Origin of the sequence: Psychrobacillus sp. OK028 (genome assembly GCF_900103605.1) — a bacterium.
Lineage (GTDB): Bacteria > Bacillota > Bacilli > Bacillales_A > Planococcaceae > Psychrobacillus.
Window position 1 is genome coordinate 1 of record NZ_FNHY01000002.1, and the last position, 57,671, is coordinate 57,671.

The following is a 57,671-nucleotide window of genomic DNA, read 5'->3' on the forward strand; positions in this document are numbered from 1 at the left end:
CACCATATAACGGGAAGTAGCTCAGCTTGGTAGAGCACTTGGTTTGGGACCAAGGGGTCGCAGGTTCGAATCCTGTCTTCCCGACCAGTTATTATATTTGGGGCCTTAGCTCAGCTGGGAGAGCGCCTGCCTTGCACGCAGGAGGTCAGCGGTTCGATCCCGCTAGGCTCCACCAATTATAAGTTAGTTTGAAAAATATGGCGGTGTAGCTCAGTTGGCTAGAGCACTCGGTTCATACCCGAAAGGTCGTGGGTTCGACTCCCTCTGCCGCCATCTTAAGGACCTTTAGCTCAGTTGGTTAGAGCAGACGGCTCATAACCGTCCGGTCGCAGGTTCGAGTCCTGCAAGGTCCACCAACAATATCACGGAGGAATACCCAAGTTCGGCTGAAGGGATCGGTCTTGAAAACCGACAGGCGGGTCATACCGCGCGGGGGTTCGAATCCCTCTTCCTCCTCCATATTTTTTATTGTTTATAGTTGAAAGTTATTATTGTCGCAGGTGTCCTACAATCGCGATCGTAGATAGTATCATGGTGTTTGTAGGTATATTATTGTCGCGGGGTGGAGCAGTGGTAGCTCGTCGGGCTCATAACCCGAAGGTCGCAGGTTCAAATCCTGTCCCCGCAACCAAATGGTCCCGTGGTGTAGCGGTTAACATGCCTGCCTGTCACGCAGGAGATCGCCGGTTCGATCCCGGTCGGGACCGCCATTTATTTTAATACATATCAATTTTAAGATTTAGGATAAGCAAGCGCTGACAATGAGATGCGTAGTTTAGCGTAAATCGTAGTGGCTCAGTAGCTCAGTCGGTAGAGCAAAGGACTGAAAATCCTTGTGTCGGCGGTTCGATTCCGTCCTGAGCCACCATAGTAATGCGGGTGTAGTTTAGTGGTAAAACCTCAGCCTTCCAAGCTGATGATGAGAGTTCGATTCTCTTCACCCGCTCCAAGTAATGGGCCTATAGCTCAGCTGGTTAGAGCGCACGCCTGATAAGCGTGAGGTCGATGGTTCGAGTCCATTTAGGCCCACCATTATTCCGAAGTAGCTCAGTGGTAGAGCAATCGACTGTTAATCGATTGGTCGTAGGTTCGAGTCCTACCTTCGGAGCCATATATATGGGGAAGTACTCAAGTGGCTGAAGAGGCGCCCCTGCTAAGGGTGTAGGTCGGGCAACCGGCGCGAGGGTTCAAATCCCTCCTTCTCCGCCATATATTGGCCCCTTGGTCAAGCGGTTAAGACACCGCCCTTTCACGGCGGTAACACGGGTTCGAATCCCGTAGGGGTCATACTCAAAAAAGGTAACCATTCATTGGTTACCTTTTTTTTATGTTGAAATATATTTAAATTCTATCGATTCAACATAGATATAGAACTAAGTATGCGTACATTGTATAAAACAAAAACAGATGAGTAGGTAAATAACTTCTCATCTGTTTTTATTAATATTGTTATACATAATAGCCAATCAGTAAACCAATTCCTAATAAAAATACAAAAATCGTATTTGTGAGTGCGGTGTCTTTCATAGCTGGTGCAACCTGAACTGGATTTTCTGTTTGTTTAAATAATTTAATAGCATGTATTGGTTTCTTTAAACTTAAAAAGACTAATAAACTCCATGGAGTGATTATTTGTAGAAGCACTAAACCGATAATCCATAGATAAGAGATTATAAAATAAGATGCAAGAATAGTGATAGCTTTGTCGCGACCAACTAATATAGCCATTGTTTTTCGACCGCCTACAGTGTCTTCTACTAAATCGCGAATATTATTAGAAAGCATTATCGCTGCAACTAGCAGCGCACTTGGTACTGATATCAAAACAGCAGCTAAAGGCACTGAACCTACTTGAATATAAACTGCGATTAATACAATTAGCATTCCCATAAACAATCCGCTAAAAAGTTCTCCAAAAGGGGTACTCGAAATAGGATAAGGACCACCTGTGTAGAAATATCCAACTGCCATAGAAATAGCGCCTATTACTAATAATAACCAAGACGTTTCATAACAAATATATATTCCTAAAATAGCGGCTATTATATATAATAATAGGGCTAGTTGCATAACAGTTTTAGGCTTTACACCATTACGCACAATAGCTCCACCGATACCAACCGATTCCTCGCTATCGAGACCTCTTACAAAATCATAATACTCATTAAACATATTGGTAGCTGCCTGTATAAGTAGGCAAGCTAATAACATAGCGATAAATAATAGCCAGTCAATTTTAGCCTCATATAGGGCAATCATTGTACCTAAAAAAACAGGTGCAAATGAAGCAGTTAGGGTATGTGGTCTTGTTAATTTCCACCAAACGCGCCACCCTTTGTCTGCTTGATATTCGTGTGACATAATTTTTCTCTCCTTTAAAAGAATCCAGTATCAATTTTAGCATATTATTATGGCTAAATGTGTGCTGAAATGTGTAGAAAGATGTATGATTAAGTGTAGAGTAAATAATTGAAGCTATAAAAAAGAGTAGTTATTAAACGGAGGTCATATTTATGCCGAATACTACCGGTGTCATTAATACAAAATACCGTTTTTATACGGAAACTATAGAAGTCTCCAGATTGTCTGCTCAGGCATTCTTTGAAGCAGGGGACGAGTTATATAAAGGGAAGCGTTATTTCTGGCAAAATAAAGAGAAAACGTTAACCTTAGTAGGATTGGGACATGCTCATACTATTACAAATAATTTAGAAGATAATAGATACAACGATATTGATAGAAAATGGAGGGAACTATGCGAGTCATCATTAAAGGAGAAGGCGGATGTATCTCCTATTCTTTTTGGTGGATTTGCGTTTGACCCTAAGAACAAGGTTGCATCGGAATGGGATACCTTTCCATCTGCATTCTTTGTTGTCTCTACGTTCCAGCTAGTTATTCAGCATGACCAGGCATTTGTTAATATTCACTATATAACGGATGATGCTAAGAGCTCAGAGACGTTTGAACAGCTACGTATAGAAAGAGATGCATTAATACACACTGCTCAAGTAAAAGAGTTAAAGCAACATGCTAAACCTACCTTGATTAAACGAGAAGATCGTTTGAAGGACGAGTATTTACAAGCAGTAGAGGATGTAACGATGAGAATACGAGAAGATGAAGTACAAAAGGTAGTAATTGCTAGGTCACTAAAACTTACTTTTAACGATCATTTTTCTCCAGCTACAGCAATATATAATGCTTCAATGGAACAACCAGAAAGTTATTTGTTTGGTTTAGAGAAGGGCGAGAAAATCTTTGTTGGTGCAACACCAGAGCGCCTTGTGAAAGTGGAAAATAATAAAGCGCAATCTGCTGGACTGGCGGGTTCTATAAGACGAGGGAAGAATTCACTCGAAGATAAAGAGCTTGGAGATTCATTATTATCTGATTCCAAAAATTTAGGCGAGCATAAATATGTAGTGGAAATGATAAAGAAAGTATTTACGCAGTATTGTGAGGATATTAAAGTACCAACTAGACCAAAGCTTATGAAAATCAGAGATATACAGCATTTGTATTCTCCAATAGAAGGGAATCTAAAAAAGGATTCTTCGTTATTTGAGCTAGTACAGGCTTTACATCCAACTCCTGCATTAGGGGGGGAGCCTCGTCAGGACGCTATTGAGATTATTCGTGAATCTGAACAGATGAACCGTGGTTATTATGCTGCACCTATTGGCTGGATAAATGCTGAAGGGGACGGAGAGTTTGCTGTTGGGATACGTTCTGCTTTAGTGGAGAATGAACATGCTTATTTATATGCAGGTGGAGGAATTGTAGCTGAATCATCATCTATAGAGGAATTTGAGGAGACACGAGTGAAATTCCGTCCAATGCTTCGAACACTTGGAGGAAATATGAATGACTAACATCGAGTACTTAACATCTTATGTAAATCACTTTGTAGAAACAATTAAACAAGCAGGTATTCAGGATGTAGTTATGTGCCCAGGATCGAGGTCTACTCCGTTAGCTTATGCATTTGCAAAAAGTGATGGTTTTGAATTTTATCGTCAAATAGATGAACGCTCTGCTGGTTATTTTGCGCTTGGTATTGCTAAAGCAAAAAAAGCTCCTGTTGTTCTTTTATGTACCTCTGGAACCGCTGCAGCAAATTTCTTTCCAGCTATAGTAGAAGCATTTTACGCTCGTGTACCTTTATTGGTCGTTACAGCTGATCGTCCTCATGAACTACGCGAGGTTGGAGCACCTCAAGCGATTGATCAGTTGCATTTATTCGGCAAGCATGTTAAATGGACAGTTGACTTTCCTCTACCAGAAAAAGACGATGCAAATTTAGCTTTTGTAGAGCGTCATATTCAACGTGCGGTATCTACATCGAAAGCTTTTCCGATGGGACCTGTTCATATCAACGTACCATTCCGTGAGCCATTATTGCTTGATATGGAGCAAACCTCACCATCAGTAAATATGCATGTACCGGAAATAGGTAAGCTAGTACCAGGTGAGGATTTTTTAGCATGGTATGAAGACATTCTTCAAAATGAAACCAAAGGAATAATTATCGCAGGAGATTCCCTTCAATCTACAGAAGGATTTTGGGAATTTGCAAAAAAGGTACAGTGGCCAGTACTAGTTGATCCTCTATCAAATCTAAGGACATCTATACCTGTTGATTGTATGGATATATGTATCGATCAATATGATGCATTACTCAAAAATGTTGCTTTTCAGAAAGTGGCAGCTCCAAACGTTGTAATTCGTTTTGGTGCGCAACCAGTTTCTAAGCCACTAATGCTTTATTTAAAGGCTCTTAAGCCCGAAATTTATATAGTTGTAGATGAAAGTCCTATTTACCGTGATTCCCTTCATATCGCTACTCATCATGTTCAGGTGGAGGCTCAGTCATTGTGGATAACAACAGTTAAAAAGTCAACTTCTACTTATATGGATTCTTGGGCTCAAGCAAACAGAATTGCGACTAATCATGTAAACAGCTATATTCAAAAGGAAACAGATGAAGGTGCATTAGCAGGTGTGTTGTTTGACACTTTACCGGACAAGTCATTTTTATTTGCTAGTAGCAGTATGCCGATAAGAGATTTAGATACCTTTTTCAATAAAACAAATAAGAACATTCAGCTCTATGCAAACAGAGGAACTAATGGAATAGACGGGGTAGTTTCTACAGCACTTGGAACACAAGCGGCATTAAACCGTCCCGGTTATTTGTTAATTGGAGATTTAGCGTTTTTACATGATTTGAACGGTTTAATTGTTAGTAGATTCCACGGATGTGATATGACAATTATCGTTATGAATAATGATGGGGGAGGTATTTTCTCATATTTACCTCAATCAACAGAAACCAATTACTTTGAGCATTTATTTGGTACTCCAACAGGGCTAGAATTTTCCCATATAGCAGCTATGTATAATGCTCAGTACAACTCAGTTCACACGAAGGATGATTTTAAAGAAGTCCTTGCCGTTGAGAAGTCGAAGGATATCCGTATTATCGAGGTATTTACAAACAGACAAGTTAATACAGAGACGCATCGAAAGTTATGGGCTGATATATCGAAGGAGCTGGACTCGGTTTGGAAAGTATAACAGTTAATATCCGAGGTATTGATATCCATTTCAATAGATATAATAATGGAGCAGTGGATAAGATTGTGTTTTTACATGGATTTACGGGATCAACCCATACTTGGAATGAAGTGATTTCGAATCTACCCAATACGTTTGATATCTTAAGCATCGATCTTATCGGTCATGGAGAAACTTCAAAGCCTATCAACCCTGGTCGTTATGTTGTAGAGGAGCAGATAGCAGATTTACATGCATTGTTTCAGCAGCTTCAGTGGAGTAACTTTACACTAGTTGGTTATTCGATGGGTGGTCGATTAGCTCTAGCTTATGCAAGCAAATATCCTGTAAAAAGACTCATCCTTGAAAGTAGTTCCCCAGGTCTTTCTGATGAAGAAGAACGTTTAAATAGAAAACAATCGGATGAGCAACTTGCTCATCGAATATTGAATGATGGACTCACATTATTTGTGGATTTTTGGGAGAGTATTCCATTATTCCATAGTCAGCAGAATTTGTCACTGGAGAAACAGGTGCTGATACGACAGGAGAGACTGGCGGGGTCTGAAATAGGATTAGCTAATAGTCTGCGAGGATTTAGTACCGGCGTACAACCTTCCTATTGGGACAAGCTCGAAGAAATCATCATACCTACTATTTTGATAACAGGTGAGCTAGATGAAAAATTTTGCAAGCTTGCGGAAGCGATGAAAAAATATCTCCCAAATGTTGCACATAAAGAAATTAACGATGTAGGTCATGCAATTCATGTGGAAAATCCTGAATTGTTTGCTACAATAGTAGAGGATATTATTTTAAAGGAGGATGTAAGATGACTCGCGAATGGACAACACTACATACATATGAAGATATTAAGTATGAGTTTTATAACGGAATTGCTAAAGTAACGATTAACCGTCCTGAAGTGCGTAACGCATTTCGCCCTAAAACTGTAATGGAAATGATTGATGCATTTTCTCGTGCTCGTGACGATAAAAATGTTGGTGTCATTATTTTAACAGGTGAAGGTGAGCACGCATTCTGTTCAGGTGGAGACCAAAAAGTTCGTGGACATGGTGGATATGTAGGAGAAGATGAAATCCCTCGCTTAAACGTACTAGACTTACAACGTCTAATCCGTGTAATTCCAAAACCAGTTGTTGCAATGGTAGCTGGTTATGCAATCGGCGGCGGACATGTTCTACATGTTGTTTGCGATTTAACAATTGCTGCTGAAAATGCGAGATTTGGACAAACTGGTCCTAAAGTTGGCTCGTTTGATGCTGGTTATGGTTCTGGCTATTTGGCACGTATTATCGGACATAAAAAAGCACGTGAAATTTGGTATTTATGCCGTCAATACGATGCTCAGCAAGCACTTGATATGGGCTTAGTCAATACGGTCGTTCCATACGCACAATTAGAGGATGAAACTGTTCAATGGTGTGAGGAAATGCTAGAAATGAGTCCAACTGCACTTCGCTTCTTAAAAGCTGCGATGAATGCAGATACGGATGGTTTAGCAGGACTTCAACAATTAGCAGGCGATGCAACGTTGCTTTATTACACAACAGATGAGGCAAAAGAAGGTCGAGATGCATTCAAAGAAAAACGCAAACCAGATTTTGGTCAATTCCCGCGTTTTCCGTGATTACTGAATGACGAGAATAAAAAAGCTATCCTTTATGGGATAGCTTTTTTACATAGGATATAGAAATAAGTAAAATATATAATAAGACGAGAGAGCTTAACATAAAAGGAGTACAACATGTTTCCTAATTTACTATTAAAACGTGCCCATCTAACACCAGAGCGCATTGCTTTACGCTTTAAGGGAGAAGTATGGACATTTCAACAACTTTATATCGAAGCCAATGAATTTGCAGAGAGACTTCATGCGAAAGGAATTCAACCTGGCATGCGAATAGCAATATTATCTAGCTCTAATGCAGAACTAGTAATTGCCATACATGGTTGCCTTCAACTCGGCTGTGAATTAGTCATGTTAAACGAACGCTTAAGTGAAGTAGAGTTAAATTATCAGCTGCATGATAGTAATCCTGATGTATTACTTGTAGATAATGTGGAAAGAAAAATAAGCTATAGACAAAGATTTTCTTTTGATGATGTTCATAGTCATGAGAGAAAAGTTTATCCTATAGAGAGCGATTGGTCCAAAGAACGTACTATTTCCATCATGTACACATCAGGTACTACAGGAAGACCAAAAGGAGTTCGGCAGTCGCTAGAAAATCATGTGATGAATGCAACTGGTTCAGCGCTCCATTTAGGTATTCATCCGGACGACTGCTGGCTATGTATTGTACCTTTGTTTCATATAAGTGGGTTTTCTATTCTTATGAGATCTGTGTTATATGGTATGACGGTAAGTCTCCATACTAAATTTGATCCAGAAAAAGTAGTCGATGAAATAATTGATGGATCAGCTACTAGAATGTCTCTAGTAGCGGTTATGCTTCAACGCATCGTATCGGTTCTAGAAAATAGAAATGAGTATTTTCCTGATTCTTTTCAGTCGATTTTAGTAGGTGGAGGTCCTGTTCCTTTGTCTTATTTAGAACGCGCGATTGAAAGAAATATACCAGTACAACAAACTTATGGAATGACGGAAACTGCCTCCCAAACGACGACTTTGTCGAGTGCGGATGCCATACGTAAACTAGGATCAGCAGGAAAGCCTCTTTTCTTTGCAGATGTTCGTATTGATGGAAATGAGAAAATGGGAGAAATATGTATTAAAGGACCTCATGTGACAAAAGGTTATATTGGAGCAGCTGAGTCTAAAAAACCACTAATAGATGGTTGGTTGCACACAGGAGATATTGGTTATTTGGATGAGGACGGATATTTGTTTGTTATTGATCGGCGCTCAGATTTAATCATATCTGGTGGTGAAAATATTTATCCAGCAGAATTGGAATCAGCGCTAGTAAAACATCCAGCAGTTATTGAAGCAGGAGTGACAGGTCGACAAGATGATAAATGGGGACAGGTTCCAATAGCATTTATCGTAGTAAAAGAGCAAGTTACGATAGATGAGCTAAAGGACTTTATGAAAACACAGATTGCATCTTACAAGTTGCCAAAGGAATATTATTTTATAAATGCACTACCTCGCAATGGTGCCAATAAATTAGTGAGAAGAGAATTATTAAAGTTAATATAAATAGCTAAAAAAATTTACCGAGAACACTGGGCATAGAAAATGAAAAAATGAATAATACTGTGATTTACGTTACAGGTGGACGCTTTCCGCGGGCGAGGCCGAGCCTCCTCGTTCGCTAAGCTCCCTGCGGGGTCTCGACTTCCTCGCTTATCCCGCTGGAGTCGCCACCTTGCACTCCAATCAATATAGTGAGTAGAACTTAACTATTAGATTAAGCATAGCTTATCTCTAAGATGTAATTAGTAGTCAAAGTTAGTTGAACCATTCGGGCTTTTACGGGCAGTTCTCTACTGCCCGATATTGCGAGATAATTGCCATAAGATTACCGAAAAAAGGATGCTGGTTAGTGGTGACGTCTGTCACCACCAACCAGCATCCTTAAAAATTCACTCAGTAATTATATAGCATAACGTCTATCCTAAGCCCCTCGAAAACGATATAAACAAGTTTAATTGTTAATTCAAAACGGTTTTTAATGTTTCTAGGTTTTTATTCATCAGTGTAAAATAAGTTTCTTTATTATTAATATCTTCCTTCGATAATACACCTAAGTTATGCAGAACTAAGCTTTCTGCTCCAATTTCTTGTTGAATTACTTCTGTTAGTTTGGATGAAACATTTTGCTCAAATAAAATATAGTTTATATTTTTTTCTTCTGCTAAATCTATTAGTTTAGTCAGTTCTTTTTGAGATGGTTCATCTTGTGAATTTAGTCCAGCCACTGCTAATTGCTCCAAGCCATATGTGTTACCTATATAACCAAATGCAGCGTGAGAAACAAAAAATGTTTTACTTTTTGCTGAATGTGCCATTTCTTCAAAACTTGCATCCAATGTCTGAAGCTCTTTAATAAGCTCCTCATAGTTTTTTTCAAAAGTCTCTTGTTGCTCAGGTGAAATCTCCACTAAAGAGTCTTTAATAGAGAGGGCAAGGCTTTGACTAATTTTTGGTGACATCCATACATGCGGATCTACATCACCGTGATCATGTCCCTCGTGATTTTCAGCCGAATCATTCTTGTGATCTTGAGAATCCTCTGTATGCTCGTCAGCTGATTCCTCTAATTGTTCTTCAGAAACGGCATCCACCGTTGCGACCATCTTCACATGTTCCTGTTCCAAAGTCTTCTTTGCATTGTCGACAAAACCTTCTAGGCCGAGTCCTATGTAAAAAAATAAATCTGCATCAGCAAGTGCCATCATATCCTTTTGTGTAGGCTCAAATGTATGTTCATTCGCTCCTGCAGGATAAATAGAAGAAACGCTCACATAATCTCCACCTATGCGCTCAGCAAAATATTGTAGCGGATAGACAGTTGTAAATACCTTTACTTGCTGTTCTTCATTTTCTGTGTTCAGTTCATTTGCTTCCTTATTCCCACAGGAAGCAAGGAAAATCAATAGAAATAGCATGCTTGCTATAATAATCCGTTTCAATCAATCCACTCTCCTAAATAGTAACGGTTACGCTTTAAAAAAGATAACTTCATTAGATTACAGGACTTTCAAATAAAATGCAAGAAAAAATAGCCTTTGAATTATTTTTTTTTCAAAGGCCATTCATCAGGAACGGGATCAACGCCACCTTCATGAAAGGGATGACATTTTGATATTCTTTTTACCGTCAAAATACTTCCTTTCACCGCACCGTGTTTTTGAACTGCTTCCACACCGTAATGTGAGCAGGTTGGATAAAACCGGCAACTAGGTGGGGATAATGGGGAGATAAACTTTTGATAAAAACGAAAAATCGAGATAATAATATGTTTCATCTATTATTCAACATCCTTAGGTTTAGGATCAATTTTCATGGATTTATCATTCATTGCTAGCTTGTACAAAAAGCTAAAGCCAAAGATACTGAGTAATGCTGCTGCTCCTAATATCCAAAATACCATTATAGCTCACTCCAATTAAACTTATCGTTATGTTTATTGTATGAAAATTAGAGGTATATTAAAAGGGAAAGCAACTATAATTAAAGGGAGAGTGACAATTTTATGTCAGCAGCATTAAATAAGGAACTAAATAAACAAGTAGCAACATGGTCGGTTATGTACACTAAATTACATAATTTCCACTGGTATGTAAAAGGACCGTCATTTTTTACCTTACATGCCAAATTTGAAGAGTTATATAACGAAGCTACACTTAACATGGATGAAATTGCAGAGCGTCTATTAACTTTAGGTGGTCAACCGACTGCTACTTTAAAAGAACACTTGGAGCTTTCCGAAGTAAAAGAAGCTTCCAGTAAAGAGTCAGCTGATGAGATGGTACAAGCAGTTGTGGATGATTTTGATAAAATCATGAAATCTCTTAAAAAAGGGATGGACGAAGCTGCGAAAGATGAAGATGATATGACAGAGGATATTTTAAATGCGATTTATCAAAAAACGGAAAAACATCAGTGGATGTTAAATGCGTTTTTGGGAGATACTAACGCTAATACTGCAAAAAAATAAATCTCGCTTTAGAATAAATTAAGTTAACCGATATAAAGCTTGTTATGAAGGGGAGGGATTTCAATGGATATAAACTCCATTATGTCTTCTAATTTACTACAATTACAGCAAACCGTGCAAATGAGTGTTTTACAAAATGCAATGAACATGGAAACTGTTGCTGCAGTAGAATTGTTAGAAGGCATGCCTCAAGCAGCTGCTCCTCATCCTTATAAAGGGTCAGTTGTGGATATTCAAGCTTAATAGGAAAAGCGGAGGCGCCTATGTTAGCCCCGCAAAGTGTTGGAAGAATGACAGTGAATATTTTTCAATCTGAAATGACTCGAGGTGCTATGCGCCGGAGAATAGTCAAAAAACATGTGCTACTAGCGCATGTTTTTTTCTTTTTTGCACAGACTTTTATAAAAGGATGTGTGGAAATGACCTTATACAAAGCCTATATCTCCGTAAAGAGTCAGCAAGTTTATGCCTATCCAGATGAATCTCCGTGGGAATTTGAAGTAACAGCAACAAGAAATGAAATAAAAGTATTCGAAAGACTTTTCTATCAGCTGAAATTTGTGCAGAGCAGAAATTTCCTGCGAGCACATGAACCAATGTCAGTGAAGCCATATCATGTAGATGGAGAAAACGATCAATACGATAGAAGGTTAAAAAAAGTGTATGCATGGATTCATGAATTCACTTCAGAAGATTCTAAGCGATTTATAGAGCAGCTGCCTTATTTTCAAAGAAGAAGGGAGGTTCAATTATGAGTAAGAATTTGAATAGAAAAGGGAATGAGAATCCTGTGACGTATAGAAATGTTAGTTCACTTCTAAATCAATCACCACAGGATAAATCAAAGCAGAATATTGCACAAAATAGAGAAGAAGGTAATGAGGATTACAAAATGGGTCCTCCCAAATAATAGATGCTTAAAGGCTTAGCTTGTACGGGCTAAGCCTTTTTCTTTACATATGTTAAAATGGAAGGAAAACAAAGGGGAATCAGAATATGATTTCTTTCCAGGATTTAAATGGTTATGATGTAAAGCTATCTTTTGAACAAGGACACTTTTCATTACCTTCCAAACACGTGCTAGTCTTAGTAAAATTTAAAGGAAAGTGGTTGTTGACGAAGCATCCCAAAAGAGGATTGGAGTTTCCAGGTGGTAAGGTAGAGACAGGGGAAACTTTAATAGAAGCAGCAATTAGAGAAACGAAAGAAGAAACAAATGTTGGGATAGTGGAGTTAGAATGGCTGGCAGAGTATATGGTGTTGGATAATACACCTTTTTGTAAGACTGTTTATATAGCTAAAGTGGGGTATATACATAATGAGCAAACAAGCTTTGAGACTGAAGGAGCTTTCTGGTTATCCTCAGAAGAATTTACACAAAGCAAAAATTTAAGCTTCCATATGAAAGACGATGGGATGAAAGCAATTTTAAAGAAGGTGAATGAATTTGATGGAAAATGGAACGATTGAAAGGGTTCGGATTTACCCTTCACCAAATCCCCATATTGTATTGAAAGAAATTACATATTGGTCTTGTGGTCTTCGAGTGAAAGGGATGTTAGCTTCTCCTAAAGAGACCGGAAACTATGAAGGGATTTTATATTGCCGTGGAGGTATGCAAAGCATTGGTATGGTTCGACCCGCACGAATTGCTCAAATAGCCTCTGAGGGCTTTATCGTATTTGCGCCATATTATCGTGGAAACCGTGGCGGTGAAGGAAAAGATGAATTTGCTGGAGAGGATCGTTGGGATGCTATTTACGGCGTGGATATACTGAAGCAATATTGCCAATCGGATCGGATTCACCTCTTTGCATTTTCACGAGGCGGAATTATGGCATTATGGGTTGCCATATTAAGAAATGATATTACTTCATTAGTTACATGGGCTGGCGTTTCCGATATATATTTAACCTATGAGGAAAGATTAGATATGCGGAAGATGATGAAGCGTGTTATTGGTGGGACCCCGACTAAATACCCTTTAGGATACGAAGAGCGAGATGCATTGCCACGTATGGAAGAAATGAAAGCAGCTACACTGATCATTCATGGTGAGCAAGATAAAAATGTTTCATTTCAGCATGCAAAGGTTTTAGAGCAGGCATTAACAGGGAATAGTATACCAGTCGAAACCTGGTACTATTCAGATTTCACTCATGTTTTTCCGAGCAAAATAAATAGACGTGTAGTGAAAGATGCATGTCAATGGATGAAAGATCAGAGAGGGGTTTACTAATGGGTAATGTAGTAGTAACAACTGAAACAATGAGTGTAGAAGGAAAATCATCATTTCCAACTGATACTAGCTTTTGGGAGGATTTGTGGGATCAATATACAAATGAATTCCAAGAAGTAGTAATCCATTGTTGGATAGAGGAATTGGATGTATTGGAGGAGCTAAATCCTCGAGCTGTTTCCGTTCAAACAGAGGGACTGATGAAAGTAGTTACTATAAATCTAACGGATGAAAATAGGCTGTTTTTTAGAAATTATTCTATTGATCCTAAAGGTGGTTTAAAGTGGTTTATGATGTTCTTCCAAGAGGATGGGGTTGAACAGATGGAAATAGGCCACTACGGTTCAGAAATTATTCTTTATAAGGTTAATGAAGAAGAAGCGGAAAAGTTCATCGAAATATTTCCGAAAATAGCTGATAGTGAATATCATGAGACAAATGGTGATTAATAATAATTGTATCTTGTTAAAGTACAGTATCGGTTAAGGTCTTAATTTCCAGTAGTAAATAGACTATGTGAGGAAAAGTCGGAAACTATATAGTTTCTGATTTTTTTGTTTAACTGAGAAAAAATAGTACTTCACTAAATGTGGATTTAAGATTTATAAATCCGTCTTAAAAATATTTTATAAAAATTAAAGGGAATTGTAATTATCTGTAGAAATTTATAAATATGTCCTGGTTCTACCCTTTCCGATTTGTCTTTGCGGGCATTACGAACCTGAAGAAATAATACTGATTTGCGGAGATTTATTCCACAGACCTGGTATAGGTTCGTTGAATATCTATCGGGAGGGTGTTGCGTCAATCCAACGGTCGATGGAGAGTTTGGAACGGCTGTCTAAGCTTCAAATCAGTCAAGCATATTCCGGACATGGACCACTAATAGGGAACCCTCAAGCTGTCATTGATGCAGCGAGGAAGCGGTTTGAAAAATGGCTCGGAAAACCAGAAAAAGTTTCATGGCATGCTTGTAAGAGAATCTTTTCATTTACTTTAATCATAAAAGATGGATTAGCAAAAGAAGAAATAGATAATTATTTACTAAATTGTGGTTGGTTCCAAGATTTTGCACGATACTCTTTTCAGCTTCAACCAGTAGAATTTATTCAGGTCTTGGTTAATGAAATGATTCGTTCCGGTGCAGCAAGCTGGCATAATGATAATTTAGTAGCTACAGCACCATACCAATCACCAGATAAAATAATGGATGTCTAAAAATATAAAGCCGAAAGATTGGGAAATTTAGGGGCTATTCAAAAGAAGAGCGCTTCTGGGAGGAATTTAATTGTCAATTAAAGAAGGGGATATTGTTACATTCGAAAGGATTTTCACAATAGAAGATGTTGAGTTGTTTACGAAAGTTTCAGGCGATGAAGGTATTCATCACCTAACCCCCGATGAGCAAGGAAGACTGGTAGTTCAAGGGTTGCTAACAGCAACTCTACCAACAAAAGTGGGCGGAGATCATAACGTATTGGCACGTACGATGAATTTTGAGTTTCTCAGACCAGTATTTACTGGTGACACAATAATTTGCAAGGTAACAATTGAGCAATTCGAAAAGCAGGAAAATAGAACAAATATAAACACTACATTCCTATGCACCAATCAAAACGAGAAGGAAGTATTAAGAGGAAGTTTTACAGGTGTAATATTATAATTTGTAATAAACAGATATTAAAAAGAGCCAAATTCAATAGAATTCGGCTCTTTTGATGTTTACTTTATTAAGATAATGGTCCGCCTTTAAAGGAAATATCTTCTGAAACTGTTCCGAACTTTTTAAAGTTTTCACGGAATGACTGAGCTAACTCAGCTGCTTTTTGGTCGTAAGCTTCTTTGTCTTCCCAAGCATTACGTGGAACAAGTACCTCTGAAGGAACGCCTTCCACTTCTGTAGGAATTGCTAAACCAAATACATCATCTGCTACTGTTTCCACATTGTTTAGTTTTCCATCAATTGCAGCCCGAACCATTGTACGTGTGTAAGAAAGTTTCATACGGTTACCAACACCGTACTCTCCACCAGTCCAACCAGTGTTTACTAAGAATACTTGTGCGCCGTGCTCGTCAATTTTCTTCCCAAGCATTTCTGCATATACGGTTGCGTGCAATGGCAAGAATGGTGAACCAAAGCAAGTAGAGAATACTGGTTGAGGAGAAGTTACTCCACGTTCAGTTCCAGCAAGCTTCGATGTAAATCCACTTAAGAAATGGTACATTGCTTGTTCTTTCGTTAGTTTACTGATTGGAGGCAATACACCAAATGCATCAGCAGTTAAGAAAATAATAGTGTTTGGATGACCTGCAACCGAAGGGTCTACAATATTGTCGATATATTGAATTGGATAAGCAGCACGTGTATTTTCTGTTAATGAGTTATCCGCATAGTTAGCAACGCGTGTTTCCGAATCAACCACAACGTTTTCCAATACAGTTCCGAAAGTGATAGCATCCCAGATTTGTGGTTCATTTTCTCGAGTTAAGTCGATACATTTTGCATAACAGCCACCCTCGATATTAAACACACCGTTGTCTGACCAACCATGCTCATCGTCACCGATTAATTTTCGACCAGCGTCTGCAGAAAGTGTAGTTTTACCTGTTCCAGATAAACCAAAGAATAAAGCTACGTCGCCATCATCCCCAACGTTTGCAGAGCAGTGCATTGGTAAAATGTCTTGTTCTGGAAGTAAATAGTTCATAATAGAGAAAATGGACTTTTTCATTTCTCCAGCATACTCGGTACCACCTATTAACACTGTACGTTTTTCCATAGATACGATGATAAACGTTTCTGAACTAGTTCCATCTACTGCTGGATCTGCTTTGAAGTTAGGAGCAGAAAGAATAGTGAAGTCAGTTGTATGTGTAGCAAGTTCTTCTTGTGTTGGACGGATAAATAGTTGGTGAGCAAAAAGATTATGCCAAGCGTATTCATTGATTACTTGAATACCTAGACGAGATTCTTTGTCTGCTCCTGCATATCCTTTAAATTCGAAGATTTCGTCTTGCTTATTTAAGAAATCAGTCATCTTTTTATATAATGCATCAAAAACGTTTGAAGAAATTGGTTGGTTTACTGAGCCCCAATCGATTTTGTCTTTTGAAATAGCTTCATCTACTATATACTTATCTTGTGGAGAGCGGCCAGTATATTTACCTGTTTCTGCTTTAACTGCACCAGTAGAAGTTAGAACAGCTTCTCCTCTTGTTGTAGCTTTTTCCACTAGTTGTGGCACTGACAATTGGCTGCTAACGTTATTTCCTGCTAACAATTCTTTCAGTTCACTCACAGTATCGATTGAATTCATGTTGAATATACCATCCTTTTTTTATATTTCCCCTTTAGTTAAGAGGAAGTTTACTAGATATGTGAAATAGTATAACACATTGACGTAATTAGTCTACACTAATTAGTACAAAAAAATTTCTTTGTGTATAAAATACAACAAAAATAGTTGACATCTTTTACAGACTTACGTATGATGATAAATTGAACGGATACTCTTATCCCGAGCTGGTGGAGGGGTCAGGCCCTATGAAACCCGGCAACCTGTAATTTTTTATTGTTACAAAGGTGCCAAACCTGAGACAAGGTGAAATTCCTTGATTGATAAGAGTGAAAGGTGCTTATGATATTAATGCCTTTCCTCATGTATATTTACGTGAGTGAGAGGCTTTTTTATTGAACATCGCCCTTTATCCTTGTGTGCCAAGTCCGAAACGGCTTCAAGTTAAACTTCAATACACATTACTAATGTATATAGTTAAAGTGCATGGAATTTTGAATGGCTTGACATGGGAATGAGTACCGTATCAATTCTTGAGAGAAATCTCGCAGGATATAGGAGGAATAATCTATGACACAACGTCGATTATTTACATCAGAATCAGTAACAGAGGGTCATCCAGATAAAATCTGTGATCAAATCTCTGATGCAATTCTAGATGCAATTTTAGCAGAAGACCCAAATGCTCGTGTAGCTTGTGAAACGAGTGTTACAACAGGACTAGTATTAGTTGCTGGAGAAATTACAACATCTACTTATGTAGATATTCCTAAAGTAGTTCGTTCTACTATAAAAGAAATTGGCTATACACGTGCTAAGTATGGTTTCGATTCAGAAACTTCTGCTGTGCTTACTTCAATTGATGAACAATCAGCTGATATTGCACAAGGTGTGGACCAAGCTTTAGAAGCTAGAGAAGGCTCCATGAGCGATTCTGACATTGAAGCAATCGGAGCAGGAGATCAAGGTTTAATGTTCGGCTACGCTTGCAATGAAACACCTGAACTTATGCCGCTACCAATCAGTTTAGCGCATAAATTGTCTCATCGATTAGCTCAAGTACGTAAAGATGAAACGTTAGACTATCTTCGTCCAGATGGTAAAACACAAGTAACCGTAGAGTATGATGAGAATAATAATCCGGTTCATATTGATACAATTGTTATTTCCACTCAGCACCATCCAGAAATTACGTTAGAGCAAATTCAAAAAGATATTAAAGAAGTGGTGATCAATCCGATTGTTCCTGCAAATTTAATAGATGAAAATACAAAATACTTTATCAACCCTACAGGCCGCTTTGTTATTGGTGGACCACAGGGAGATGCTGGTTTAACGGGACGTAAAATCATCGTAGATACGTACGGTGGATATGCACGTCATGGTGGGGGAGCATTCTCTGGTAAAGATCCAACAAAAGTAGACCGTTCTGCTGCCTACGCTGCACGCTATGTTGCTAAAAACATTGTTGCTGCTGGTCTTGCAGATCGTTGTGAAGTACAACTTGCTTATGCAATTGGTGTTGCTAAGCCAGTTTCTATCGCTGTTGAAACATTTGGTACTGGTAAGGTAGAAGAAGTGGAATTAGTTTCGTATATTCGAGAACTATTCGACTTACGTCCAGCAGGAATTATTAAAATGCTAGACCTTCGCCGTCCAATATACAAACAAACAGCTGCTTATGGTCATTTTGGTCGTACAGACATTGATGTGCCATGGGAACAAACAGACAAAGCTGCAGCATTAAAACAAATGGCTGGACTATAATTAGTATGAACAAAAAAGGCTTTCCTATAAGGGAAAGCCTTTTTTAATGATTAAAAATATAAAGAAGTATCATGATCACTGGGTTCATGATACTTGAAAGAATGAAAAATACTCCTGATTTCCGTTTCAGGCGGACGCTTTCCGCGGGCGTTGCCTCAGCCTCCTCGCTAGGAAAACATATGCTCCTGCGGTTACTCGTCGCAAAGACATTGCCCAAACAAAGTTTGCGCAATGTCTTCGCTGCGGGGTCTTCACCTAACGCTTATCCTGCTGGAGTCGCCGCCTTTCACTCCAATCAATTAATTGAGTAGTACTCCATTTAAGTTTTAGCATAGATTATAGCTTTGATAATAATAGTGGTCAAAGTGAATAAAGTGATAAACCGTTTTTTATAAATAAGGATACTATTCTGTAAGAAAAGATGAAAAAAGTATCTTTTATATTTGTGGAAAGATGAAAATAGTAAATGTTCACCACATAAATAAGTGAAATAGCGAACGAAATTGTATCTTCGTGAGATTCCTTAGTTTATAGGTGAGTATCTTTTCTCTAGTTATTAAAAAAGGCACTAAAACTGTTCCTAAAGTTGAAAAAGAGCGACGGACAGCTATCGCCATAAGATTACCGAAAAAAGGGATATGCTTGTTTGTGACGTCAGTCACAAACAAGCATATCCCTAAAAATTCACTCGGTAATCATATAGCAAAATGGTTGTCCAAAGTCCTTCGAAAACGTTAGAAACATTTTTGACAATAAAGGACCGGGCGTTTTTTTCCCGGTTTTCTTATTGTTGGAAGTAAAAGAAAACGTGGAACTATCAAACATTGCATGTAATTGAGCAATTACCCATATATTCGTTACCCAAATTTACTTTTGAAGGGATTTATAATATTGTCCTTTTTCTACATATTCCCGGATAATTCTTTGTACGTCAGCTTTATCTTCATCATTTAGCTCACGCACAACTTTCGCTGGACTGCCTAGTGCTAAGGAATTTGGAGGTATTTTCTTGCCAGGTGGAACTAGACTTCCAGCACCTATAAATGCACCTTCACCAATTTCAGCCCCATCTAGAATAATGGATCCCATTCCTATTAATGCACCTTTACGAACGGTACAGCTATGTAAAGTCACTTGATGTCCTATAGTCACTTCATCTTCTATTATAAGAGCTTTGTTTGGGCTTTGATGTAAACAGCTTAAATCCTGTATACTAACCTTACTTCCAATAATAGTAGGAGCAACATCACCTCTAATTACCGTATTAAACCAAATTGTAGTCTCTGGACCGATTGTCACATCACCTGTTATTGTGACATAATCAGCTATAAAAGCTGAGGCGTCAATAATGGGAGTTTTATCTTTGTAGGGGTAAATCATTTTGCAACCGCTCCTTTTGAAGTTAGAATATAATTAATCGTATCAGACATACACCACGAAAGAAACGAAATACTATGAAATTGCAAGGAAAGAAAAGAGGTTTGTTTAAATGTGGAAATGGGAAACAGAAGGAAAGCCTAAAGCAGTGATCGTTATTGTTCATAGTGCCTACGAGCATCATAGAAGGTATGCATGGTTAATAGAAAAATTAAGAAGCTCCAACTATCATATCGTAATGGGTGATTTGCCAGGACATGGAGAATTAAAAAAATCAAAGACGATGCACGATGAATCCTTCGATTTGTACAAGAACTACATTAAACAAGCGTTGCAAGTTGCAGTTACGTACGATCTTCCGATATTTTTAATCGGTCATGGCTTAGGAGCGACCTTACTTGTAAAAGTCCTGCGTAAGCTAGATATTGAATATGCAGGTGTAATACTAACTTCTCCTTGGTTCCAGCTTCAAAAGCTACCTTCGAAATGGACGAATGCATTGGCGAAACTATCAGTACCCCAGAAGATAAACCATGACATCCATTTAAATGATTTAACGAGAAACTATGAAGTGTTCCAACAATTCGTCTCAGATCCAACTTATAAATCGTTTATTTCAACAGAGTGGTACAAAGAACTCCAAGCGCTTTTAAAATCGGTAAATCAATCGACCATCTCTATACCAAACAAGCCAATTCTTGTTATGACAGGAGAGCGCGATAAAGTTACAGATACAAATGCTGCAGCAAGTTGGCTGAAGAAACAGGAGCTTTCTGAGTATCAATATAAAGAATGGAAAAATTGTTTCCATGACCTCTATCAAGAACCAGAGCGAGAAGAAATTTTTACTTATTCACAGTCCTTTATCAATAATGTACTAACCGACATCGGCTATATTGTTTGAATTTATAATCCCATCTTGATTCAGAGGATGGGATTTTTGTGATGGGAAAATATGACACATTGACATAACACCTTTTGGTTATATATAATATAACACCTAAGGGTTACATATTTGATTTGAAAAGGAGATATTTATGATGAAAGAAAATTTACCTGCTATTAAGCAAACTGTTTTAGTAGAAGCATCCATTCAAAAGGTCTGGGATTATGTTTCAACTGCAGAAGGAATCTCGGCTTGGTTTATGCCTAATGATTTTCAAGCACAGGAGGGATACGAGTTTACTATCCAGTCCCCATTTGGTCCATCGCCTTGTAAGGTGCTTGAAATTGACGAGCCACACAAACTGTCATTCCAATGGGACACTGATGGATGGTTTGTAACATTTCTTTTGAAGGAACATGGTGTTCAAACTGAATTCACCTTAATACATGGTGGCTGGAAGGATGAAGACTCCATAGTTCCGAAAGCAAAATTACCTAATTCCGCCGTGCATAGCAAGATGGAACAAGGATGGATTGGAATTGTACAAAACAAATTTAAGCAAGTTGTCGAAGCTTAATGAACGAAGCAAATAAAAAGGTGGATGTTTTTCAAGCAATTGCAGATCCCACAAGGAGAGATGTCCTTCAACTGCTAGCAATCAAACAAAGGTCCATTGCGGAAATTTCTTCCCATTATGATATGAGTAGAACAGCAATTGTTAAGCATTTAAATGTGTTAACTGAAGCAGGTCTAGTCAATGGTCAAAAGTTAGGAAGAGAAAAAGTGTATTATTTAAAGCCAGAGCCATTGGGGGAAGTTAAACAGTGGCTAGACTATTATGAACAGTTCTGGAATAACAAACTTTCTAAGTTAAAGTTCTTAGTTGAAAATGAAGATTAATAAATAATAATAATTTCAACCCCGTCAGAGTTATTGACGGGGGTGTTTTTTGTTTTCATCCGAAATAATAAAGTACATTTCAATTAGTTGAAATGCTTGAAAATTTTAATAGTTTATTTTATAGTATTAGTGTACTATATAACTAGTATACGAATACACTATGACGAAGTTGATAATAAAAAAGGAGATGGAAAATTGAAAGGGTTATTGTTGAAGGAATGGATGCTTTATAAGTCATGGCTTTTAGGTTCAACAATAATGGGGATTGGGGTTGTGTTAATTCTTCCGATATTATTGGGAAGATATTTAATAACCGAGGTACCCATTCAGGAAATTAGACTGATATTAATGTTTTTAATGCTAGGATTCAGTATCGTTAATCACTTAGTTCAGTTTAATAATTCGTTAAATACCGACCATGGGAAAAAAGATATGTGGCTGCATAATCCTCATTCTATGCACACGTTAATTGGTGCAAAATTTTTATTTAGCTTTGGTATATATTTTGTTGGAATTATTTTCATCACTACAACAGGTATATATTTCATGTCAGATGTGCTTTTAGGTAGCTTTACGAATCTTCTTATTTTACAGCTATTATTACTAGTAATAATGTTATTTGTCGGCATCTTTGTAAGTATTATATGGTTATTCTTCTGGACAATTTATTTGGAAGGTAAATATTGGGTCGGTAAATTTTCACTTCTTGCTACAGTCGTGGTATTCATTTTAATCATTAGTTTATTACCGAAACTATTTAATTTTCTTTCACTTGATAAGGTATTAAACCAAGGTGAATTATCTTTAGAATTCATAGAAGGTTATTTACCAATTATTACAATAAGTAATTTTATCGTGGAGATAGATTCCATATATATTGTAGAGGAATTGTTTTACTGGATAATCTTTGGTTTGTTATTTTGGGCGATTTGTAAATGGTTGGAGAGGGTGGTTACGAGATGACGCAGGATTTCACTCGTGATAAGCCCATTTATAGCCAGCTAGTGGATATAATTTGTGGGGATATCTTGAAAGGAAAACTACAGCCCGGAGATAAAATGCTATCTGTTCGAGAATATTCATTGGAGGTTGGCGTTAATGTCAACACTGTACAACGTGTATATAAGGAGCTTGAATCGATGGAACTAACCGAAACGAAACGTGGTCAAGGCACATTCATCACAATAGACGAAGAGCGTATTCTACATTTACGTGAGAATATGAAAGTGAAATTGGTAGATCAGTTTCTTCAATCTATTGCAGCATTTGGTTTTTCGAAAGAGGAGATAGTTCAAATTTTGCAGAGGAAGGAAGAGACAAAATGATTCAACTTCAACACGTCTCGTTTAATTACCAAAGACAGGAAGTACTCACGGATATATCGCTTTCTTTTCCATTAGGGCAGACAATAGGAATAGCAGGCGAAAATGGAAGTGGGAAATCGACGCTATTGAAAATAATTGCTGGTATACAAAGACCTCGAAAGGGAACTATTTCCATTCATCAGGAGTCCTTATCTAGGATACATTCAACTGACATTGCGTATTTACCTGATACGGATTTGTTTTATAGTTTTTATACAACGAAGGAGCTTTTCGCATTTTATGCATCTCAATTTCAGGATTTTTCTTTGCAGAAGGCATTAGAGGTAGCCAGTTTTTTAGAAGTAGATGTTCATGTGAAATTGAAAAAGCTTTCTAAAGGGAATCGTGGTAGAGCAAAAATGGCGGCTACACTGGGTAGAAACACTTCGTACTATGTGATGGATGAGCCATTTTCAGGGTTAGATCCAATTGTGCGTGAGTCTCTAATAAAAGGACTAATTAGATTTACTAATGTAGATGAGCAATCGATTATTTTATCTACCCACGAATTACATGAAGTAGAACCAATACTAGACCAACTAATAGTTTTAAAGGAAGGTAGAGTAATTGCTCAGGATGAGTTAGAGACAATCCGCTTTGAAACCAATCAGGACGCAGTGAGCTGGATGAAAAATGTAACGAAAGAGAAGGTGAAGTAAATGTCTGAACCAATTGTACAATTAAAAAATGTTACAAAAATTATTAAAGGGAAAACACTTATCGATAATGTGTCACTAGAGATATTCCCTGGTCAGATCACTGGGTTCTTAGGACCAAATGGTGCTGGTAAAACCACTACCATACGTTTGATGACTGGCCTGATGCATCTAACTAGCGGGTCTATCGAAATAGAGGGTGCCTCTATTGCAGATGATTATGAAAAAGCGATTGCAAATGTTGGAGTAATTGTTGAAAATCCGGAAATGTATAAGTATATGTCTGGTTATAAAAACTTACTTCATTTTTCTCGAATGCATTATGGTGTAACAAAAGCACGCATAGATGATGTAGTGAACCAGGTAGGGTTGACTAAACGAATTCATGAAAAGGTATCTACGTATTCATTAGGGATGCGTCAAAGACTAGGATTAGCACAAGCCTTACTCCATGATCCGAAGTTTTTAATATTGGATGAACCAACAAATGGCTTAGATCCAGCGGGAATTCGAGAGTTCAGAACGTATCTTCGAAAAATAGCAGAGGAGAATAACGTTTCTATTTTCGTTTCTAGTCATCTACTATCAGAAATAGAGTTAATGTGTGATCGTGTGGTTGTTATTCAAAATGGTAAACTGATTGATGAGCGGATGATTCAAGGTGATGAAAAGACACGTATGCAGCTTAAAGCAGAGCCAGCAGAAGTAGTAGATAATTATTTAAGTTCAAATGGCTATATATTTACAGTGCACGAGGGAGTATTTTTACTTGAATTAAAAGAGGAAAAAGTACCAAGCCTTATCAAGGAACTAGTCGCACAACAGGTCCAAATTTTTGCTGTTTCAGCCGTGCATGAAACGCTAGAAGAGCAGTTCCTTCAAATGACAGGAGGTGGCCAAATTGTTTAGTTTGATACAAAATGAATGGATGAAATTATGGCATAAAAAAGGTACATGGGCTATCTTAGGTATTTTATTATTGGTTATTATTGGTGTCGGTGTGTTAGATAAAGTGACTATGGATGACGTAAATAACTCAAATTGGAAACAGGAACAACAAAGTATGATTAATGATGCCAATACCCAACTTCAAACACCAGATCTAGATGAATGGTCTATCCAGATGTTTGAGGATCAAAAAGCGATGGCGCAGTATCGCTTAGACAACAATGCTGCACCTCAAGTAAATCAAAGTATGCAAGGGAATATGGCATTAGGTGCATCTCTAATGGTGCTTATTACATTGTTAACGGTTATTCCAGGTGCCTCTATTGTTTCGCAGGAATATACAGATGGTACGATTAAAATGCTATTAACACGCCCGGTTTCCCGATTTAAAATTTTAGCTTCTAAACTCATAACAATATTCTTGTTTGGAATTACACTAATAATAGTGACAATTATCCTTACGACTGTTATTGGATTTATCTTATTTGGTACGGCTACTGGCATTGATCTAACGATTGTTGATGGTGTTGTACAACAAACGAATACGATGAAAGATATATTCTTAACGTATGTGTACTCCTTAGGTGATTTCACGATGTCTATACTATTTGCATTCTTTATCGGAACGGTATTTAGTTCACCTTCGATTGCTATAGCTTTATCCATGCTATTTTTAATGATGGGGCCAATGATCATTATGCTTTTACAAAAGTATATCCCTGTAGAATATATCTGGTTAACGCATTCTGATTTAACGCAGCATCTGAGAAAAGAGTTCTTTATAGAAGAGACAACTCTATTCATGTCTTTAACTGTACTCGCGATATATGCAATAATATTTTTGGTTTTAAGCTTTATGACGTTTATTAAAAGAGATGTAAAAGCATAGCTAGACTTTTTGTGTTATAATTTGTTGGTTAAAAAAGAGAATAGAGTTAGGAGATTTTAAATGCAAAGCCAACATATTATTCGTAACATCATCGTAGAAACACCTTCAAAACCTGGTAATTTTGCTAAGGTTGCTACCGCAATCGGTATGGCAGAGGGAGATATTGGGGATATTACCACACTTAAAAGTGGAGCGTTAACAACCGTTCGTGACATTACAATCACTTGTAAATCAAAAGATCAATTGGAACAAGTGATTTCTAATATTGAAGCAATTGGTAATGGCGTTAAAATTCAAGCAGTTACAGATGATGTTTTAAAAGCGCATGAAGGCGGTAAAATTGCTATGAAGAGCAGATTAGATGTTCGTTCATTGCGCGATCTTCAACGGATTTATACACCGGGTGTTGCTTCCGTTTGTATGGATATTTTACATAATCCAGAAAAAGCCAACTATTTTACTTCCATTGGTTCATCTGTAGCTATAGTGACAGATGGTACTGCGATTTTAGGACTTGGTAATATAGGACCTGTTGCAGGGATGCCTGTTATGGAAGGGAAAGCAGTACTCCTGGATCAATTTGTAGGATTAAGTGGAATTCCAATATTATTAAATACAAGCGACCCAGATGAGATTGTAGAGACGGTCAAGCATATTCATAAAGGATTTGGAGCGATCTTACTAGAGGATATTGGATCTCCACATTGCTTCGAAATCGAAGAAAGACTAAAAGCCGAATTACCAATTCCAGTTATGCATGATGACCAACACGGTACTGCAGTAGTAGCATTAGCAGCTATTCTATCTGCATGTAAAGCTACTAATGTGGATATTAAAAAAGCAAAAATTGGCCAAATTGGTTTAGGTGCCGCTGGATTAGCTATATGTCGTATGTTAATGGCATATGGTGTAGAGGAAGTTTATGGATTAGATCGTCAAGAGGCTGCTCAGGATCGATTGATAAGTTATGGTGGTCAAACGCTTGAGTCTTTAGAAGCTATAATGGACAAATGTGACATTATTATTGCTACAACTGGGGTATCCGGCCTTATTAAGCCAGGGATGGTTCGTGAAGGTCAAATAATATTAGCATTATCTAATCCTAATCCTGAGATTTTACCTTCGGATGCAATTGCGGCAGGAGCAGCATTTGCAGCTGACGGACGCTCAGTAAACAATGTAATCGGATTCCCAGGTATCTTCAAGGGTGCTTTAGATGCTGGAGCAAAAGAAATTACCTATCCAATGTTAATCGCCGCATCTTTAGCAATTGTTAACCACACTAAACCAGGTGAACTTATTCCTAACCCATTGGATCCTACGTTGCATCATTTAGTTGCAAGAGCAGTAGAAGAAGCTGCTAACAAAGAAATGAGTAGATAAACAAAACTTGGTTCTATCTTTTCCGAAGTGCTTTGGACAGATTTGCCAGTATATAAATTATCAATTGATATTTAAAGAGGCTGGTTTTGACTTCATCAAAACCAGCCTCTTTTTTGGTACTTTTATTTCGCTTATCATTCTGTTGTCTTACAGAAACTTTTAGGAGCAGGTTAGTGCATTTTTGGGATTTCGAAAATGGTTTTATCACTGATTTTACTTTGACTTCTGTTATCATCTAAGCGATACGCTCTGCTCAATCTTATGGTTGAGTACTCCACGATATATTGATTGGAGTGAAAGTTGGCGACTCCAGCGGGATAAGCGAGAAAGTCGAGACCCCACAGTGAGCATAACGAACGAGGAGGCTCGGCCTCGCCCGCGGAAAGCGTCCAACTGTAACGGAAATCAGCAGTGTTCTTAGGTAGTCTTTTTTCCTCACTAACCTAAGTTATTGAGGGGAAAACTTTAAAAAGAAGATTTCGGTCATGATGCCGAAATCTTCTTTTTAAATTTGTCTTCATAATTAGTTGCTTCCCTCAATGCTTTTTCCTCTGTAGGGATGCGTACTGAAAGCATAGCAAGATTTAATAGGGTAAAGGCTACAGCTGTGAAATATGCTTGAAACATTAACGGTAATAAGATGATCTCTAAACAAACAACTACATAGTTCGGATGTCGAATAAACGTATAAGGACCACTTTTAACAACATTTGCATCAGGTAAAATGATGATTTTAGTATTCCAAAAGGATCCTAAAGACGACAAGCACCATACACGTAATAGTTGAACAAATATAAAGAGTATCAAAAATACTGGAAACAAGGGGGATATCGCTCTGTTAAAAAATAATACCTCCACAATAAGACTTATAAAAAAACAGACATGCATCGTTACCATATAAGGATAATGAGAGGCTCCAACTTCATAAGCTCCCTGTGCGAGCATCCTTTTTTCATTGCGTTTAGCGATAGCCACCTCAGCAAGTCTCTGAATAATCACAAAGGAGATAAGGATGAAGAATAACAAACTAATCCCTCCAATTTAGTAATACAGCTTCTCCGCAAAAACCCGGACCTAATGCGACGAGTAACCCTAATTCATCGTTATTATGTTGTTTCTTCATAAACTGCTCCAATACATAAAGAACTGTCGGGGAGGACATATTTCCATTACTTTTTAATACTTCGCGTGAGATATGCGTATGTTCTTCTGTAAGCTCCAACGTTTCTTCATATGCCTTTAATACTTTCTTGCCTCCAGGATGTGCAACAAAGTTAGTTAGCTCAGCTTTCGTTACTTGTTGTTCACCTAGAAAATCATCAATAAAAGGTCCTAACCAAGCAGTAATAATGGAAGGAATGCTTTTGGAAAATACAACATGGAGTCCGTTATTTTTAATATTCCAACCCATAACATCTTCTGAGTCCGGCATCCATTTTGAAGCAGTTGCCGTGATGTGGGGAACCAGTTTTGACGTAGCCAATTCTGCTTCATCTCCACAAACTAAAGCACAGGCTGCTCCATCAGCAAATAGGGAGGCTCCTATTAAATTACTCTTTGAAAAGTCATTAGGTTGAAAGGTTAAGCTACAGAGCTCTACACAAACCACTAATACTTTAGAAGAAGGATATGCCTTGCAATAGTCGAAAGCTCTACTAATCCCAGATGCCCCACCAGCACAGCCTAATCCCCATAATGGAATACGTTTTGTACGATCAGAAAAAGGCAGATGATTCATCACACGTGCATCGATACTTGGAGTAGATATACCAGTACTACTAACAAATACGATTGCATCAATTTCACTAGGGTGTAGGGGAGACTCTAAAAAGTCACTATTTAAACAACTATTGATAACTTTTATACTATATTGAGTAGCTAGCTCTATATATAAATTATTACGTTCTTCAAAGCTATGTTCACTTTGGTGCCATTCTAAAGGAACGCAAAAATGGCGAGTTTGTATGTCGCCATTTTCAAACACTTTTAATAGTCTATTCAATTGAGGTATTTTGTCTTCAAATAGTTCTTTTGTGAGATTTTCAATATTAGATTGCTCTAAAGTATAGGGAGGATTATATGTACTTATCGAAGCTATTTTAGGCATGGAATATCTCCTTTGAATTTATTCTCATTATGCTTTTTAGGACTTTCGCAAGATATGAATTACTACATTTTATTTTTCTTATTAACTTTCCCTTGTAACTTCGATATATGTATGTAAGTGACATATAAGCCAATTAAGATAAGTGAGTTTGTAAATCTCCCGCAAAGGATTAAATAATCGTTCATATTATTAAGGGGATGATTTCTATGTTTCCCTAAATATTCTAATATTAAACTTTAAAAACTCAATGAAATGGTAATAGTACAATTTTTAGTGTGGTAGTAGTATCAAAAGTAGATTAAATAAATATAAATATTTTAAAGGGGTATTGTATGAGGGAAAAGAATATGAATATATAGGTGAATAATCTTTCTAATTTCACAAGTATTGATAATCAAGAGTAAATGGATAGTTATTGAAGCACGATGCTGTTGCCTATCTATCGATTCTTATAGGAATTTGGAAGAATAGGATATAGCATTTTAAATTAGTTCAGATTGCAAAATATTTATTCTTAGAATGGGGGGTACTATACATGTTAGAAAATGAATTATTCGATGAAAAAGACAATCGTAAGTATTTTGTATATATGACAAACCGTAGTCCAAATTTCCCGATGTTCGAGGGACAATTAAAGGATATTGAGAATCGAATGTATGAAGAAATTGATATGGGTTACACAAATCTCTGGGTGATGGAACGTATCGGTATTTTAAAAGAAGAAAAATGGACTTACTTTCCTGAAAATGACCTAAAAGATACTGAAAACCTCGGTTATAATCGAGAAGAAAGACATAATTATTGTACATTTATATTTCAAAAGATGAATGCAGATTCACCGTTTATTCTATATTCTTCTTTTGAAAAGGTATATAGTTATAGCACTTTCGAGGAAGCTGTTGAAGATGCTACTCAACTATTGAATAAGAAAAATTCTTACTATCCCGAGCGAGTATTTTATGTATTATGTGGAAAACTGCTCAAGAATTATACATGGCACTAATCGAGCAGAGCACAGAATCAGTCATAGCTTAATTGGGATTGAATACTAGTGTCTTGTAATAGCTTTGATTATATAGATTTATAAAAAGAGCTCATTTCACATCTGAATTTGAGCTCTTTTCTACATTAATAAGAAGACAGTGTCTATATAGATTCTTTCATCTTTTCAATAGCAATGATAAATGGTGGGTTGTTTTGTTGGTTTAAGAATTGATAGCTTAACACATGAGCAAAGGATTGCGGTAATTGTTGAACATAGGTTAGTAAAGCTTCTTTTTCTTCTTTGCCTCCAGGATGACCGTGATAAACGACTAGTACAATCATTCCACCAACTTTTAGTAGGTGGAGTAAAGATTCGATTGCCCGTAATGTAGAATTACCGGTAGTAATAATTTCATGATCACTTCCAGGCAAATATCCTAGATTGAATATGGCTGCTGAAATTTCTTGTTGGATATAAAGATGCAAATTTTCATGCCCATCCAGAATTAATGTTGCTCGTTCTAATTTGTTTGCCTCTTCTAATCTTTCGCTAGTTGCATGAATGGCTTCTGCTTGAACATCGAATGCATAAACATGGCCATGCTCTCCAACAAGCTCTGTTAAAAACAATGTGTCATGTCCATTCCCTGCTGTTGCATCCACCACTGTATCTCCTGGTTCGATAGTGGTCATTAACAATTGTTTGGCGAAAGGTAAAACTCGTTTTAGTTTCATTTTGCTACACCACTTTTTACATAATATTTTCCTTGGTAACTCTCTCTTCGTGCTAGCTCCGCATCAATTCCATTTAATACATCCCATTTGTTTACACTCCACATTGGTCCGATCATTAAGTCAATTGGGCCGTCACCAGTTATACGTTGTACAACCATCTCGGACGGTAAAACTTCTAGTTGATCGGCTACAAGATGAATATAAGCATCTCGGTCCATGAACTCTAGCATTCCTTTTTCATATTGTTTCACCATTGGCGTTCCTTTTAATAGATGAAGTAAATGTATTTTAATCCCTTGAACGTCAAGCTTGGCTACTTCTCTTGCGGTTTCCATCATCATTTCCTGGTTTTCTAAAGGCAGACCATTTATAATATGCGTACATATAGGGATTCCATGCTTTCTTAACTTGTTAACTCCTTCTATATAAGTGGGGAAGTCATGTGCGCGGTTCACCAAATTTGCAGTGCGCTCATGAACAGTTTGGAGACCAAGCTCCACCCATAAAAACGTTCGATTATGCAATTCTGCCAAATATTCGACTACATCATCTGGTAAACAATCAGGTCTTGTCGCAATAGAAATTCCTATAACGCCTTCTAATGCTAGTGCAGCCTCAAATTTCTCCTTTAAAAGAGGGAGAGGAGCGTGAGTATTTGTATAAGCCTGGAAATAGGCTATGTACTTTCCGTTTTTCCATTTTTCGTGCATGTTTGTCTTGATTTTTTCGAATTGCACAGTAATGGGATCTACTTTATCGCCAGCAAAGTCTCCACTACCGGCAACGCTACAAAAAGTACAGCCACCAAATGCCGCAGTACCATCTCTATTAGGACAATCAAACCCAGCATCCAACGCCACTTTAAAAATTTTCATACCGAATTTATCTCGTAAATAACGATTCCATGTATAATATCGTTTTCCATCAGATGGAAACGGGAAATTATTTTCAACCATTTTCTTCACTCCTTAACAGAATTATATTAACATGATTTTGTTAAGTTTGTTGTAATCTTCTTGAAGTGCTATTTGAAAAGGAATACAATGTTCTGAGTGAAATGAATTGAGGTGTTAAAATTGCCAAAAGCAGTATGGTTTTTAATAATTGGAATGTTTATCAATACAATGGGAAATTCCTTTTTATGGCCTTTACATACAATATACATGCATGACCATCTTGGACAGACACTAACGATGGCAGGATTCGTGCTTATGATTAATGCAGGAACAGGAGTTGTTGGTAATTTACTTGGAGGATATCTTTTTGACCGGATAGGTGGCTACAAATCCATTATGTCTGGCATTATTTTATCAATGGTTGCACTTTTACTCTTAACATTTTGGCATGGTTGGCCAGCATATATATGGTTTGTTGCTATTCTGGGGTTTAGTGGTGGTATAATTTTCCCAAGCATGTATGCGCTAGTAGGTAGTGTATGGCCAGAAGGTGGTAGAAAGGCTTTTAATGCTATATACTTGGCTCAGAATTTAGGAGTGGCAATAGGACCTGCTGTTGCTGGTTTTGTTGCTGATCGTAATATTAATAATATTTTTCTAGCAAATTTATTAACGTATGTTTTATTTTTAGTTATAGCAACAGTATATTACCGAAAAATGTCTGTTGCCCCCAATATAAATGCTTCTGTATTGAAAAGTTCAAAAAAAATAAAACAAAAAGCACCATTTTATGCAATGATGATTGTATCTATTGGATATATGCTTACGTGGATTGCATATGTACAGTGGACTTCTACTATTTCTACACATGTGTTGGATCTAGGTATAACTTTGAAACAGTATAGCTTACTTTGGACGATAAATGGTGCGCTAATATTAGCAGCACAACCGCTTATTAAACCAATTATTAATAGACTGGAGCATAGGATAAAAACACAGATGATTATTGGTATTGTAATATTTATGGGATCATTTGTTGTAGTTTCATTTGCAGAAGATTATACAATGTTCATCGTAGCGATGGTTGTCTTGACACTTGGGGAAATATTCGTTTGGCCAGCTGTACCAACATTGGCTGATCAGTTAGCGCCAAAAGGGAGAGAAGGATTTTATCAAGGTATTGTGAACAGCATGGCGACTATTGGGCGTATGATCGGTCCATTTGCAGGTGGAATTATGGTGGATGTTTATGGAATACAAGCGATGTTTTATGTTTTCACAGTGCTAATAGCATTAGCGATAGTTCCTACACTTTTATACGATCGACCGTTGAAGAAAGTAACAAATGCTAAGGATGTGATTTGATTTGGAAAATTTACAACAAAACTTATCTACTTCTGTTCTTGCAGAAATTTTAGAAAATGCTTTCCAATGGTTTGTTGTAGTAGATGCCGATTCTAAAATTCTGTATATAAACAAGGATTACTGCGAGTTTCTTGAAGTAGAGCGAGAGGATGCTATCGGCAAACCTGTTGCTGACATTATAGAAAATACGAAAATGCATGAAGTTATTGCTTCAGGAATTGCGGATAATGCTTCACCACATTATATTAAAGGGACATATATGCTTGCAAATCGTGTTCCTCTTTTTGTAGACGGAAAGATTGTTGGTGCTTTTGGAAGTGTAATTTTTCGAGATATGTCCGATTGGAAAAAGTTGAGTTCCCACGTTCGAACAACGATGGAAAGAATCCAATTGAACTCCGATGATAATAGTTACAACGAGTACAAATTGGGAGAGATAAAAGGGAGTTCTCCAGCCATTCGAAAAATTAAAGAAACGATTGAAATAATAGCTCCTAGCGAGCTACCCGTCTTAATCGAAGGGGAGAGTGGTACTGGAAAGGATCTATTTGCGCACAGTATTCATCAGCTTTCAGAGCGCTCTGATTTTCCCTTTGTTAAAGTAAATTGCGCTGCAGTTCCACCAGAGTTGCTGGAAAAAGAATTATTTGGGTTTTTTGATCCGCTAACTGGGAAGCTACATAATGGACGGTATAAGCAAGCAGATAAAGGCACTCTCTATATAGATGAAATAGGTGCACTTCCTCTTACTCTTCAAGCTAAGCTATTACGTACGATGCAGGAGGAAGAAATAACGCCAGTAAATTCGGAGTTCAGTGAAAAAGTAAATGTTCGTATTGTGGTTTCCTCTAATATTTCACTCGCTCAATTAATAGATGAAAAGAAATTTCGAGAGGATTTGTTTTATCGTCTGCAGGCAATCACCCTACGAATTCCTCCATTAAGAGAAAGAATGGAAGATTTCATCGACTTACTCCATTATTTTTTACAAAAATTTATGCTGCAGGCCGGTCGAAGACATGTGACTCTAGCTACTAAAACGAGAGAAATACTACAATCCTATCACTGGCCAGGAAATGTAAGAGAATTACAAAACATACTCCAAGCAGCCGTTTTCATGGCAGAAAAAGATGTGATATTGCCATCTGCGTTACCTTCCCAGATAAAGCTAAGAAATGTTCCCTCTTTCCATACTACTGGTACTTTAGAAGATATATTGGCGGATGTTGAAAAGAAAGTACTTCAATCTTATTTAGAGGAAGAGACAGATAAAATTCAAATTGCAAAGCAACTTGGTCTTAGCAGATCAACTTTGTATGAAAAAATTAAAAAACACAACTTATGACCTAAATCCGATTTTTTGGACACGAATCCAATAAATCGGATTTTCAATTTTGTGAAAAAGTTTGAATTTTTCTTATTTCGCTCATAATTATCCGGAAATCTGGACTGTTAAAAAATTATTCGTTAACAATATCGTCACAATTGCTATTGATTGAAAATTTTGATTGTGTTTTAATAGCTTTTGAAAGCGCTTTTATTTCTCAAGGTATTCCACAATGCCAAGTATAGCAATCTATTCTTCTGCAGGAGTTTAGAATTGTGGTATCTAAAATTTATTAAAGAGGATGATAACTGACTAACTATTTATTTCTTACTAGATTTTGTTTTATATTTCGATCACTTTGATAAATTATTGCATTAAAAAGATGACTTGGTATTTTATTGAGATTAACTAATAGGGGGATTTGTATATGGAAGCATTAAGTATGATCGGTCTTATAGGCGGCTTAGCCTTATTAATTGTTTTGACCATGAAAGGGGTAAATATACTAATAGCAGGTCCAATATCAGCACTTTTGGTAGCTGTAACTAGTGGAATGCCGTTGTTCAAACAGCTTGCCGCTGAAGGAGAGGCTGATTTTGTTTCAAGTTATATGGCAGGGTTTACTGGGTTTATCGCTTCTTGGTATTTGATGTTCTTACTTGGAGCTGTGTTTGGTAAAGTCATGGAGGATAGCGGTGCAGCAGATTCCGTATCCAAATGGATTGTAGATAAATTGGGCATGAAGTATGCAGTGCTTGCAATTGTACTTGCCTGTGCGGTTCTTACATATGGAGGCGTGAGTCTTTTCGTTGTTGCGTTCTCTGTATATCCAATGGCCATTTCACTATTTAAACAAGCGGACTTACCACGTCGTTTTATACCAGCAACACTAGCATTAGGATCTGTAACATTTACGATGACATCTGCGGGTTCACCTGAAATTCAAAACTGGATTCCAATTGAATTTTTAGGTACGAATGCTTATGCAGGTTGGGAAGTAAGTATTATCGTAGCAGTGTTCATGGCGACATTCGGTTACTGGTGGTTGAAACGTATTATTCAAAAAGCTGTTAATAAAGGGGAAAGATTTGTCAATCGTGATACTGATCCATCTTTTGATACGAAAAGAAATTTACCAAATCCATTCTTAGCGATGATTCCTTTGGTAGTTGTATTATTAATCTCATTTATTTTCCATGATAAACTTGCTCAATCAGCTCTAATAATAGCGTTACTAGGTGGTGTTATTGCAACCTATATTGTTGGAAGAAAGTATTCCGAAAATTTCTGGGAAGCTTTTTCAGCTGGTACAGTTGGGGCGATAATTGCAATTGGTAATACTGCAGCGGTAGTAGGATTTGGAGGAGTTGCTAAAAACGTACCTGCATTTACAACCGCTGTAGAAGCAATGACAAATATTCCGGGGTCACCATTAATTGGTGCTGCTATCGCAGTATCTGTAATTGCAGGTATGACTGGTTCTTCATCTGGCGGTCAAACAATCGCCTTACCATTGTTAGCGCCGCATTACATGGATATGGGTGTTAACCCAGAGGCACTTCATAGGGTGGTTGCAATTTCTTCTGGTGCTCTTGATTCATTGCCACATAATGGGTACGTAGTAACAACTATTCAATCAATCTGTGGTGAAAAACATAGTGCTGCCTATTGGCCAGTTGCAGCCACAACTGTAGTAGTGCCATTACTAGGAACTGCTATTGCAATTATATTATTCTCACTTGGTTTTGGTATTTAACTATTCAGCCAAGGTACTTAAGGGTTGATACTTGGAGGTAAAACAAATGGTAAAAGATAAAGTGCTTCTTATTACTGGAGCAGCACAGGGTATTGGCTTTGAAATTGCTCAAGAATTTTATAAAGCTGGTGCGAAGGTTGTTCTAACCGATATAAACGAAGAAAAGGTAAAGGAAGCTGCTACAGCATTAGGCAATAATGTGCTTGGTATTAAATGTGATGTGACAAACGAAGAAGATATTATTAACTCGATTAATCTAACTATAGAGGAATACGGTAAGGTTGATATTTTAATAAATAATGCGGGAATGCAGCATGTTGCAATGCTGGAGGATTTTCCAACAGAACGCTTTGAGTTGCTGATAAAAATAATGTTAACAGCACCTTTTGTGGCAACTAAACATGTGCTTCCACATATGCGGAAGAATGGATTTGGTAGAATTATTAATATGGCCTCTATTAATGGTTTAGTTGGTTTTGCTGGTAAAGCAGCCTATAACTCTGCTAAACATGGGGTAATTGGACTTACAAAAGTTGCAGCCCTTGAAACAGCTGCTGACGGGATCACAGTAAATGCTGTTTGTCCAGGCTACGTGGACACTCCACTTGTTCGAAACCAATTTAAGGATTTAGCAAAAGTCCGCAATGTTCCTGTTGAATCTGTTCTAGAGGAAGTATTATATCCATTAGTTCCTCAGAAAAGATTATTAGATGTAAAAGAAATTGCAGATTTAACTTTATTTTTGGCAAGCGATGCCGCTAAAGGTATGACGGGGCAAGCAGTTGTTTTAGACGGTGGGTACACGAGTCAATAATTATTTCCTTTATATAAAACGCCCGATTTGATAATCGGTGCGTTTTATATAATATGTAGGAAAATAGTTTGCTAAGTTGTCGGATATTTGAGAAAATATTAATTGTATCAAGCTTACAAATGAAAGGAGATTGGAGCATGAAACCTATTTATAATTCAGCACAAGAAGCTGTTGCAGGAGTGCAGGATGGAATGACACTAATGGTAGGAGGCTTTGGTCTTGTTGGTATACCGGAGCAGCTAATATTAGCATTAGTGGATAAAGGTGTGAAGGACTTAACAGTTATCTCCAACAATTGTGGTGTTGATGACTGGGGTCTAGGACTACTACTAAAAAATAAACAAATTAAGAAAATGATTGGTTCATATGTTGGGGAAAACAAAGAGTTTGAAAGACAGGTAATTTCTGGTGAGATTGAGGTGGAATTAACACCACAAGGAACTTTAGCGGAGAAAATCCGTGCCGGTGGTGCAGGGATTCCAGCATTCTATACTCCGGCTGGTGTAGGAACTATTGTGGCAGAAGGAAAAGAAATTCGAGTATACGATGGAAAAGAATATGTACTAGAAGAGTCTCTTCGTGCTGATTATGCATTTATACGTGCAGCAAAGGCAGACAAATTCGGAAATCTTATTTATAATATGACAGCTCAAAACTTCAATCCAATGATGGCCGCAGCAGGTAAAATTACCATTGCGGAAGTAGAAGAAGTCGTGGAAACAGGAGACTTAAATCCTGCTCAAATACATACACCGAGTATTTATGTACAAGGTCTATTCCAAGCAAAACAGGAAAAAAGAATCGAACGTTTAACGACACGTTCTTAAGGAGGAGTTTCGATTGAATACACGTGAAAAAATTGCAAGAAGAGCAGAAAAAGAAATCGAAAATGGAAATTACGTAAACTTAGGAATTGGAATTCCAACTTTAGTAGCGAATTTCATCGCTCCGGATAAAACGGTCGTTTTACAATCTGAAAATGGTTTGCTGGGCATTGGACCGTATCCAACCGAACAAGAAGTAGACCCAGATCTTATAAATGCTGGTAAGGAAACCGTTACTACAATTCCAGGCTCTGCTTTTTTCGATAGTGCAGAGTCATTTGCGATGATTCGTGGAGGACATGTAGACGTAGCTATTTTAGGTGCGATGGAAGTATCCGAAAAAGGTGACCTTGCGAATTGGATGATTCCAGGGAAGATGATTAAGGGTATGGGAGGAGCAATGGACCTAGTACACGGTGCCAAAAAAATTATCGTCATTATGGATCATTGTGCTAAGGACGGTTCTGCTAAGATTAAAAAACAATGCGAATTACCTTTAACGGGTAAAGCAGTTGTGAATAAAATTATAACAGAACGGGCAATGATAGAAGTAACAGAAAATGGACTTGAATTAAAAGAGGTATTCGAGGGTTATTCTGTTCAAGATATTATTGATGCTACGGAAGCTGATCTTATTATTAAAGATGTTAAAGAAAATGTAGCGATCTAATAACAGCTTGTATTTTATTTTGAAATCCATTATTATAAAACTAATAGAAGTGGACTGTGAAAAGGATTAGTAAATAAATTTCGTTTCTTTAGAGAGCTAACAGATGGTGCAAGTTAGCGTTACGAACTATTGAACTCGCCTTTGAGTCTGTGTAAGTGAACTAACAGTAGCTTATACCGTTTTCCGCGTTAAGGAGTCAAGTTGAGTGAGTTTTCACTAATTTGGGTGGTACCGCGTGAGTATATCTCTCGTCCCTTAGTTTTTTAAGGGGCGAGTTTTTTTATTTCTAGCTACAGCACCTACCCCTTCTGAGTCGCTTCAGGATTTCGGGGCCGCACGATGCGGTTAGTCAGTCGTTGTGATACGATGTCACTAGTTTAGACTGACTTCCTTTGCAAAGTACGCCTTTACTTGAAATCTTACCAGCGCAAAGCTCGTCGCAGAAGAACGTTGTCGGGGCTTGCAGAGGTGCTTACGCTTTTTACATTTGAGGAGGAATATTTTATGAGCTTTAATCATGAGGCAATTGAAAAAAAGTGGCAAAATTATTGGCAGGAAAATAAAACGTATAAGATGACAGATGATCCATCCAAACCAAAATTTTATGCATTGGATATGTTCCCTTATCCGTCAGGTGTAGGTCTACACGTAGGGCATCCACTGGGATATATTGCAACAGATATTTTAAGTGCATTTAAACGTAAACAAGGCTATAACGTTCTTCATCCAATGGGTTGGGACGCTTTTGGTCTTCCAGCAGAGCAATATGCAATTGATACTGGGAATGATCCTGCAGAGTTCACTGCTAAAAATATTGCTACCTTTAAACGTCAGATGACGGATTTAGGATTTTCATTTGACTGGGACAGAGAGGTTAATACAACAGATCCTTCTTATTACAAATGGACGCAATGGATTTTCATCCAACTATACAAAAAAGGTCTTGCATATGTAGATGAAGTGCCAGTAAACTGGTGTCCAGCATTAGGAACTGTTTTGGCTAATGAAGAAGTAATCGATGGAGTTTCAGAACGTGGAGGGCACCCAGTAGAACGTCGTCCAATGCGTCAATGGGTACTTCGCATTACTGCTTATGCAGATAGACTTTTGGAAGATTTAGATGATCTTGACTGGCCAGATAGCTTAAAAGAAATGCAACGTAACTGGATTGGTCGTTCAGAAGGTGCAGAGCTTACTTTTGAGGTGGCTGGTACAAATGAATCGTTCCGAGCATTTACAACTCGCCCCGATACTATTTTTGGTGCAACTTATGCAGTATTAGCACCAGAACACAAGCTTGTTGATGTAATAACGACAGCAGAGCAAGCAGAAGCAGTGCAAGCTTATAAAGATCAAGTGAAACTGAAAAGTGACTTAGAACGTACTGATCTTGCGAAGCACAAAACAGGTGTTTTTACAGGCGCTTATGCGATCAATCCAGTAAGTGGCCAGAGAATGCCGATTTGGATTGCCGATTATGTGTTAGCATCATATGGAACAGGAGCTATTATGGCAGTTCCTGCACACGATGAGCGTGATTTTGAATTTGCAAAACAATTTGATTTGCCAATCGTAGAAGTAGTTTCTGGCGGGGATATTTCAAAAGAAGCTTACACAGCTGACGGTACGCTTGTTAACTCAGAATTCTTAAACGGCTTAAATAAATCAGAAGCAATTTCAAAAGCAATCGAATGGTTTGAAGCAAACGGTAAAGGTGAGAAGAAAATCACGTATCGTCTACGTGACTGGTTATTCAGCCGTCAACGTTATTGGGGTGAGCCGATTCCAATTATTCATTGGGAAGATGGTACTTCTACACCAGTAGAGGAATCAGAGTTACCATTAATGCTTCCGGTTACAACGGACATTAAACCGAGTGGAACAGGGGAATCACCACTAGCTAATATTACGGAATGGGTAAATGTTGTAGATCCAGTTACAGGTAAAAAAGGTCGCCGTGAAACGAATACAATGCCGCAGTGGGCAGGTAGCTGCTGGTATTACCTTCGTTATATCGATCCGAATAATGACGAAGCACTAGTAGATCCAGAATTAGCGAAGCGTTGGCTACCAGTTGATATTTATGTAGGTGGGGCAGAGCATGCAGTTCTTCATTTATTGTACGCGCGCTTCTGGCATAAATTCCTATACGATATCGGAGTAGTGACAACAAAAGAGCCATTCCAAAAGTTATTTAACCAAGGAATGATCCTTGGTGAAGGTAATGAGAAGATGTCTAAATCGAAAGGGAATGTAGTAAACCCAGATGATATCGTGAAAAGTCACGGTGCCGACTCACTTCGACTTTATGAAATGTTCATGGGACCACTGGACTCTTCGAAACCTTGGTCAACAAACGGGTTAGATGGTTCAAGAAGATTTCTAGATCGTATTTGGCGTTTGCTTGTTGATGAAGACGGTAAATTGAGTGCTAAAGTTACTGATACTTCTTCCGCTAATATGGAAAAAGCATATCATCAAACAGTAAAAAAAGTGACAGAAGACTTTGAAGCTATGCATTATAATACAGCTATTTCGCAAATGATGGTATTTATCAATGAAGGCTACAAAGCGGAGCAAATTTCAAAAGAATATGTAGAAGGATTTGTGAAGCTTATTTCTCCAATCGTTCCACATATTGCAGAGGAGCTTTGGAGCATTCTTGGACATAACGATACTATCGTATATGAGTCTTGGCCAACATTCGACGAATCTAAATTAGTAGACAATGAAGTTGAAATTCCTGTTCAAATTAAAGGAAAAGTTCGTGCAAAATTACTTGTTGCCAAAGACGCAACAAAAGAAGAGCTAGAATCATTAGCTCTTGCTTCCGAGCAAGTACAACAATGGTTGGAAGGGCAAGAAGTGAAGAAGATTATTGCAATTCCAGGCAAAATGGTGAATATCGTAATTTAAATCAATATCAAGCTAAGCTGCTTTCCCTTTTTTGATGGGAAGCAGCTTTTTGTTTTTTTAATAATTGAAATCACAAATATTAGTTTTCTAATTGAACAAAAAAGCCTTATAAATATTCACAATTTATACATACTATCGACCTAATAAGTGTTTTAAATCACTCTTTTTTATAATGCTTTTGACTATGATGAAACTATAAAACAGATCGGCAATAAAAACTAAGGAGGGTATTAAGATGAGGATATCATTAAAATGTTTTTTCGCTTCACTAGTTGGAACATCGATCGTATTAGGGGGATGTTTAGGAGAAAGTGCTTCAGTTGAAAAAGAAGTAAATGACCATGTGAGTGCTGCAATGGACGTCGACGCAGTTAAAGTAATTGAACCACACAAAGACCTTAATCAAGAACCAGTACCGCTAAAGGTGGAAAGGATTTCAAAGCATGAAGTCAATGTGGAAATGACCGCACAGATTACGGACATTGAAATCGAGAAAGGGTATATCTATAAGGCGTGGACTTTTAACGGAGAAGCACCTGGTCCGGTTATTGTTGTAAACGAAGGAGATACAATTAATTTCACACTTAAAAATATGGACCCTGCTATTCCACATAGCATGGATTTCCACGCCGTGCATGCTTCGCCATCTAAAGACTTTTCTGACGTACTGCCAGTAGAAACTGGAACATTCTCTTATCCTGCTACTAAACCTGGTGTATTCATGTATCACTGTGGAACAGCTCCAGTACTTTCACATATTGCTAATGGAATGCACGGGGTGATTATTGTTAAACCAGTTAATGGTTATCCAAATGACGCAGAGATCGATAAAGAAATCGTTATTATTCAAAATGAATGGTATAAATACAATGATTTAGAAGACTTTACGAATGGTGTGCCAAGTCAAGTTGTTATGTCAACGAAAGCTCTTAAAGAAGGGGACCGTAATACTAACGGTGATACTTATTCGTTGAAAGATGAGCCACTTTTAGCTAAAGTAGGAGATCGTGTAAGACTTTATGTAAATAATGTAGGACCTAACGAAATAAGCTCATTACACGTTACTGGTACTATATTTGATCATGTATATGTCGATGGAAATCCAGCTAACCATATGGTGGGATTACAAACTGTCATGTTACCTGCAAGTGGGGGAGCAGTAGTTGAATTTACTGTTACTCGGGAGGGCACATACTCTATTTTAACTCATCAATTTAACCATGTTACTAAAGGTGCAGTAGCACTTTTAAAGGTAACAGAAACTGGTGAAGATGATGGGATAGCTGCTGGAGGTCATTAATGAAAAAGTATGAACCTGCATGTTAAAATGTTGAAATGTTGAAGCTAAGTTGCTGTGGGGAGGGAATATCCTCACTGCTTTAATTCTTTCGGGTATAACCCTGTTATAATAGGGATATAAAATCGATTAATTAGTTAAAGAAGGAAGTGTAAAAACGATGAATTTTGAAACAGTTATGCAGGAACTTGAGGCACTCGGCAAGGAAAGAACGAAGAAAATATATATGTCCAATGGTGCGCATGAGCCACTTTTTGGCGTAGCTACAGGCGCCATGAAACCAATAGCAAAGAAGGTAAAAATAAATCAAGCGTTAGCTGAAGAACTATATGCGACTGGGAATTACGATGCGATGTACTTTGCAGGAATTATCGCGGATCCAAAAGGTATGACGGAGGCAGATTACGATCGTTGGATGGATACGGCTTATTTTTATATGCTGTCTGATTATGTAGTCGCTGTAACGTTATCTGAGTCAGATATTGCACAGGAAGTTGCCGATAAATGGATTGCAAGTGGAGAAGAACTGAAAATGTCAGCAGGCTGGAGCTGTTACTGTTGGCTTTTAGGAAATCGAAAAGACTTCGAATTCTCCGAAAGTAAGATTGCTGGAATGCTTGACCTAGTGAAGAAAACAATTAACGATTCGCCAGAACGAGCAAAATCTGCTATGAATAATTTTTTATATACTGTAGGGATCTCTTATTTGCCCCTTCATGAAAAGGCGGTCGAAACTGCTAAACAAATTGGTGTTGTAGAAATGAAACGCGAAAACAAAAAAAGTAGTTTCTTAAATGCTTTCGAAACTATTCAAAAAGAAGTGGATAGAGGTAGAATTGGTTTTAAACGCAAATATGTTAGATGTTAAAATAACGTTAAAAAAAGCTGCTTAATCCTTTTTCGTGATAAGCAGCTTTTTTGTTATTTTTTGGTTATTCCAACTAAAGTGCTCATTATTCCAACTAAGCCCTTCAAAATTCCAACTACGCCTCTCCGTATTCCAACTAAACTCATTTGCTAGCATATTTTGAATCTAAAAAGCTCCTAGAATGAGTTTAGAAGCTTCGAAATTAGCCTATTTTACATAATTTCTCTCAAGCGTTTCGATAAATGACTGCATGATTCGATCTCCTAGCTCTGTCCCAATCGATTCTGGATGAAACTGAAGACCATACAAAGGAAAGTTTATATGCTGAATTGCCATTATTTCATTATCATCGTCCGCTCTAGCAAGCACTTCCAATTCATCTATTAACGAATTTTCTTCTATGACTAGCGAATGATAGCGCATGACCGAAATCGGTTCCTCAAAACTCTCGAATAGTCCTTGATTTTTATAGGAAATGGGGGACATTTTACCGTGCATTATTGTTTTTGCTCGCACAATTTTTGCACCAAAAGCTGCTCCAATTGATTGATGTCCTAGACAAATACCTAAAATCGGATACTTTTTGTAAAGCTTTTGAATAAGTGCAATTGAAATTCCTGCTTCTGCAGGAGTACCTGGGCCGGGGGAAATGATAATTGCATCAGGATTCAATAGCTCAATTTCACTAATAGTAATAGCGTCATTACGAACTACTCTTACTTCTTTTCCGAGTATGCTTATTTGCTGATATAAATTATACGTAAATGAATCATAGTTATCGATGAGTAAAATCATTGTTGCACCTCCAAAAGAGCCTTAGCTTTATTAAGCGTTTCCTCATATTCACTCTTTGGAATCGAATCATGGACAATACCGGCTCCAGCTTGAACATGGGCATAATTTTCCTTCACGACCATTGTTCGTATGGCAAGCGCTAAATCCATATTACCAGTTACTGAAATATAGCCAACGGCCCCTGCGTAAACACCGCGTTTCATAGGTTCTAAATTATTGATGATCTGCATGGCTCTAATTTTCGGTGCTCCCGACACAGTTCCAGCAGGTAGACAAGTAGTTAACACATCTAGAACATGTGCATTTTCCTTCAGTCGTCCAGTAACTTCTGACACTATATGCATGACGTATTTATAGTACTCAATTTTCATATACTTTTCGATATGAACTGTTCCGATTTCTGCGATACGACCGATATCATTGCGTCCCAAATCAACGAGCATCCGATGCTCGGCGACTTCTTTTTCATCATTCAATAACTCATTTGCTATGCGAGCATCTTCCTCCTCATTTATTCCACGGGGTTTTGTTCCCGCTATAGGATTGGTTGTCACTAGACCATCTTTAACTTTTACCAAGCTTTCTGGCGATGTTCCCAATATCGTATAGGCTTCAAAATCCATATAGAACATATAAGGAGATGGATTGGAGGTACGAAGCTGTCGGTATAGCGAAAAAGGATCTCCATTAAATGGAGAAGTAAAACGCTGAGATAGTACAACCTGGAATATGTCGCCTTTTAAAATATGTTCCTTTGCTTTTTCTATCATATTAGTAAAGTCTTTTTCTCGAATCTGTGGTTTAAAAGCGAGGGATGATTCCATATTAACTACCATTTTTGGTCCCTGCTGAAGCTCAGCTAGAATATTATCTATTGAAACAGACATATCTTCAGTTGAACGTCCGTTTTGAAATAAATCAATAGCTGCAATGGTCACTATTTGTTTTAAATGATCAAAAATGATAAACGTATCGTAAAACATAACATGGACATCGGGCATCTCTAATTCGTCATTTAATAGGCCACCAATTTGTTCATTATAAAATGCAGTTTCATAACCAAAATAACCAATAGCCCCTCCAAAAAAAGAAAAAGGATAATAATTTGGATGAATCGGCATCATTGTTTTAAGTTTTTCAATTACAGATATCTTGTCTTGTTCGAACTCTCCATTTTCAAGTGCTAATGAATACCCATGCTGGTCACCGGTTAATTCACCAATGGGATCCACTGCGATAAATGAATATCGTCCACTTTCCTCATGCTTTGCGGAGGATTCAAATAACATTTTTTTCTTTCCGTTCAATGAATGATAGATGGAAATAGGAGTCATCATATCCCCTTGAATTTCTTTCATTTGATAGCTTCTCGTCTCAACTGTCATTTCTCAGCTCTCCTTTTCTAAGGCTAATCTCTGCTCAACTCACCAAAACACAAAAAGGCCCTCCATCGTAAAGGACGGAGAGCCGTGGTGCCACCTTCATTGATTACTATTGTAATCCACTTATTGCAACCAAACAGTTGCGAGTCCTATAACGTAGACGAACGCCAAAACCTACTGAGTTTAAATGTTCAGCTTTGGAGCTAAGAAGCCCATTCACTTTATTGCCTGCACTGACTTGCACCTGCCGTCAGCTCTCTACAGCATTTCATAAAGCTACTATTCTTCCTTATCGCTTGTTATAGATTATTGTATTATAAATTATTTTAAAATTCAATCGATTTCGCGGCACTCATTCCAGCTATTTTTCCTGTTACAAGTGCAGAAGTGATATTGTATCCACCTGTGTAACCATGTATATCTAAAATTTCACCACAAAAATACAGCCCATCTTTTTTCTTCGAAGCCATTGTTTTGGGTTCTATTTCCTTAATAGATACACCTCCGCCAGTAACAAATGCTTTTTCTAAAGGCTGTGTACCATATACATGGACACTGAATTGCTTTAACTCATGAGCAAGTGCTCGGATTTTTTCATGCGCAAGATTTTGACCATCTTCACTTTCTTGAATTCCAGTCCGTTGTAGTAAAAATAAAAGCCATCTTTCTGGTACGATACCTTTCCATACATTTTTTACTGATTTTTTAGGATCCTCTTTAATAGAAGATAATAACATTTGGAAAGTTTCTTCTTCATTTTGTTCTGGAAGACTATCAATTCGAACAGCAACAGGTTGTCCACCATTTTTCTTTTGTTCCTTTACTACGAATTGGCTACATCTTAAGACAGCAGGACCACTTAATCCGAAATGGGTAAACAGCATATCCATTTCATGCGTAATAATGGCTTTTCCTTTTTTATTTAACACAGAAACACCAGCACCACGAAGTGCAAGGCCCTGAAGCTCCTTCGATTTGATAAATGTCTCATTGGACAATAAAGGTACCTCTGTAGGATACAGGTCGGTCACAGTATGTCCAGCTTTTTCAGCCCAGGGATAACCATCTCCAGTTGATCCGGTTTGAGGAACTGCTTTGCCCCCGACCGCTACAACGATGGCACTTGAAGTAATTTCTTCACCAGAAGCTAGTCTAACGCCAATTACTTTTTCATCATTCATTAATAATTTGGCTACAGCAGAATTTAACTTTATTTCTACCTGTAATCTTTTTAACTCATCAAGTAGGGCATTGACGACATCCATCGCTTTGTTGGACACTGGGAACATTCTTCCGTGATCTTCTTCCTTTAAAGGGACGTCAAGATTTTCAAAGAACTCAATGATATCTTCATTATTAAAAATAGAAAATGGGCTGAATAAAAATCGTCCATTTCCAGGAATATTTTTTACAATTTCTTCTTGGGGAAGTCTGTTGGTAACATTACAGCGTCCTCCACCAGATATAGCAAGCTTTTTCCCAAGCTTATTTCCTTTTTCAATTAGTAGTACTTTCTTGTTTTCTGCACCTGCTGCGGCAGCGGCCATTAATCCAGAGGGACCCCCACCAATTACAATAACGTCATACATAATAAATTCACACTTTCACTTTTTTCTTTATTATACATGATTGTGGTTTTGTTTAGACAGTTGTACACTGTAAGATAGACATTTTAACTTCATTAAGCCGATGTATACCACTTCTAAAAGTGGTGATGTGAAAGCGAATTATGTTTTCAATTAAGTGGTGTCCACAAACATTTGCTTAATAAAGTTATGGCCTCCGGCGAATGCCACAGATTTTTAAATGAATTTCTCAAGCGAGCTTGATAAAAATCTGGACGCATATTCGCTAAAGGCGAATTTGATAGGATTGGACGGGTTAGATGGCATCGAATTTATTGAAAGGGACCATGATCTTAACGATTGGCCTCTTATTATCGAGAATAATAGGTATTTTATATGTTATTCCTTTTTATCAAATTATTGGTGAAGAATATATTGCGTTGTATCAATATGCTTATACACCATACTCCATTATGCTGGCTATTGCAGTATCTGGGGTTCCAATTGCGGTTTCTAAGTTTGTATCCAAATATAATGCTCTAGGAGATTATGCAACTGGCAGAAAGCTAGTAAAGTCAAGCATGTTGCTAATGATAGTGACAGGTATTTTAGGTTTTCTAGTGCTTTATTTTCTAGCGGATCCCATCGCACATTTAATCATAAAAGATGATGAAGCTGATTTTTCAGTAAATGATGTAGCTTCTGTGATAAAATTTGTTAGTTTTGCTGTGATTGTAGTTCCAGTTATGAGCTTGGTAAGAGGGTTTTTCCAAGGGTATCAGCATATGACACCTACAGCAGTTTCTCAATTGTGGGAACAAATTGTTCGTATACTTTTTGTTCTAGTTGGTGGTTTCTTTGTTGTGTATATTTTCAATGGCACAGAGAAAACGGCGGTTTCTTTTGCAGTATTTGCTGCATTTTTAGGCGCTATTGCAAGTATGTTTGTTTTATATTGGTATTGGAGAAAATTAAAACCAGAATTTAATAGTCTTTTGAACAGTTCTGGTCGAGTTAGCTCAGATATTTCATTAACGAACATTTATAAAGAGATGCTTATTTATACAGTACCTTTTGCATTAGTAGGGGTTATTAACCCTTTGTTCCAATTTATCGATATGATTACATTTAACAGCGCGATGTCTTCAATAGGTATTGGCGGAAAAGTATCGAACATTTTGTTAGGCATGTTAAACTTTAGTGCGCATAAGCTTGTGATGATTCCGGTAATGCTTGCAACGGGTTTTTCAATGGCATTAATTCCTTATATAACTAGTTATTATGCTAAAAAAGATTTTGCTCAAGTGAGAAAATCCTTGGACCAAACTTTTCAAATTTTACTGTTTCTAACGGTTCCTGCAGCAATGGGAATTTCGATTTTAGCAGATGAATTTTACCTGGTATTTTATGAGGCAAGTGAAACTGGTGCTACAGTGCTAGCACATTACGCTCCTGTGGCAATATTATTCGCGTTGTATCCAGTGACCACTTCTATTTTGCAAGGAATTGATCGACAAAAGTTAATTATTTTAAACCTATTGCTTGGAATTCTAACAAAACTTGTACTGAATACACCGCTTATAAAAGCCTTTGAAACGGATGGAGCAATTATGGCTACAGCTTGCGGTTATTTGGTCGCAATTGGGCTGAATCTATTTGCCATTCGTAAGACACTCCATTATAAATCGAATATGGTTGTTCGTAGGATTATGCTTATTATAATAGTAAATATAGCAATGTTAGTGCTTGTGTTTATAGTTAAGTTAGGATTTGGACAGTTAATATCTATCGATACCAAGCTGGACGGATTAATGGTAATTATCGTTTGTGCAGGTATCGGAGCAGCTTTTTATGCATTTGTTACGATACGATTAGGTCTTGCTCAAAAACTATTTGGGGAGAGACTGACAAGATTTACGAAAAAATTTGGTTTGTAGGTGATTAACATGCGTTTAGATAAATTTTTAGCTCATATGGGCTATGGTACAAGAAAAGAAGTGAAAATTTTAGTTAAATCCAAGGCTATTCAAGTAAACGAAGTCGCTGTCAAAGATAGTTCCATGCATGTGAATGAAATTACAGATAAAGTGACAGTATACGGAGAGCCTGTGAAATACAAAGAATTTATATATTTAATGATGAATAAACCTCCTGGTGTAATTTCTGCGACAGAGGATTCTAGGGATCAAACAGTTATTGATCTCTTAGATGATGATGTCCGCCATTTTGATCCATATCCAGTGGGTAGATTAGATAAGGATACAGTTGGTCTGCTTCTATTGACAAATGATGGTGCTTTAACACATCGGCTTCTCTCGCCGAATAAGGATGTACCAAAAGTGTATTATGCGAAAGTAGAAGGTGTGGTAGATGAATCGGATACTATAGCCTTTTCTCATGGAGTAATTTTAGATGATGGCTATCATACCAAGCCAGGGATACTCAAAATATTAAATAGCGGACCTGTTTCTGAGATAGAATTATCTGTAACAGAAGGTAAATTTCATCAAGTGAAGAGAATGTTTGAAGCAGTGGGGAAAAAAGTTGTTTATTTAAAAAGGCTTTCAATGGGGAAGCTTGTGCTAGACAAAAACCTTTCAGAGGGCACATATAGAGAACTAACGGAAGAAGAGTTAGAACAAATACAGCAAAAGAATGACCTCGCTTAAACACTGAGCATGGTCATTCTTTTCTTATCGTTAATATCTAAGATGTCAATTTGACTCGTTTGTTCGTCGTGGTCCATTTGCCTCTTGTCGGACTAATAACTAAGTCATTAAAAGCAAGCACATTCAAATCTCGTTGAATTGTGCGAGGAGTGATGCCAAATTCATCGACTAAGTCTTGTGTTGTTACAGTTCCATTATCACGGATGAACATATACATGTCTTTAATTCGAGTAAGCATCCGATCAGTAGTAGGTTTCATAAGTAACCACTCCTTCATCATGATATCTCTTGGCTAGACTAGCGGACGACTTGGGTGAAAAGCAACTAAGTAATTGCAATTTACAGCCCCTTTACAATGATGGTAGTCAGAATATTTTCTTTCTGACAATTCCATTATAATAAATTTCTATTGAAATTTCTATAGAGATTATAATATTTACAAATAATTCACATTTCTCTGTAGTTTGGGGATGAGCTAAAAGTAACAAAAACTTCCAAGGGAATTCAAGCAACTCTGATTTCAACTCTAGTTGTATGCTTTCTGTTGGCACAGCTCGAGCCAGGAGTCTTTCCCTGTCACCTTGAAGTAGCTTTTTACCTCTAATCGCCAAAGTATCGAAGTTTTTTATTGATTAATTTCCCTATTTGTAAGCAAATAAACCTTTTGGGGAAATAATCAAACTACTAACAGATTTTTATGTCTTTTTAGATAAAAAGTGTAAAATGAAAGGTAAGTATGATAGAGGAGGAAACTAAATTGAACTGGTTAGAATTAGCAGAATCTAAAAAAGCAGATATAGTAGCAGAGTTACAAAGGTTAATACAAATTCCAAGTGTGATGGATGAAAAAGCAGGTAATGATGAAATGCCTTTTGGTCCTAAACCACTAGAAGCGCTTCTCCATATGTTAAATGAGGGAGAGCAAGAAGGATTTACAACCAAAAATGTGGATAATGTAGCTGGACATATTGAAATGGGTGAAGGCGAAGATATATTAGGTATTCTATGTCACGTAGATGTTGTGCCAGAAGGTAAAAATTGGACATATCCACCATTTGAAGGGATAGTTGCTGATGATAAAGTGTTTGGTCGGGGTGCAATTGACGATAAAGGACCAACGATAGCAGCTTGGATGGCGATGAAACTAGTGAAAGAAGCAGGAATTGAGCTTTCAAAAAAAGTCCGTCTCATCATTGGAACAGACGAAGAAAGTGGATTCCGTTGTATGGCTAGATATTTTGAAAAAGAAGAAATGCCCCAAATGGGATTTGCCCCGGATGCGGATTTCCCCATTATTAATGCAGAAAAAGGAATCGCAAGTCTAATCTTTACGCAAACCGGTTCAGCGGATACAGAAACGATACAATTTTTCCAAGCAGGTAAACGTACAAATATGGTGCCCGATGAAGCCTTTGCGGTATTATTCGGTGGTTTACATATGATTAAAGAGAAGTTCCAAGCGTTTGCAGCAGAACATAATGTTAATGGGGAAGTGACGCAAGAAGGTCCGATGGTAAAAGTGCTTGTGCATGGTAAATCAGCACATGCTATGGAGCCAGATGATGGTGTTAATGCCGGAATTGTACTAGCTAAATTTTTACAAAACATTAACTTAACGCCTCATTCCAAAGCGTTTGTTAACTTTTTAGTGAATTCCTTTGGTGAAGAGAGTAGAGGACATTCCCTGGCACTCAATTTTACAGATGAAATTTCAGGGGATACGACATTAAATCCAGGGGTCATTCATTATGCACCTGCTCAAGGTTCATGCACACAGGTTAGTATGCGTTATTCTGTAAGCTATCCATTCGATGAACAATTAAGAGCGTGTAGAGAGCTCCTTAATGGTACAGGTATTACATTAGATTTAGGTACTAACTCTAAACCACATTATGTCGATAAAGAAGATATACTCATCAAAACTTTACAAAAAGTATACGAAAAACATACTGGTGAGAAAGCTGAGCTTTTGTCTATCGGTGGGGGTACCTATGCAAGAGTTTTAGAAAAAGGGGTAGCATTCGGTATGCTTTTCCCTGGTAGAAAAGACGTAGCACATCAAGTAGATGAATATGTAGATATTGAAGATTTAGTTAAAGCTACTGCTATTTATGCAGATGCAATTGTAGAACTTGCTGGAAGTTCAAAATTCGAGGAGGAATAAGCATGGTAAAAGTATTATGGAATGATCAATTTGTTCAAGAAGAAGATGTGAAAATTGGTTATGAGGATCGTGGTTATCAATTTGGCGACGGAATTTATGAAGTGATTAAAATATATAACGGTAATATGTTCACTGCAACAGAGCACATCGACCGATTGTATGCGAGTGCTGACAAAATTCAATTAGTCATTCCCTATACTAAAGACGTTATGCACAAAATGCTACATGACCTTATTGAAATGAACGAGCTTCAGGACGGTCAAGTGTATTTACAAATTACACGCGGTACTAGCATGCGTCAACATAATTTTCCTGTTCCATCGGTTGAATCTGTTTTAACAGCATATACAAAGGAAACATCACGCCCTCTTTCTCAGCTAGAAAATGGAGTGAAAACTTGCTTTGTGGAGGATATCCGCTGGCTTCGTTGTGATATCAAATCGTTAAATTTATTAGGTAATGTTCTTGCGAAACAGGAAGCAATTAGTAAAGACTGCTACGAAGCGGTACTGCATCGTGGAGAAACGATTACGGAAGGTTCATCCTCTAATATGTACGGTATTAAGGATGGTGTTTTGTATACACATCCTGTTAGCAATTTAATACTTAACGGAATTACTCGCCAAGTTATTTTAAACTGCTGTGAGGAAATAGGGTTACCAGTAGTGGAAGAGGCATTTACGAAAACGCAAGCATTGGAAATGGATGAAATGATTATGTCTTCTACGAATGCAGAAGTAATGCCTGTAATTTCGATTGACGATAAACTAATCGGTAATGGCAAACGTGGAGAATGGACCGAAAAGCTTCAAGTAGCTTTTGAAAAAAGAATTCCTTCATCCATTGAAGTATGACCAAGCATTATTTTATCGCTATAAAGATTCCAATGAAGGTAGCAAATGCCATTATTCAGGAACGTGATAAAACAAACTTACAAAAGACTCATAAAATATTGCCGGTAGCAGAGGACCTCCATATAACTTTGTATTATTTGGGACATGTAGCAGACGATACACTAACTCAAATAATAGATTCTCTTCATCGGTTAGAGTGGGGTTCATTTGAACTAACAACAAGTGGAGTGGCGCAGTTTGGTAGTGATGTCACTCCACGCGTTGTATATACTGCGTTAGAAAAAAGTAATCCTTTACAATTTTTGCAGCAAAAAATTGTAGAGCGATTAGCCGATATTATAGAAGTACAGAAAAAAAACGACTTTACTGCCCATATTACTATCGCTAAAAAATGGGCAGCTAAAGAATCGGTCAATTTAGTTAACTTTACACTACCTAATCTGGCCTTTAATGTAGATAGTTTTTCTATTTATACGATTAATGTAACTCAATCTCCGCGTTACGAGGAAGTTAGTACATTTTTAAATAGGGGAGGGAAATAAAAATGGCCCAACTAGTTAAATTACAAGATTATGTTTCTCGATACCAACTAGATCTTAAAAGATATCCCACACAGTTTGTGCGCTTAAAGAAACAGCAGTGGGATCGAACAAAGGAAGAGTGGGAACGAGGTTCTTTTAACTCTGATTGGATAGAAAAAGAAGAGGAAGTTTTGGAAGGAAACGAGAAAAAAACGATTTTCTCTATTCTTTTTCCAAAGCATAAAAAAGAAACAACGGAAGAGCTAGACTGGCAAAATAATGAGTTGAGTGATGAAGATTTGATTCCTGAAGAGTCTACTACTTTACATTTTGAACCTAAACTAGTATATAATCCACAAACAAAAGAAGAGCTAAAGCGAATGTATTTAGATCAGTTATTTCATTTTCAGTTAAAATGGGCAAGTTCCACGCTGCGTGAAAAGTCTTATATAGATCCAAAATATATGAGAGATTCCATGTTGCGAGATTTAACACAGAAATTACCCGATAATTATTTTTTATTTTATTATCCTATTTTGAAGCTTAAAAAAGCACCAATTGAATTAGATATCATACTAATACTACCTACAGAAGTGGTATGTATAGTAGCTCTTGAGGCTAAAGCTTCTGATGCTTTTATAGGAAGCGGAGATCGGTTCTGGCTAAAGAAAAGCGGAAAAGATGAAAAGAAAATTTTAAATCCAACGATTAATCTCAATCGTATGGAATCTATCTTAAGTCAGATTTTCCAAAAGCAAGATATAGAGCTACCGATAAAAAAAGTAATTCTTTCAAGAAATGGCTATATTGATTATCCAGGAAACTCGTTTAACACCGATTTTATCGATACACGTAAATTTCCAGAGTGGTTTTTATCATTGAAATCCTCACCTTCTCCGATGAAGCATATGCAATTTAAAGCAGCACAGGCAATATTGGACTTAGTACAAACGACTTCTTATTCCAGATCTAGTTGGGATTTGGGGAGCGAGGAAATCGATGAGTAATATAGTTTTTATCGTAAACGAGCACGCAGGAAATGGTTTAGGTAAGAAAGTATGGAACAAATGGAAAGAAACAATTGATATTCCCCATCAAGTATTTATAACTGAAAGAACAGAGCATGCCACCGAAATAGCAAAAAGCTGTGCAGACTCGCTCGATGATTTGATAATAGTTGGTGTTGGCGGAGACGGTACCATTCATGAAATTATCGCTGGTATAGTAGGTTTTGCACACGTTAGAATTGGATTTATTCCTGCAGGTAGTGGAAATGACTTTAGCCGAACATTTGCTGTAATTCATACGTTAAGGGACTTAAAATCTTATGCAAATAGTAACAGTCACAAAGAAATGGATTTGGGAACTGTACGAACTCCTGAAAGGGAATATCAATTTGTTAATAATGCAGGATTTGGCTTTGATGCAAAAGTTGCTTATTTGGCAAATTATTCTACATGGAAGAGTAGGCTAAACCTATTCAGACTTGGTAAACTAGCATACATATTATATTTATTGAAAGAATTATTTACATTTGATAAATTTTCTTTTACTTTACATACTAATAATGAAATTATCCGATTTGATGATGTATGGTTTTTTGTTATTTGCAATCAGCCATTTTTTGGAGGAGGCATGAAAATCTCTCCAAAGTCTATTGCAAATGACCAAATACTTGAGGTGACGGTAGTTAACAAATTATCAAGATGGAAATTATTATTTATTTTTGGTACAGTATTCTTTGGAAAACATACTAAATTTAAAGAAGTTACTCAGTTCCAAGCTTCCGAGTTTACAATGGTCCTTCATAATGAAGTGTTTGGTCATGTAGACGGAGAGTTTTCTGGCATAACAGATAAAGATACAGCTTATACATGTTCCGTAGTAGCAAATGCATGGAATTTAGCAAGCCGTTAAAGAAAAAGGAGTTTAAATAATGAGGTTAAGAAATAAGCCATGGGCAGAGGATTTTATCAATGCTCACCCAGAGATAGTAATACCAAATCCTGAAGAAAAAAAAGGGAAATGGAACGTTGTGTTTAATAATGATCATCCATTGCATATCGAGGTAGGATCAGGTAAAGGTCAGTTTGTAACAGGAATGGCTAAACAAAACCCTGACATCAATTATATCGGAATCGAATTATATGACAGTGTCATTGTGTCCGCATTGGAAAATGCAATTGCCGCTCAGCCACTACCGAATTTACGATTATTGAAAGTGAACGGAGCAGATCTAGCTCAGTATTTTGAAAAAAATGACGTCGATCGAGTGTATTTAAATTTCTCCGATCCATGGCCAAAAACTAGACATGCTAAAAGACGTTTGACACATGCAGTATTTTTAGAGTTATATAAATCGATTTTAGTAGACCATGCTGAAATTCATTTCAAAACAGATAATCGCGGACTATTTGAATACTCCTTAACGAGTATGTCTGCTTTCGGGATGCTTATCAAGGATGTCTCTCTCGATTTGCATGTTAATATGCCTGAGGATAATATTATGACGGAATATGAAGAAAAGTTTTCTGCAAAAGGACAGCCTATCTATCGAGTAGAAGCTAAATACATCTAAAAGGGGTGTCGGGAAATGGATACGTTTAAATTTCATGAAATGTCGTTTACATGGTTAAAGGGTGGTACAACTTTTATGGACGGGGGTGCCATGTTTGGGGTTGTTCCAAAACCACTATGGGAAAAGAAATACCCGGTCAATGAGAAAAACCAGATTGAACTGCCATCTGATCCATTACTTATCCAATATAAAAGTCAAAATATATTAATGGAATCAGGTCTCGGTTATCTTAAAATGACCGAGAAACAATTGCGAAACTATGGAGTTACTGATCAATCCCAGGTGGAAGATAATCTAGTAGAATTAGGAATATTACCAGAAGATATTCATATAGTCATGATGACTCATCTCCATTTCGATCATGCCTGTGGACTGACGAAATGGGAAGGTAACCAGATTGTTTCCACTTTTCCAAATGCAAAAATATACGTATCAGATGTTGAATGGCAGGAGATGCGAAATCCAAATATTCGCTCCAAAAATACGTACTGGAAAGAAAATTGGGAGGCAATTGAAAACCAAGTAGTACCGTTTACAGATTCGCTCGAGATAATTGAAGGGATTCAAATGATTCATACTGGTGGTCATAGTGACGGACATAGTATTGTAGTATTCACACAAGAAGAGGATACTGTCATACATATGGCAGATTTAATGCCTACCCATGCACACCAAAATCCACTTTGGGTTCTTGCATATGACGATTATCCGATGACATCTGTGTATGCGAAAGAAAAATGGGTCAAACAAGCACTTCAACAAAATTACTGGTTCAGCTTCTACCATGATGCCTTCTATCGAATGATCAAATGGTCTGAAGATGGAAAAGAAATAGTGGATTTGGTTGAGAGAAGTCGTAAGTAGAAAGTGAGTGGTGACATTGTCATCGCTCTTTTTTATGGAGAATTTAACCTATTCCAACTAGCAGAGCATTTATTCCAACTAAAGCATCTGAAATTCTAACTAATCATTTTCAGGCAATAAGAAAAAACGGGCAAAAAAACGCCCGGTCCTTTAAGATAAAGACATGTTTCTATCGTTTCTGAATTGCTTTGGACAGACGATTTTACTATATGATTATCGAATGATTTTTTAGGGATTCTAGTTGGTTGTGACGTCCGTCACAACCAACTAGAATCTCCTTTTTTTCGGTAATCTTATGGTGTTTGTCTATCCGTCGCCCATCCCCAACTCTTAGAAACAGGTGAGGGCGTTTTTGTTTAACGAAAGAAAAGATACTTTTCTAATACATAGAGGAAGCTCACGAAGATGCAATTTCGTTCGCTCTTTCGCTTCTTTATTTAATGCACACTTACTATTTCTTTTTATTTCCACTAGTAAAAATATTATCTACTCTTTTCACAGTTCAGGAAGAATAATGCAACTACTCCAAATATGTTTTTATACTTACATATACTTTAACTAATAAAATTATCTCAGGCGATACGCTATGCCAAATTTCTTAGTGTAGTACCACACCTTCATTGATTGGAGTGAAAGGTGGCGACTCCTGTGGGATGAGTGAGACAGATGAGGTATCACATCGACGCGCTAGCGACGGTGATAGCTCATCGCTCACCCCACGGAAAGCGTCCACCTGAAACGGAAATCATAGGATTATTTTGCTTACTAGTCTCCTAAAACCAGTGTTCACAAAATATTTTTATAT

The 57,671-nt window shown here is 37.4% G+C and carries 57 protein-coding genes, 13 tRNA genes, 1 riboswitch and 2 other annotated features; of the genes, 56 read left to right on the forward strand and 14 right to left on the reverse strand.

The window, feature by feature from the left end; translation table 11 throughout:
- Positions 1-10 precede the first annotated feature (10 nt).
- From BLR36_RS03140 to BLR36_RS03200, 13 genes are all read left to right on the forward strand, one after another.
- A tRNA-Pro gene (locus BLR36_RS03140) sits at positions 11-87 on the forward strand.
- A 12-nt stretch (positions 88-99) separates the two neighbouring features.
- Positions 100-175, forward strand: a tRNA-Ala gene (locus BLR36_RS03145).
- 24 nt (positions 176-199) lie between these two features.
- A tRNA-Met gene (locus tag BLR36_RS03150) sits at positions 200-273 on the forward strand.
- A 6-nt stretch (positions 274-279) separates the two neighbouring features.
- Positions 280-356, forward strand: a tRNA-Ile gene (locus BLR36_RS03155).
- Between the two features lie 10 nt (positions 357-366).
- Positions 367-459: transfer RNA gene (locus BLR36_RS03160), tRNA-Ser, on the forward strand.
- 97 nt (positions 460-556) lie between these two features.
- Positions 557-631 (forward strand) — tRNA-Met (locus BLR36_RS03165).
- 3 nt (positions 632-634) lie between these two features.
- Positions 635-710 (forward strand) — tRNA-Asp (locus BLR36_RS03170).
- 82 nt (positions 711-792) lie between these two features.
- Positions 793-868, forward strand: a tRNA-Phe gene (locus BLR36_RS03175).
- A gap of 7 nt (positions 869-875) precedes the next feature.
- Positions 876-949 (forward strand) — tRNA-Gly (locus BLR36_RS03180).
- 6 nt (positions 950-955) lie between these two features.
- Positions 956-1,032, forward strand: a tRNA-Ile gene (locus BLR36_RS03185).
- A 4-nt stretch (positions 1,033-1,036) separates the two neighbouring features.
- Positions 1,037-1,111, forward strand: a tRNA-Asn gene (locus BLR36_RS03190).
- 7 nt (positions 1,112-1,118) lie between these two features.
- Positions 1,119-1,209: transfer RNA gene (locus tag BLR36_RS03195), tRNA-Ser, on the forward strand.
- Positions 1,210-1,215: 6 nt separating this feature from the next.
- Positions 1,216-1,287 (forward strand) — tRNA-Glu (locus BLR36_RS03200).
- Between the two features lie 162 nt (positions 1,288-1,449).
- On the opposite strand, the gene BLR36_RS03205 is transcribed toward BLR36_RS03200, so the two are convergent.
- A complete protein-coding gene (locus BLR36_RS03205) occupies positions 1,450-2,361 on the reverse strand; it encodes a 1,4-dihydroxy-2-naphthoate polyprenyltransferase (protein ID WP_093060289.1) in 912 nt (303 codons plus the stop codon).
- 152 nt (positions 2,362-2,513) lie between these two features.
- Here BLR36_RS03205 and BLR36_RS03210 point away from each other — a divergent pair, with 152 nt between their 5' ends.
- From BLR36_RS03210 to BLR36_RS03230, 5 genes are all read left to right on the forward strand, one after another.
- Entirely contained in the window at positions 2,514-3,875 is a 1,362-nt protein-coding gene (locus tag BLR36_RS03210) for an isochorismate synthase (RefSeq protein ID WP_093060290.1), read from the forward strand.
- A complete protein-coding gene (gene menD / locus BLR36_RS03215; protein WP_093060291.1) occupies positions 3,868-5,580 on the forward strand; it encodes a 2-succinyl-5-enolpyruvyl-6-hydroxy-3-cyclohexene-1-carboxylic-acid synthase in 1,713 nt (570 codons plus the stop codon). The genes BLR36_RS03210 and menD overlap by 8 nt, the downstream gene beginning before the upstream one ends.
- Positions 5,568-6,395, forward strand: a complete 828-nt coding sequence (gene menH, locus BLR36_RS03220; protein WP_093060292.1) for a 2-succinyl-6-hydroxy-2,4-cyclohexadiene-1-carboxylate synthase — start codon at positions 5,568-5,570, stop codon at positions 6,393-6,395. The genes menD and menH overlap by 13 nt, the downstream gene beginning before the upstream one ends.
- Positions 6,392-7,210 (forward strand): 1,4-dihydroxy-2-naphthoyl-CoA synthase, encoded by an 819-nt coding sequence (gene menB / locus BLR36_RS03225; protein WP_093060293.1) that lies wholly within the window; start codon positions 6,392-6,394, stop codon positions 7,208-7,210. The genes menH and menB overlap by 4 nt, the downstream gene beginning before the upstream one ends.
- A gap of 117 nt (positions 7,211-7,327) precedes the next feature.
- Positions 7,328-8,746 carry an o-succinylbenzoate--CoA ligase gene (locus BLR36_RS03230; protein WP_093060294.1) on the forward strand — a complete coding sequence of 473 codons (1,419 nt, stop codon included), beginning with the start codon at positions 7,328-7,330 and terminating at the stop codon, positions 8,744-8,746.
- 455 nt (positions 8,747-9,201) lie between these two features.
- Here BLR36_RS03230 and BLR36_RS03235 read toward each other — a convergent pair whose 3' ends face one another.
- The 3 genes from BLR36_RS03235 to BLR36_RS19135 form a co-directional block, all read right to left on the reverse strand.
- Positions 9,202-10,182, reverse strand: a complete 981-nt coding sequence (locus tag BLR36_RS03235; RefSeq protein WP_093060295.1) for a metal ABC transporter solute-binding protein, Zn/Mn family — start codon at positions 10,180-10,182, stop codon at positions 9,202-9,204.
- A gap of 101 nt (positions 10,183-10,283) precedes the next feature.
- A complete protein-coding gene (gene yidD / locus BLR36_RS03240; protein ID WP_093060296.1) occupies positions 10,284-10,517 on the reverse strand; it encodes a membrane protein insertion efficiency factor YidD in 234 nt (77 codons plus the stop codon).
- Between the two features lie 3 nt (positions 10,518-10,520).
- The gene (locus BLR36_RS19135) at positions 10,521-10,643 is read right to left on the reverse strand and encodes a hypothetical protein (RefSeq protein WP_256371003.1); all 123 of its coding nucleotides are present in this window, start codon (positions 10,641-10,643) and stop codon (positions 10,521-10,523) included.
- 102 nt (positions 10,644-10,745) lie between these two features.
- Here BLR36_RS19135 and BLR36_RS03245 point away from each other — a divergent pair, with 102 nt between their 5' ends.
- From BLR36_RS03245 to BLR36_RS03280, 9 genes are all read left to right on the forward strand, one after another.
- A complete protein-coding gene (locus BLR36_RS03245) occupies positions 10,746-11,210 on the forward strand; it encodes a Dps family protein (protein WP_093060297.1) in 465 nt (154 codons plus the stop codon).
- Between the two features lie 63 nt (positions 11,211-11,273).
- Positions 11,274-11,453, forward strand: coding sequence for a YjfB family protein (locus tag BLR36_RS03250; RefSeq protein ID WP_093060298.1), 180 nt, complete (start codon positions 11,274-11,276; stop codon positions 11,451-11,453).
- 176 nt (positions 11,454-11,629) lie between these two features.
- The gene (locus tag BLR36_RS03255) at positions 11,630-11,965 is read left to right on the forward strand and encodes a hypothetical protein (protein ID WP_093060778.1); all 336 of its coding nucleotides are present in this window, start codon (positions 11,630-11,632) and stop codon (positions 11,963-11,965) included.
- Positions 11,962-12,120, forward strand: coding sequence for a hypothetical protein (locus BLR36_RS18700; protein WP_175453959.1), 159 nt, complete (start codon positions 11,962-11,964; stop codon positions 12,118-12,120). Before BLR36_RS03255 ends, BLR36_RS18700 begins: the two co-directional genes overlap by 4 nt.
- Before the next feature lie 86 nt (positions 12,121-12,206).
- Complete coding sequence (locus BLR36_RS03260) at positions 12,207-12,680, forward strand: NUDIX domain-containing protein (RefSeq protein WP_093060299.1); 474 nt, start codon at positions 12,207-12,209, stop codon at positions 12,678-12,680.
- Positions 12,661-13,449, forward strand: a complete 789-nt coding sequence (locus BLR36_RS03265) for an alpha/beta hydrolase family protein (protein ID WP_175453960.1) — start codon at positions 12,661-12,663, stop codon at positions 13,447-13,449. Before BLR36_RS03260 ends, BLR36_RS03265 begins: the two co-directional genes overlap by 20 nt.
- Positions 13,449-13,898, forward strand: coding sequence for a hypothetical protein (locus BLR36_RS03270; RefSeq protein WP_093060301.1), 450 nt, complete (start codon positions 13,449-13,451; stop codon positions 13,896-13,898). Before BLR36_RS03265 ends, BLR36_RS03270 begins: the two co-directional genes overlap by 1 nt.
- 328 nt (positions 13,899-14,226) lie before the next feature.
- Entirely contained in the window at positions 14,227-14,667 is a 441-nt protein-coding gene (locus BLR36_RS03275; RefSeq protein WP_254771320.1) for a hypothetical protein, read from the forward strand.
- A 70-nt stretch (positions 14,668-14,737) separates the two neighbouring features.
- Positions 14,738-15,112 (forward strand): hotdog family protein, encoded by a 375-nt coding sequence (locus BLR36_RS03280; RefSeq protein WP_093060302.1) that lies wholly within the window; start codon positions 14,738-14,740, stop codon positions 15,110-15,112.
- Positions 15,113-15,179: 67 nt separating this feature from the next.
- On the opposite strand, the gene pckA is transcribed toward BLR36_RS03280, so the two are convergent.
- Positions 15,180-16,766 (reverse strand): phosphoenolpyruvate carboxykinase (ATP), encoded by a 1,587-nt coding sequence (pckA, locus tag BLR36_RS03285; RefSeq protein ID WP_093060303.1) that lies wholly within the window; start codon positions 16,764-16,766, stop codon positions 15,180-15,182.
- A gap of 193 nt (positions 16,767-16,959) precedes the next feature.
- Positions 16,960-17,075, forward strand: a riboswitch (SAM riboswitch).
- Between the two features lie 240 nt (positions 17,076-17,315).
- Here pckA and metK point away from each other — a divergent pair.
- Complete coding sequence (metK, locus tag BLR36_RS03290; RefSeq protein ID WP_093060304.1) at positions 17,316-18,512, forward strand: methionine adenosyltransferase; 1,197 nt, start codon at positions 17,316-17,318, stop codon at positions 18,510-18,512.
- Positions 18,513-19,379: 867 nt separating this feature from the next.
- Here metK and BLR36_RS03300 read toward each other — a convergent pair.
- On the reverse strand, positions 19,380-19,892 hold the full coding sequence (locus tag BLR36_RS03300) for a gamma carbonic anhydrase (RefSeq protein WP_093060306.1): 513 nt from the start codon (positions 19,890-19,892) through the stop codon (positions 19,380-19,382).
- 109 nt (positions 19,893-20,001) lie between these two features.
- On the opposite strand from BLR36_RS03300, the gene BLR36_RS03305 reads away from it, so the two are divergent.
- The 9 genes from BLR36_RS03305 (at position 20,002) to BLR36_RS03345 (ending at position 26,915) form a co-directional block, all read left to right on the forward strand.
- Complete coding sequence (locus tag BLR36_RS03305; RefSeq protein WP_093060307.1) at positions 20,002-20,793, forward strand: alpha/beta hydrolase; 792 nt, start codon at positions 20,002-20,004, stop codon at positions 20,791-20,793.
- 136 nt (positions 20,794-20,929) lie between these two features.
- Positions 20,930-21,352, forward strand: coding sequence for an SRPBCC family protein (locus BLR36_RS03310; protein WP_371326692.1), 423 nt, complete (start codon positions 20,930-20,932; stop codon positions 21,350-21,352).
- A complete protein-coding gene (locus tag BLR36_RS03315; RefSeq protein WP_093060309.1) occupies positions 21,352-21,675 on the forward strand; it encodes an ArsR/SmtB family transcription factor in 324 nt (107 codons plus the stop codon). Before BLR36_RS03310 ends, BLR36_RS03315 begins: the two co-directional genes overlap by 1 nt.
- Positions 21,676-21,870: 195 nt before the next feature.
- Positions 21,871-22,638 (forward strand): hypothetical protein, encoded by a 768-nt coding sequence (locus tag BLR36_RS03320; RefSeq protein ID WP_093060310.1) that lies wholly within the window; start codon positions 21,871-21,873, stop codon positions 22,636-22,638.
- Complete coding sequence (locus BLR36_RS03325; RefSeq protein WP_093060311.1) at positions 22,635-23,000, forward strand: GntR family transcriptional regulator; 366 nt, start codon at positions 22,635-22,637, stop codon at positions 22,998-23,000. Before BLR36_RS03320 ends, BLR36_RS03325 begins: the two co-directional genes overlap by 4 nt.
- Positions 22,997-23,698 carry an ATP-binding cassette domain-containing protein gene (locus BLR36_RS03330; RefSeq protein WP_093060312.1) on the forward strand — a complete coding sequence of 234 codons (702 nt, stop codon included), beginning with the start codon at positions 22,997-22,999 and terminating at the stop codon, positions 23,696-23,698. The genes BLR36_RS03325 and BLR36_RS03330 overlap by 4 nt, the downstream gene beginning before the upstream one ends.
- Positions 23,699-24,604 (forward strand): ABC transporter ATP-binding protein, encoded by a 906-nt coding sequence (locus tag BLR36_RS03335; RefSeq protein WP_093060313.1) that lies wholly within the window; start codon positions 23,699-23,701, stop codon positions 24,602-24,604.
- On the forward strand, positions 24,597-25,532 hold the full coding sequence (locus tag BLR36_RS03340; protein ID WP_093060314.1) for an ABC transporter permease: 936 nt from the start codon (positions 24,597-24,599) through the stop codon (positions 25,530-25,532). The genes BLR36_RS03335 and BLR36_RS03340 overlap by 8 nt, the downstream gene beginning before the upstream one ends.
- Positions 25,533-25,592: 60 nt before the next feature.
- A complete protein-coding gene (locus BLR36_RS03345) occupies positions 25,593-26,915 on the forward strand; it encodes an NAD-dependent malic enzyme (protein ID WP_093060315.1) in 1,323 nt (440 codons plus the stop codon).
- Positions 26,916-27,398: 483 nt separating this feature from the next.
- On the opposite strand, the gene BLR36_RS03355 is transcribed toward BLR36_RS03345, so the two are convergent.
- Together BLR36_RS03355 and BLR36_RS03360 are read right to left on the reverse strand one after the other, a co-directional pair.
- The gene (locus BLR36_RS03355; protein ID WP_305775336.1) at positions 27,399-27,941 is read right to left on the reverse strand and encodes an isoprenylcysteine carboxyl methyltransferase family protein; all 543 of its coding nucleotides are present in this window, start codon (positions 27,939-27,941) and stop codon (positions 27,399-27,401) included.
- A gap of 1 nt (position 27,942) precedes the next feature.
- Entirely contained in the window at positions 27,943-29,022 is a 1,080-nt protein-coding gene (locus tag BLR36_RS03360; RefSeq protein WP_093060317.1) for a type III polyketide synthase, read from the reverse strand.
- Positions 29,023-29,557: 535 nt separating this feature from the next.
- Between BLR36_RS03360 and BLR36_RS03365 the strand changes: the two genes are divergently transcribed.
- A complete protein-coding gene (locus tag BLR36_RS03365; protein WP_093060318.1) occupies positions 29,558-30,025 on the forward strand; it encodes a hypothetical protein in 468 nt (155 codons plus the stop codon).
- A gap of 143 nt (positions 30,026-30,168) precedes the next feature.
- On the opposite strand, the gene BLR36_RS03370 is transcribed toward BLR36_RS03365, so the two are convergent.
- Both BLR36_RS03370 and BLR36_RS03375 read right to left on the reverse strand, forming a co-directional pair.
- Positions 30,169-30,741: a tRNA 5-(aminomethyl)-2-thiouridylate-methyltransferase MnmM gene (locus BLR36_RS03370; RefSeq protein WP_093060319.1), complete on the reverse strand. Its 573-nt coding sequence runs from the start codon at positions 30,739-30,741 to the stop codon at positions 30,169-30,171.
- Positions 30,738-31,697 carry a tRNA modification radical SAM protein MnmL/YtqA gene (locus BLR36_RS03375; RefSeq protein ID WP_093060320.1) on the reverse strand — a complete coding sequence of 320 codons (960 nt, stop codon included), beginning with the start codon at positions 31,695-31,697 and terminating at the stop codon, positions 30,738-30,740. Before BLR36_RS03375 ends, BLR36_RS03370 begins: the two co-directional genes overlap by 4 nt.
- 120 nt (positions 31,698-31,817) lie before the next feature.
- Between BLR36_RS03375 and BLR36_RS03380 the strand changes: the two genes are divergently transcribed.
- From BLR36_RS03380 to BLR36_RS03420, 9 genes are all read left to right on the forward strand, one after another.
- Positions 31,818-33,002 (forward strand): MDR family MFS transporter, encoded by a 1,185-nt coding sequence (locus BLR36_RS03380; protein ID WP_093060321.1) that lies wholly within the window; start codon positions 31,818-31,820, stop codon positions 33,000-33,002.
- A 1-nt stretch (position 33,003) separates the two neighbouring features.
- Positions 33,004-34,347, forward strand: coding sequence for a sigma-54 interaction domain-containing protein (locus BLR36_RS03385; protein ID WP_093060322.1), 1,344 nt, complete (start codon positions 33,004-33,006; stop codon positions 34,345-34,347).
- 409 nt (positions 34,348-34,756) lie between these two features.
- On the forward strand, positions 34,757-36,085 hold the full coding sequence (locus tag BLR36_RS03390; protein WP_093060323.1) for a GntP family permease: 1,329 nt from the start codon (positions 34,757-34,759) through the stop codon (positions 36,083-36,085).
- 46 nt (positions 36,086-36,131) lie between these two features.
- Positions 36,132-36,899 carry a 3-hydroxybutyrate dehydrogenase gene (locus BLR36_RS03395; protein ID WP_093060324.1) on the forward strand — a complete coding sequence of 256 codons (768 nt, stop codon included), beginning with the start codon at positions 36,132-36,134 and terminating at the stop codon, positions 36,897-36,899.
- A 137-nt stretch (positions 36,900-37,036) separates the two neighbouring features.
- Positions 37,037-37,726, forward strand: coding sequence for a CoA transferase subunit A (locus BLR36_RS03400; RefSeq protein WP_093060325.1), 690 nt, complete (start codon positions 37,037-37,039; stop codon positions 37,724-37,726).
- Positions 37,727-37,739: 13 nt separating this feature from the next.
- Positions 37,740-38,393: a 3-oxoacid CoA-transferase subunit B gene (locus tag BLR36_RS03405; RefSeq protein ID WP_093060326.1), complete on the forward strand. Its 654-nt coding sequence runs from the start codon at positions 37,740-37,742 to the stop codon at positions 38,391-38,393.
- Between the two features lie 47 nt (positions 38,394-38,440).
- Positions 38,441-38,652, forward strand: a binding site (T-box leader).
- Positions 38,653-38,897: 245 nt separating this feature from the next.
- On the forward strand, positions 38,898-41,309 hold the full coding sequence (leuS, locus tag BLR36_RS03410) for a leucine--tRNA ligase (protein ID WP_093060327.1): 2,412 nt from the start codon (positions 38,898-38,900) through the stop codon (positions 41,307-41,309).
- Positions 41,310-41,544: 235 nt separating this feature from the next.
- Positions 41,545-42,609 (forward strand): multicopper oxidase domain-containing protein, encoded by a 1,065-nt coding sequence (locus BLR36_RS03415; RefSeq protein ID WP_093060328.1) that lies wholly within the window; start codon positions 41,545-41,547, stop codon positions 42,607-42,609.
- 157 nt (positions 42,610-42,766) lie between these two features.
- Complete coding sequence (locus tag BLR36_RS03420; RefSeq protein ID WP_093060329.1) at positions 42,767-43,474, forward strand: DNA alkylation repair protein; 708 nt, start codon at positions 42,767-42,769, stop codon at positions 43,472-43,474.
- A gap of 207 nt (positions 43,475-43,681) precedes the next feature.
- On the opposite strand, the gene BLR36_RS03425 is transcribed toward BLR36_RS03420, so the two are convergent.
- The 3 genes from BLR36_RS03425 to BLR36_RS03435 all read right to left on the reverse strand — a co-directional run bounded on the left by BLR36_RS03425 (position 43,682) and on the right by BLR36_RS03435 (position 47,240).
- Positions 43,682-44,269, reverse strand: coding sequence for an anthranilate synthase component II (locus BLR36_RS03425; RefSeq protein ID WP_093060330.1), 588 nt, complete (start codon positions 44,267-44,269; stop codon positions 43,682-43,684).
- Positions 44,266-45,654, reverse strand: coding sequence for an anthranilate synthase component I (trpE, locus tag BLR36_RS03430; RefSeq protein ID WP_093060331.1), 1,389 nt, complete (start codon positions 45,652-45,654; stop codon positions 44,266-44,268). Before trpE ends, BLR36_RS03425 begins: the two co-directional genes overlap by 4 nt.
- Before the next feature lie 67 nt (positions 45,655-45,721).
- Positions 45,722-45,953: a binding site (T-box leader), on the reverse strand.
- A gap of 24 nt (positions 45,954-45,977) precedes the next feature.
- Positions 45,978-47,240, reverse strand: coding sequence for a BaiN/RdsA family NAD(P)/FAD-dependent oxidoreductase (locus tag BLR36_RS03435; RefSeq protein ID WP_093060332.1), 1,263 nt, complete (start codon positions 47,238-47,240; stop codon positions 45,978-45,980).
- 296 nt (positions 47,241-47,536) lie between these two features.
- On the opposite strand from BLR36_RS03435, the gene BLR36_RS03440 reads away from it, so the two are divergent.
- Both BLR36_RS03440 and BLR36_RS03445 read left to right on the forward strand, forming a co-directional pair.
- Complete coding sequence (locus BLR36_RS03440; protein WP_093060333.1) at positions 47,537-49,153, forward strand: putative polysaccharide biosynthesis protein; 1,617 nt, start codon at positions 47,537-47,539, stop codon at positions 49,151-49,153.
- 9 nt (positions 49,154-49,162) lie between these two features.
- Positions 49,163-49,885, forward strand: coding sequence for a pseudouridine synthase (locus BLR36_RS03445; protein ID WP_093060334.1), 723 nt, complete (start codon positions 49,163-49,165; stop codon positions 49,883-49,885).
- A 37-nt stretch (positions 49,886-49,922) separates the two neighbouring features.
- Here the strand turns inward: BLR36_RS03445 and BLR36_RS03450 are convergent, their stop codons facing one another.
- Positions 49,923-50,144, reverse strand: coding sequence for a DeoR family transcriptional regulator (locus BLR36_RS03450; protein ID WP_093060335.1), 222 nt, complete (start codon positions 50,142-50,144; stop codon positions 49,923-49,925).
- 498 nt (positions 50,145-50,642) lie between these two features.
- On the opposite strand from BLR36_RS03450, the gene pepV reads away from it, so the two are divergent.
- The 7 genes from pepV to BLR36_RS03490 are packed head-to-tail and all read left to right on the forward strand — an operon-like array spanning position 50,643 to position 56,866.
- Complete coding sequence (gene pepV / locus BLR36_RS03460; protein ID WP_093060337.1) at positions 50,643-52,049, forward strand: dipeptidase PepV; 1,407 nt, start codon at positions 50,643-50,645, stop codon at positions 52,047-52,049.
- A gap of 2 nt (positions 52,050-52,051) precedes the next feature.
- Entirely contained in the window at positions 52,052-52,903 is an 852-nt protein-coding gene (gene dat / locus BLR36_RS03465; RefSeq protein ID WP_093060338.1) for a D-amino-acid transaminase, read from the forward strand.
- The gene (thpR, locus tag BLR36_RS03470) at positions 52,900-53,445 is read left to right on the forward strand and encodes an RNA 2',3'-cyclic phosphodiesterase (protein WP_093060339.1); all 546 of its coding nucleotides are present in this window, start codon (positions 52,900-52,902) and stop codon (positions 53,443-53,445) included. Before dat ends, thpR begins: the two co-directional genes overlap by 4 nt.
- Before the next feature lie 2 nt (positions 53,446-53,447).
- Positions 53,448-54,431: a nuclease-related domain-containing protein gene (locus tag BLR36_RS03475; RefSeq protein WP_093060340.1), complete on the forward strand. Its 984-nt coding sequence runs from the start codon at positions 53,448-53,450 to the stop codon at positions 54,429-54,431.
- Entirely contained in the window at positions 54,424-55,341 is a 918-nt protein-coding gene (locus BLR36_RS03480) for a diacylglycerol/lipid kinase family protein (RefSeq protein WP_093060341.1), read from the forward strand. Before BLR36_RS03475 ends, BLR36_RS03480 begins: the two co-directional genes overlap by 8 nt.
- A 19-nt stretch (positions 55,342-55,360) precedes the next feature.
- Entirely contained in the window at positions 55,361-56,002 is a 642-nt protein-coding gene (trmB, locus tag BLR36_RS03485) for a tRNA (guanosine(46)-N7)-methyltransferase TrmB (protein WP_093060342.1), read from the forward strand.
- A 15-nt stretch (positions 56,003-56,017) separates the two neighbouring features.
- A complete protein-coding gene (locus tag BLR36_RS03490) occupies positions 56,018-56,866 on the forward strand; it encodes a YtnP family quorum-quenching lactonase (RefSeq protein ID WP_093060343.1) in 849 nt (282 codons plus the stop codon).
- Positions 56,867-57,671 lie beyond the last annotated feature (805 nt).

Coding starts and splice junctions, on each gene's coding strand:
- leuS (WP_093060327.1), top strand. CDS start 38,898: ATGAGCTTTAATCATGAGGCAATTGAAAAAAAGTGGCAAAATTATTGG.
- BLR36_RS03440 (WP_093060333.1), top strand. CDS start 47,537: ATGGCATCGAATTTATTGAAAGGGACCATGATCTTAACGATTGGCCTC.
- BLR36_RS03365 (WP_093060318.1), top strand. CDS start 29,558: ATGTTAGAAAATGAATTATTCGATGAAAAAGACAATCGTAAGTATTTT.
- BLR36_RS03395 (WP_093060324.1), top strand. CDS start 36,132: ATGGTAAAAGATAAAGTGCTTCTTATTACTGGAGCAGCACAGGGTATT.
- BLR36_RS03270 (WP_093060301.1), top strand. CDS start 13,449: ATGGGTAATGTAGTAGTAACAACTGAAACAATGAGTGTAGAAGGAAAA.
- BLR36_RS03250 (WP_093060298.1), top strand. CDS start 11,274: ATGGATATAAACTCCATTATGTCTTCTAATTTACTACAATTACAGCAA.
- BLR36_RS03415 (WP_093060328.1), top strand. CDS start 41,545: ATGAGGATATCATTAAAATGTTTTTTCGCTTCACTAGTTGGAACATCG.
- BLR36_RS03375 (WP_093060320.1), bottom strand. CDS start 31,697: ATGGTTGAAAATAATTTCCCGTTTCCATCTGATGGAAAACGATATTAT.
- menD (WP_093060291.1), top strand. CDS start 3,868: ATGACTAACATCGAGTACTTAACATCTTATGTAAATCACTTTGTAGAA.
- BLR36_RS03305 (WP_093060307.1), top strand. CDS start 20,002: ATGTGGAAATGGGAAACAGAAGGAAAGCCTAAAGCAGTGATCGTTATT.
- BLR36_RS03445 (WP_093060334.1), top strand. CDS start 49,163: ATGCGTTTAGATAAATTTTTAGCTCATATGGGCTATGGTACAAGAAAA.
- BLR36_RS03260 (WP_093060299.1), top strand. CDS start 12,207: ATGATTTCTTTCCAGGATTTAAATGGTTATGATGTAAAGCTATCTTTT.
- BLR36_RS03400 (WP_093060325.1), top strand. CDS start 37,037: ATGAAACCTATTTATAATTCAGCACAAGAAGCTGTTGCAGGAGTGCAG.
- BLR36_RS03425 (WP_093060330.1), bottom strand. CDS start 44,269: ATGATTTTACTCATCGATAACTATGATTCATTTACGTATAATTTATAT.
- metK (WP_093060304.1), top strand. CDS start 17,316: ATGACACAACGTCGATTATTTACATCAGAATCAGTAACAGAGGGTCAT.
- dat (WP_093060338.1), top strand. CDS start 52,052: ATGGTAAAAGTATTATGGAATGATCAATTTGTTCAAGAAGAAGATGTG.
- BLR36_RS03335 (WP_093060313.1), top strand. CDS start 23,699: ATGTCTGAACCAATTGTACAATTAAAAAATGTTACAAAAATTATTAAA.
- BLR36_RS03205 (WP_093060289.1), bottom strand. CDS start 2,361: ATGTCACACGAATATCAAGCAGACAAAGGGTGGCGCGTTTGGTGGAAA.
- BLR36_RS03435 (WP_093060332.1), bottom strand. CDS start 47,240: ATGTATGACGTTATTGTAATTGGTGGGGGTCCCTCTGGATTAATGGCC.
- thpR (WP_093060339.1), top strand. CDS start 52,900: ATGACCAAGCATTATTTTATCGCTATAAAGATTCCAATGAAGGTAGCA.
- BLR36_RS03390 (WP_093060323.1), top strand. CDS start 34,757: ATGGAAGCATTAAGTATGATCGGTCTTATAGGCGGCTTAGCCTTATTA.
- BLR36_RS03315 (WP_093060309.1), top strand. CDS start 21,352: ATGAACGAAGCAAATAAAAAGGTGGATGTTTTTCAAGCAATTGCAGAT.
- BLR36_RS03475 (WP_093060340.1), top strand. CDS start 53,448: ATGGCCCAACTAGTTAAATTACAAGATTATGTTTCTCGATACCAACTA.
- BLR36_RS03370 (WP_093060319.1), bottom strand. CDS start 30,741: ATGAAACTAAAACGAGTTTTACCTTTCGCCAAACAATTGTTAATGACC.
- menB (WP_093060293.1), top strand. CDS start 6,392: ATGACTCGCGAATGGACAACACTACATACATATGAAGATATTAAGTAT.
- BLR36_RS03265 (WP_175453960.1), top strand. CDS start 12,661: ATGGAAAATGGAACGATTGAAAGGGTTCGGATTTACCCTTCACCAAAT.
- BLR36_RS03255 (WP_093060778.1), top strand. CDS start 11,630: ATGACCTTATACAAAGCCTATATCTCCGTAAAGAGTCAGCAAGTTTAT.
- pckA (WP_093060303.1), bottom strand. CDS start 16,766: ATGAATTCAATCGATACTGTGAGTGAACTGAAAGAATTGTTAGCAGGA.
- trmB (WP_093060342.1), top strand. CDS start 55,361: ATGAGGTTAAGAAATAAGCCATGGGCAGAGGATTTTATCAATGCTCAC.
- BLR36_RS03310 (WP_371326692.1), top strand. CDS start 20,930: ATGAAAGAAAATTTACCTGCTATTAAGCAAACTGTTTTAGTAGAAGCA.
- BLR36_RS03245 (WP_093060297.1), top strand. CDS start 10,746: ATGTCAGCAGCATTAAATAAGGAACTAAATAAACAAGTAGCAACATGG.
- BLR36_RS03360 (WP_093060317.1), bottom strand. CDS start 29,022: ATGCCTAAAATAGCTTCGATAAGTACATATAATCCTCCCTATACTTTA.
- BLR36_RS03330 (WP_093060312.1), top strand. CDS start 22,997: ATGATTCAACTTCAACACGTCTCGTTTAATTACCAAAGACAGGAAGTA.
- BLR36_RS03345 (WP_093060315.1), top strand. CDS start 25,593: ATGCAAAGCCAACATATTATTCGTAACATCATCGTAGAAACACCTTCA.
- yidD (WP_093060296.1), bottom strand. CDS start 10,517: ATGAAACATATTATTATCTCGATTTTTCGTTTTTATCAAAAGTTTATC.
- BLR36_RS19135 (WP_256371003.1), bottom strand. CDS start 10,643: ATGGTATTTTGGATATTAGGAGCAGCAGCATTACTCAGTATCTTTGGC.
- BLR36_RS03210 (WP_093060290.1), top strand. CDS start 2,514: ATGCCGAATACTACCGGTGTCATTAATACAAAATACCGTTTTTATACG.
- trpE (WP_093060331.1), bottom strand. CDS start 45,654: ATGACAGTTGAGACGAGAAGCTATCAAATGAAAGAAATTCAAGGGGAT.
- BLR36_RS03230 (WP_093060294.1), top strand. CDS start 7,328: ATGTTTCCTAATTTACTATTAAAACGTGCCCATCTAACACCAGAGCGC.
- BLR36_RS03490 (WP_093060343.1), top strand. CDS start 56,018: ATGGATACGTTTAAATTTCATGAAATGTCGTTTACATGGTTAAAGGGT.
- BLR36_RS03480 (WP_093060341.1), top strand. CDS start 54,424: ATGAGTAATATAGTTTTTATCGTAAACGAGCACGCAGGAAATGGTTTA.
- BLR36_RS03325 (WP_093060311.1), top strand. CDS start 22,635: ATGACGCAGGATTTCACTCGTGATAAGCCCATTTATAGCCAGCTAGTG.
- BLR36_RS03450 (WP_093060335.1), bottom strand. CDS start 50,144: ATGAAACCTACTACTGATCGGATGCTTACTCGAATTAAAGACATGTAT.
- BLR36_RS03420 (WP_093060329.1), top strand. CDS start 42,767: ATGAATTTTGAAACAGTTATGCAGGAACTTGAGGCACTCGGCAAGGAA.
- BLR36_RS18700 (WP_175453959.1), top strand. CDS start 11,962: ATGAGTAAGAATTTGAATAGAAAAGGGAATGAGAATCCTGTGACGTAT.
- BLR36_RS03300 (WP_093060306.1), bottom strand. CDS start 19,892: ATGATTTACCCCTACAAAGATAAAACTCCCATTATTGACGCCTCAGCT.